This window comes from Agrobacterium sp. SOY23, from assembly GCF_027212525.1.
Classification (GTDB): domain Bacteria; phylum Pseudomonadota; class Alphaproteobacteria; order Rhizobiales; family Rhizobiaceae; genus Agrobacterium; species Agrobacterium tumefaciens_I.
Genome location: NZ_JAPWDT010000004.1, coordinates 560,536 through 607,588 on the forward strand (window position 1 = coordinate 560,536; position 47,053 = coordinate 607,588).

50 protein-coding genes and 1 riboswitch (1 of these 51 cut by a window edge) are annotated in these 47,053 nt (G+C 61.5%); of the genes, 17 read left to right on the plus strand and 33 right to left on the minus strand.

What is annotated here, in order from left to right; all coding sequences use genetic code 11:
• The 4 genes from O3S81_RS15060 to O3S81_RS15075 form a co-directional block, all read right to left on the minus strand.
• Window positions 1-63: the beginning of a CbtB domain-containing protein gene (locus O3S81_RS15060; protein ID WP_269344339.1), read on the minus strand. Its footprint begins 120 nt before the window's first position; 63 of the gene's 183 nt are visible here — the first part of the coding sequence; it begins with the start codon at window positions 61-63; the stop codon falls past the left edge of the window.
• 161 nt (window positions 64-224) lie between these two features.
• Window positions 225-465, minus strand: a riboswitch (cobalamin riboswitch).
• Window positions 466-669: 204 nt separating this feature from the next.
• Window positions 670-1,590 carry a c-type cytochrome gene (locus O3S81_RS15065; RefSeq protein ID WP_269344340.1) on the minus strand — a complete coding sequence of 307 codons (921 nt, stop codon included), beginning with the start codon at window positions 1,588-1,590 and terminating at the stop codon, window positions 670-672.
• Window positions 1,591-1,672: 82 nt separating this feature from the next.
• Window positions 1,673-2,107, minus strand: coding sequence for a c-type cytochrome (locus tag O3S81_RS15070; protein ID WP_269344341.1), 435 nt, complete (start codon window positions 2,105-2,107; stop codon window positions 1,673-1,675).
• 119 nt (window positions 2,108-2,226) lie between these two features.
• The gene (locus tag O3S81_RS15075; protein ID WP_269344342.1) at window positions 2,227-2,856 is read right to left on the minus strand and encodes a LysE family translocator; all 630 of its coding nucleotides are present in this window, start codon (window positions 2,854-2,856) and stop codon (window positions 2,227-2,229) included.
• Window positions 2,857-2,988: 132 nt separating this feature from the next.
• Between O3S81_RS15075 and O3S81_RS15080 the strand changes: the two genes are divergently transcribed.
• A complete protein-coding gene (locus O3S81_RS15080) occupies window positions 2,989-3,699 on the plus strand; it encodes a helix-turn-helix transcriptional regulator (RefSeq protein ID WP_269344343.1) in 711 nt (236 codons plus the stop codon).
• Here O3S81_RS15080 and O3S81_RS15085 read toward each other — a convergent pair.
• Both O3S81_RS15085 and O3S81_RS15090 read right to left on the minus strand, forming a co-directional pair.
• Complete coding sequence (locus tag O3S81_RS15085; RefSeq protein WP_269344344.1) at window positions 3,688-4,533, minus strand: metallophosphoesterase; 846 nt, start codon at window positions 4,531-4,533, stop codon at window positions 3,688-3,690. The two genes, O3S81_RS15080 and O3S81_RS15085, sit on opposite strands and share 12 nt — an antisense overlap.
• A 111-nt stretch (window positions 4,534-4,644) precedes the next feature.
• On the minus strand, window positions 4,645-5,247 hold the full coding sequence (locus O3S81_RS15090; RefSeq protein ID WP_006700042.1) for a superoxide dismutase: 603 nt from the start codon (window positions 5,245-5,247) through the stop codon (window positions 4,645-4,647).
• Window positions 5,248-5,468: 221 nt separating this feature from the next.
• Here O3S81_RS15090 and O3S81_RS15095 point away from each other — a divergent pair, with 221 nt between their 5' ends.
• Window positions 5,469-5,831: a hypothetical protein gene (locus O3S81_RS15095; protein WP_269344345.1), complete on the plus strand. Its 363-nt coding sequence runs from the start codon at window positions 5,469-5,471 to the stop codon at window positions 5,829-5,831.
• Between the two features lie 67 nt (window positions 5,832-5,898).
• Here the strand turns inward: O3S81_RS15095 and O3S81_RS15100 are convergent, their stop codons facing one another.
• Window positions 5,899-6,441, minus strand: a complete 543-nt coding sequence (locus tag O3S81_RS15100) for a GNAT family N-acetyltransferase (protein WP_269344347.1) — start codon at window positions 6,439-6,441, stop codon at window positions 5,899-5,901.
• Between the two features lie 96 nt (window positions 6,442-6,537).
• Between O3S81_RS15100 and O3S81_RS15105 the strand changes: the two genes are divergently transcribed.
• The gene (locus O3S81_RS15105; protein ID WP_269344349.1) at window positions 6,538-7,425 is read left to right on the plus strand and encodes a LysR family transcriptional regulator; all 888 of its coding nucleotides are present in this window, start codon (window positions 6,538-6,540) and stop codon (window positions 7,423-7,425) included.
• A gap of 224 nt (window positions 7,426-7,649) precedes the next feature.
• On the opposite strand, the gene O3S81_RS15110 is transcribed toward O3S81_RS15105, so the two are convergent.
• Both O3S81_RS15110 and O3S81_RS15115 read right to left on the minus strand, forming a co-directional pair.
• Window positions 7,650-10,010: a methyl-accepting chemotaxis protein gene (locus tag O3S81_RS15110; protein WP_269344351.1), complete on the minus strand. Its 2,361-nt coding sequence runs from the start codon at window positions 10,008-10,010 to the stop codon at window positions 7,650-7,652.
• Window positions 10,011-10,177: 167 nt separating this feature from the next.
• Entirely contained in the window at window positions 10,178-11,059 is an 882-nt protein-coding gene (locus O3S81_RS15115) for a branched-chain amino acid aminotransferase (protein ID WP_269344353.1), read from the minus strand.
• Between the two features lie 334 nt (window positions 11,060-11,393).
• Between O3S81_RS15115 and tam the strand changes: the two genes are divergently transcribed.
• A complete protein-coding gene (gene tam, locus O3S81_RS15120; protein WP_269344354.1) occupies window positions 11,394-12,164 on the plus strand; it encodes a trans-aconitate 2-methyltransferase in 771 nt (256 codons plus the stop codon).
• A gap of 98 nt (window positions 12,165-12,262) precedes the next feature.
• On the opposite strand, the gene O3S81_RS15125 is transcribed toward tam, so the two are convergent.
• A complete protein-coding gene (locus tag O3S81_RS15125; RefSeq protein ID WP_269344355.1) occupies window positions 12,263-12,631 on the minus strand; it encodes a VOC family protein in 369 nt (122 codons plus the stop codon).
• 48 nt (window positions 12,632-12,679) lie between these two features.
• Window positions 12,680-13,387 carry a helix-turn-helix transcriptional regulator gene (locus tag O3S81_RS15130; RefSeq protein ID WP_269344357.1) on the minus strand — a complete coding sequence of 236 codons (708 nt, stop codon included), beginning with the start codon at window positions 13,385-13,387 and terminating at the stop codon, window positions 12,680-12,682.
• 189 nt (window positions 13,388-13,576) lie between these two features.
• Here O3S81_RS15130 and O3S81_RS15135 point away from each other — a divergent pair, with 189 nt between their 5' ends.
• The gene (locus O3S81_RS15135; RefSeq protein WP_269344359.1) at window positions 13,577-14,503 is read left to right on the plus strand and encodes a bestrophin family protein; all 927 of its coding nucleotides are present in this window, start codon (window positions 13,577-13,579) and stop codon (window positions 14,501-14,503) included.
• A gap of 112 nt (window positions 14,504-14,615) precedes the next feature.
• Window positions 14,616-15,443: an aldo/keto reductase gene (locus tag O3S81_RS15140; protein WP_269344360.1), complete on the plus strand. Its 828-nt coding sequence runs from the start codon at window positions 14,616-14,618 to the stop codon at window positions 15,441-15,443.
• A gap of 23 nt (window positions 15,444-15,466) precedes the next feature.
• Here O3S81_RS15140 and O3S81_RS15145 read toward each other — a convergent pair whose 3' ends face one another.
• The 3 genes from O3S81_RS15145 to O3S81_RS15155 all read right to left on the minus strand — a co-directional run bounded on the left by O3S81_RS15145 (window position 15,467) and on the right by O3S81_RS15155 (window position 17,864).
• Window positions 15,467-16,078, minus strand: a complete 612-nt coding sequence (locus O3S81_RS15145; protein ID WP_269344361.1) for a LysE family translocator — start codon at window positions 16,076-16,078, stop codon at window positions 15,467-15,469.
• Between the two features lie 145 nt (window positions 16,079-16,223).
• The gene (locus tag O3S81_RS15150; protein WP_269344362.1) at window positions 16,224-17,033 is read right to left on the minus strand and encodes an AraC family transcriptional regulator; all 810 of its coding nucleotides are present in this window, start codon (window positions 17,031-17,033) and stop codon (window positions 16,224-16,226) included.
• Between the two features lie 72 nt (window positions 17,034-17,105).
• On the minus strand, window positions 17,106-17,864 hold the full coding sequence (locus tag O3S81_RS15155) for an SDR family oxidoreductase (protein WP_269344364.1): 759 nt from the start codon (window positions 17,862-17,864) through the stop codon (window positions 17,106-17,108).
• Between the two features lie 103 nt (window positions 17,865-17,967).
• On the opposite strand from O3S81_RS15155, the gene O3S81_RS15160 reads away from it, so the two are divergent.
• A complete protein-coding gene (locus O3S81_RS15160) occupies window positions 17,968-18,399 on the plus strand; it encodes a winged helix-turn-helix transcriptional regulator (protein WP_269344365.1) in 432 nt (143 codons plus the stop codon).
• Between the two features lie 7 nt (window positions 18,400-18,406).
• Here O3S81_RS15160 and O3S81_RS15165 read toward each other — a convergent pair whose 3' ends face one another.
• Entirely contained in the window at window positions 18,407-18,802 is a 396-nt protein-coding gene (locus O3S81_RS15165) for a hypothetical protein (protein ID WP_269344367.1), read from the minus strand.
• Window positions 18,803-19,116: 314 nt separating this feature from the next.
• Here O3S81_RS15165 and O3S81_RS15170 point away from each other — a divergent pair, with 314 nt between their 5' ends.
• Window positions 19,117-20,688, plus strand: a complete 1,572-nt coding sequence (locus O3S81_RS15170) for a helicase HerA-like C-terminal domain-containing protein (RefSeq protein ID WP_269344369.1) — start codon at window positions 19,117-19,119, stop codon at window positions 20,686-20,688.
• Between the two features lie 54 nt (window positions 20,689-20,742).
• Here O3S81_RS15170 and O3S81_RS15175 read toward each other — a convergent pair whose 3' ends face one another.
• Together O3S81_RS15175 and O3S81_RS15180 are read right to left on the minus strand one after the other, a co-directional pair.
• Window positions 20,743-21,093: an Atu4866 domain-containing protein gene (locus O3S81_RS15175; RefSeq protein ID WP_269344370.1), complete on the minus strand. Its 351-nt coding sequence runs from the start codon at window positions 21,091-21,093 to the stop codon at window positions 20,743-20,745.
• A gap of 13 nt (window positions 21,094-21,106) precedes the next feature.
• Complete coding sequence (locus O3S81_RS15180) at window positions 21,107-21,829, minus strand: SDR family oxidoreductase (protein WP_269344371.1); 723 nt, start codon at window positions 21,827-21,829, stop codon at window positions 21,107-21,109.
• Between the two features lie 122 nt (window positions 21,830-21,951).
• On the opposite strand from O3S81_RS15180, the gene O3S81_RS15185 reads away from it, so the two are divergent.
• Entirely contained in the window at window positions 21,952-22,848 is an 897-nt protein-coding gene (locus O3S81_RS15185; RefSeq protein WP_269344372.1) for a LysR family transcriptional regulator, read from the plus strand.
• Between the two features lie 40 nt (window positions 22,849-22,888).
• Here O3S81_RS15185 and O3S81_RS15190 read toward each other — a convergent pair whose 3' ends face one another.
• From O3S81_RS15190 to O3S81_RS15200, 3 genes are all read right to left on the minus strand, one after another.
• The gene (locus O3S81_RS15190; protein ID WP_269344373.1) at window positions 22,889-23,668 is read right to left on the minus strand and encodes a VOC family protein; all 780 of its coding nucleotides are present in this window, start codon (window positions 23,666-23,668) and stop codon (window positions 22,889-22,891) included.
• Window positions 23,669-23,762: 94 nt separating this feature from the next.
• Entirely contained in the window at window positions 23,763-24,251 is a 489-nt protein-coding gene (locus O3S81_RS15195; protein WP_269344374.1) for a DUF1579 domain-containing protein, read from the minus strand.
• 25 nt (window positions 24,252-24,276) lie between these two features.
• Window positions 24,277-25,005, minus strand: a complete 729-nt coding sequence (locus O3S81_RS15200; protein WP_269344376.1) for a DUF899 domain-containing protein — start codon at window positions 25,003-25,005, stop codon at window positions 24,277-24,279.
• Between the two features lie 149 nt (window positions 25,006-25,154).
• On the opposite strand from O3S81_RS15200, the gene O3S81_RS15205 reads away from it, so the two are divergent.
• From O3S81_RS15205 to O3S81_RS15215, 3 genes are all read left to right on the plus strand, one after another.
• Window positions 25,155-25,601 (plus strand): MarR family winged helix-turn-helix transcriptional regulator, encoded by a 447-nt coding sequence (locus tag O3S81_RS15205; RefSeq protein ID WP_269344378.1) that lies wholly within the window; start codon window positions 25,155-25,157, stop codon window positions 25,599-25,601.
• A gap of 103 nt (window positions 25,602-25,704) precedes the next feature.
• Complete coding sequence (locus O3S81_RS15210; protein ID WP_269344380.1) at window positions 25,705-26,127, plus strand: YciI family protein; 423 nt, start codon at window positions 25,705-25,707, stop codon at window positions 26,125-26,127.
• A 432-nt stretch (window positions 26,128-26,559) separates the two neighbouring features.
• Window positions 26,560-28,080: an ABC-F family ATP-binding cassette domain-containing protein gene (locus O3S81_RS15215; protein ID WP_269344382.1), complete on the plus strand. Its 1,521-nt coding sequence runs from the start codon at window positions 26,560-26,562 to the stop codon at window positions 28,078-28,080.
• 22 nt (window positions 28,081-28,102) lie between these two features.
• Here the strand turns inward: O3S81_RS15215 and O3S81_RS15220 are convergent, their stop codons facing one another.
• The 3 genes from O3S81_RS15220 to O3S81_RS15230 form a co-directional block, all read right to left on the minus strand.
• Window positions 28,103-28,864: an RES family NAD+ phosphorylase gene (locus tag O3S81_RS15220; protein ID WP_269344384.1), complete on the minus strand. Its 762-nt coding sequence runs from the start codon at window positions 28,862-28,864 to the stop codon at window positions 28,103-28,105.
• Complete coding sequence (locus O3S81_RS15225) at window positions 28,824-29,207, minus strand: MbcA/ParS/Xre antitoxin family protein (RefSeq protein ID WP_269344386.1); 384 nt, start codon at window positions 29,205-29,207, stop codon at window positions 28,824-28,826. The genes O3S81_RS15220 and O3S81_RS15225 overlap by 41 nt, the downstream gene beginning before the upstream one ends.
• 107 nt (window positions 29,208-29,314) lie before the next feature.
• Complete coding sequence (locus O3S81_RS15230; protein WP_003509379.1) at window positions 29,315-29,737, minus strand: organic hydroperoxide resistance protein; 423 nt, start codon at window positions 29,735-29,737, stop codon at window positions 29,315-29,317.
• A 192-nt stretch (window positions 29,738-29,929) separates the two neighbouring features.
• Here O3S81_RS15230 and O3S81_RS15235 point away from each other — a divergent pair, with 192 nt between their 5' ends.
• Window positions 29,930-30,388 carry a MarR family winged helix-turn-helix transcriptional regulator gene (locus tag O3S81_RS15235; RefSeq protein ID WP_269344388.1) on the plus strand — a complete coding sequence of 153 codons (459 nt, stop codon included), beginning with the start codon at window positions 29,930-29,932 and terminating at the stop codon, window positions 30,386-30,388.
• A gap of 196 nt (window positions 30,389-30,584) precedes the next feature.
• On the opposite strand, the gene O3S81_RS15240 is transcribed toward O3S81_RS15235, so the two are convergent.
• Together O3S81_RS15240 and O3S81_RS15245 are read right to left on the minus strand one after the other, a co-directional pair.
• Entirely contained in the window at window positions 30,585-31,310 is a 726-nt protein-coding gene (locus O3S81_RS15240) for a L,D-transpeptidase (RefSeq protein WP_003509381.1), read from the minus strand.
• Window positions 31,311-31,465: 155 nt separating this feature from the next.
• Window positions 31,466-32,377, minus strand: coding sequence for a L,D-transpeptidase (locus O3S81_RS15245; protein WP_269344392.1), 912 nt, complete (start codon window positions 32,375-32,377; stop codon window positions 31,466-31,468).
• A 168-nt stretch (window positions 32,378-32,545) separates the two neighbouring features.
• Here O3S81_RS15245 and O3S81_RS15250 point away from each other — a divergent pair, with 168 nt between their 5' ends.
• Window positions 32,546-35,293 carry a heavy metal translocating P-type ATPase gene (locus O3S81_RS15250; RefSeq protein ID WP_269344394.1) on the plus strand — a complete coding sequence of 916 codons (2,748 nt, stop codon included), beginning with the start codon at window positions 32,546-32,548 and terminating at the stop codon, window positions 35,291-35,293.
• Window positions 35,294-35,366: 73 nt separating this feature from the next.
• On the opposite strand, the gene O3S81_RS15255 is transcribed toward O3S81_RS15250, so the two are convergent.
• The 4 genes from O3S81_RS15255 to O3S81_RS15270 form a co-directional block, all read right to left on the minus strand.
• The gene (locus O3S81_RS15255; RefSeq protein ID WP_269344396.1) at window positions 35,367-36,332 is read right to left on the minus strand and encodes an alpha/beta hydrolase family protein; all 966 of its coding nucleotides are present in this window, start codon (window positions 36,330-36,332) and stop codon (window positions 35,367-35,369) included.
• Window positions 36,333-36,455: 123 nt separating this feature from the next.
• On the minus strand, window positions 36,456-38,081 hold the full coding sequence (locus O3S81_RS15260; protein ID WP_269344398.1) for a cisplatin damage response ATP-dependent DNA ligase: 1,626 nt from the start codon (window positions 38,079-38,081) through the stop codon (window positions 36,456-36,458).
• A 1-nt stretch (window position 38,082) separates the two neighbouring features.
• Window positions 38,083-39,093, minus strand: coding sequence for a ligase-associated DNA damage response exonuclease (locus O3S81_RS15265; protein ID WP_269344465.1), 1,011 nt, complete (start codon window positions 39,091-39,093; stop codon window positions 38,083-38,085).
• A gap of 182 nt (window positions 39,094-39,275) precedes the next feature.
• Complete coding sequence (locus tag O3S81_RS15270; protein WP_269344399.1) at window positions 39,276-40,805, minus strand: MDR family MFS transporter; 1,530 nt, start codon at window positions 40,803-40,805, stop codon at window positions 39,276-39,278.
• Window positions 40,806-40,945: 140 nt separating this feature from the next.
• Between O3S81_RS15270 and O3S81_RS15275 the strand changes: the two genes are divergently transcribed.
• Entirely contained in the window at window positions 40,946-41,461 is a 516-nt protein-coding gene (locus O3S81_RS15275) for a MarR family winged helix-turn-helix transcriptional regulator (RefSeq protein WP_269344401.1), read from the plus strand.
• Between the two features lie 82 nt (window positions 41,462-41,543).
• Window positions 41,544-42,203 (plus strand): glutathione S-transferase family protein, encoded by a 660-nt coding sequence (locus O3S81_RS15280; protein ID WP_269344403.1) that lies wholly within the window; start codon window positions 41,544-41,546, stop codon window positions 42,201-42,203.
• A 65-nt stretch (window positions 42,204-42,268) separates the two neighbouring features.
• On the opposite strand, the gene O3S81_RS15285 is transcribed toward O3S81_RS15280, so the two are convergent.
• Complete coding sequence (locus tag O3S81_RS15285; RefSeq protein ID WP_269344405.1) at window positions 42,269-42,889, minus strand: glutathione S-transferase family protein; 621 nt, start codon at window positions 42,887-42,889, stop codon at window positions 42,269-42,271.
• Window positions 42,890-43,028: 139 nt separating this feature from the next.
• On the minus strand, window positions 43,029-44,027 hold the full coding sequence (locus O3S81_RS15290; RefSeq protein ID WP_269344407.1) for an asparaginase: 999 nt from the start codon (window positions 44,025-44,027) through the stop codon (window positions 43,029-43,031).
• Window positions 44,028-44,100: 73 nt separating this feature from the next.
• Between O3S81_RS15290 and O3S81_RS15295 the strand changes: the two genes are divergently transcribed.
• Window positions 44,101-44,868, plus strand: coding sequence for a DUF3750 domain-containing protein (locus O3S81_RS15295; RefSeq protein WP_269344409.1), 768 nt, complete (start codon window positions 44,101-44,103; stop codon window positions 44,866-44,868).
• A gap of 13 nt (window positions 44,869-44,881) precedes the next feature.
• Here the strand turns inward: O3S81_RS15295 and betA are convergent, their stop codons facing one another.
• Window positions 44,882-46,531: a choline dehydrogenase gene (gene betA, locus O3S81_RS15300; RefSeq protein WP_269344410.1), complete on the minus strand. Its 1,650-nt coding sequence runs from the start codon at window positions 46,529-46,531 to the stop codon at window positions 44,882-44,884.
• 230 nt (window positions 46,532-46,761) lie between these two features.
• A partial coding sequence (locus O3S81_RS15305) for an aldehyde dehydrogenase family protein (protein WP_269344411.1) occupies window positions 46,762-47,053 on the minus strand: 292 nt, incomplete at its 5' end.

Here is a 47,053-nt window from a genome sequence, read left to right on the forward strand (position 1 = left end):
TTGCGCGAAGCTGGCTGTTTTTGCAGACGCGGCTGAATTGGCCGTATTCTGGTTGATGGACATGGTGACCCCTCTCCGGCGCGACCCCGCGCCTTTGGACACGGCCGAACGGCACAAGCCGCAAGACCACATGCGATATACTTCACCACGGGGATACGAGACTGACACAGGGAGGCATTGATCCCGCCGCCCTGAAATTCCGCTCTTCCGGACACCCCGCCGGCATGGATATTTCCGTGATGGCAGGTCTCCTGGCTTGCGGGTCAAAACCTGAAACACCTTCCCGGTATCGCCCTCACCCTGCTCGGAAACTCCGGTTCCGGGCGAGATGGCTTGCCAGTGGCATTTCGTTTCAGGCTCTCCGCTCACAGTTGCGGGGGCAGCCACGAATGAGGATTTCTCCCTATCGTGTTCCCTTTTCACCTTCCGGAACGCCCGGAAGGAACCATCACAGGGTTGTTATCCGTCGGGTGCGGGCGGGAGTCAATGGCGGCAACACGTTTGATGTGCTCGCGGGGTTGCCATTGGGCCTATGTGCAGAGTTTTCCCGTCACCCCGGACTTGATCCGGGGTCCAGCGCGATCAAGTCCTTGATCGCAAGACACTCTTTTCACGGCGTAGACGCGCCGTGGCTGGATGCCGGATCTAGTCCGGCATGACGGCTGAGGGTTACCGCGCCGGAATGGCCTTCAGATAGGCGGCAATCGCATCGCGGTCTTCGGCTGTCAGATGCGCCATGTTCTGCTGCACCTTGACCATGGAGCCGCCGACGCTGTCGAATTCCGGGGTGAAGCCGGTTTCCAGATAGCTGGCAATATCGGCTTCGGCCCAGCTTCCGATGCTTTGCGAACCGGGCGTGATATCAGGAATGCGGCCTTCGCCTTCCGGATTGGGGCCGCCGGCCAGCCACTGATCCTTCACGAAACCACCAAGCGCATTGCGCGGCGTGTGGCATTCGCCGCAATGGCCCGGCCCTTCCACCAGATATTGGCCACGCAGCAATTCGGCATTGGCATTGGCAAGTTCGATGCGCGGCGGTGCGGCGGGATCGAAATAGAGGAATTTCCAGCCGCCCAGCGCCATGCGCAGGTTGAAGGGGAACGGCAGCTCGTGATCCGGCGCATCGTTCTGGCTGGCCGGCAGAACCTTCAGATATCCGAAGAGATCGTTGATGTCCTTCTGCGTCATGCGGGCATAGGAGGCATAGGGAAAGGACGGATAGAGATGTTCGCCATTCCTGCCCACACCGCGCGTCATGGCGTCACCAAATTCCGCCAGCGTCCAGCCGCCGATGCCGTGCTGCGGATCGGAGGAAATATTGGGGACATGGAAGGTGCCGAAGGGGCTTTTCAGCGCCTGCCCGCCCGAAAGCGTCAACAGCGCCTCGCCATTGGCGTCGGGTGCGGCATGACAGCTTGCGCAGCCGCCGGCCCAGAACAGCGTTTCGCCATTGGCCAGATCCGGCTCGCCGAGGCTGACCCAATGGCTGGGTGCCTGACGCTGGGGCGCGGTGACCCAAGCGAAAATACCGTAACCCGCAATGGCCGCGACCACGATGCCACCCGCAAGTTTGGTCCAGATGGAAGACATGCCCCTCCCCATTCTCACCTGACCGGATCAGGCGTCTTTCGAGCTGAAAAAACGCCGCCGGGAAGCGGCGTTTTGAAAAGGATCACTTCTTCAGACGATAGGTCTGGTGGCAGGTGCCGCAATCGGCGCCGAGCGCCTTCATGGCGGTGGCAACGCCGGTCTGATCGGTGGGCAGATTGGCGAGAACCATATCCGCATCCGTGCCAAGTTTGGCGGCCTTGGCCTTGAAGTCCGCGAAGTTTTCCCAGATGGCGGGAGCGGCCGCGCTGCCGGTCTCGGTGCCGGCGGGGAACTGGTCGGGGAAAGCCTTGGCATTGGTGCTGATGGTGGTCACGGCGGCCTTGACGGCGGCAGCGTCAAAGGGCTTCTCACCCTTGGATATGGCGGCAAGCGCACCCATGGAGCCGCCGATCTGCTTCATCAAGCCTTCACGTTTTTCGACTTCGCCGGCAGCATAGACAGCTCCGGCGCAAAGACAGCCGAACAGCATGGCCGCCGTGATGGTTTTCAGTTTCATGCACACTCTCCTTGATTCCGGCTGGGACACCGGGCGCTAGATGGAACGGCGCGAGGATGCCCTTTCCGGATGGCGAAAAGAAGTCACATTGCGGTGAATTCCATCGTGAAAACAGAAGTCTAGGACAGGGCCTCCCACAGCGTGACAAGTGCGGCGGCAATCAGCATGAAACCGGCCGCACGGCCGATGAAGATGGTGGCGGCAGGCGAGGACACGAGCCATTGCCGGCTCCTGTCCGCCGTCAACGCCAATGCGCCATAAACGGTGAATTGCGTCACCGCCACCATCGCGCCCATCACCAGCCCCTGCATCCAGATCGGGCCATAGGCGGGTTTGAGGAATTGCGGATAGATCGCCATCATGAACAGATAGGCCTTCGGGTTGGAAAGGCAGGTCAGCACCGCCCGCCAGAATGCTTTCCTCACCGAGGCGCTCGCCTGCGCTTCATCGCCATTCACGACGATTGCGCTGCGCATCAGGCCGATGCCGATCCAGACCATGTAGGCCGCCCCCGCGACCAGCAGCGGCAGGAACAGCGACGGCATCCAGGCCGCGAGCATGCCGACACCCAGGGCGCCATAAAGCGAATGCACCATGCCGCCGGCGCTCATGCCGCTTGCGGCGGAAAGGCCGGTTCTCCTGCCGCCCGTCAGCGCGCTTGCCAGCACGAACAGCATATCCATGCCCGGCAGGATGATGATGCCGAACAGGACAAGAAAGAAAAGCCAGAGATTTTCGGCGTAACTCATGTCAGTATCTCCCAAAGCGGTTCACGACACATTCGGGAAAATCCATGTTTCTCAATGTGTTTTTCCGTTTATAGGGAAAGCCAACTGACAGCGTTGTGTCAGTTGCGTCGGGAGAACCACCAGGAAACGGCTATGCGCAAGGCGTCGAGACTATTCGAGATCATCCAGATTCTGCGGCTGGCGCGCCGCCCTGTGACCGCGCAGACGATTGCCGACATGCTGAAAGTGACGGTGCGCTCGGTCTATCGCGATATCGCCGCGCTTCAGACCATGCGTGTGCCGATCGAAGGCGAGCGCGGCGTCGGTTACATCCTGCGTCCCGGCTTCAACCTGCCGCCGCTGATGTTTTCCATCGAAGAAACTGAGGCTATCGTGCTGGCGCTCGCCATGGTCGGCCGCTCCAGTGACGCGGAACTGCGCCAGGCGGCGAAAAAGGTCAGCGACAAGATCGCCGCCTCCCTGCCCGAACCGCTGTCGAAGACGCTTTCCGCCAATGCCCTGCACGCCTGGGGCAGCATCGCGCCCGCCCCCGCCGGCATCGATCTTGCTATGGTCAGGCGGGCGGTGCGTGATGAAGAGCGGCTGGACCTGAGCTATCGCGACGAAAGCGGCGCGGAAACGAAGCGACGGATTCGGCCGATTGCGGTGATCTATTATTCCGAGACGGTGAATATTGTCGCCTGGTGCGAATTGCGCCACGCGATCCGCAATTTCCGTTCCGACCGGGTGCTGGGCTGCGCCGCGACGGGCAGCTTCTTCAAGATGGAAGGCGAGAAGCTGCGGCAATTGTGGATGAGCGGCTGGCAGAGCAACCAGCCGGCGAGCCCGTACTCACAGCCGTAAAAGGCGATTCTCCTCCCGCCCAAAACCGCGAATGACGATCCGGTCCGCAAAGACATCGGCGATGGCGAAGGTGTTCTGGTCCGGCGTATCCACCATGCCCTTGAAATTGACGAAGTGGGTGGTGCCGAGCAGGCCGTAATTGCCCTCGTGATTATGGCCGTTGAACCATGCGGCAACGGACGGATGGGAGCCGAGAAGATCGAGGATGCGCGGCGCGTCCCACATGTTGTGGGCGTTTTCCGGATAAACGGGATAATGGCACAGCACGATCACTTTTTCGCCCGCCGCATCCGCCTTTTCCAGAACGGTGCGCAGCCATTCGAATTGCCCGTCGCTCAGTGAGGCGTTCCAGTCCTGCGCATTGATGGCATCCGCATCCTTGAGAGCTTTCAATCGCTCCTGCGCGATCGCGCGGCGCGGATCGCCGGGCGGCGGGGCGAAGAGGCTGACCTCGTTGCCGTCAAGCACGACGAAACGGATGTTGCCGATGGCGAAATCATGCCATGGCGCCTTCATGCCAAGGCGGGCATGGATGGCGGAAAGATGCTCGGGCGCGACGGCGAAATCGTGATTGCCCGGCAACAGCACCGAAGGATGACGAAGCGCGTCATAAACGCTGAGGATCGCATCGAAATTTTCAAAGCCGCGATCGATGATATCACCAAGCGTCACCACGAAGGCCAGCTCCTCACGGTTGAAGGCGTCAATCGCCTCAGCCAGCTTTTTCGGGCTTTCGGCATAATAACGGCCCATGTCCGGGCGGGGATCGGCATCGGCATATTGGGGATCGGCGACGATGCCGAAGGAGAAGAGAGGTGTGCTTTTTTCAGTCATGATGCGCCGCGATAACCCCGGCTGATGACAGGCTTGTGACAACGCGCGACATACCAAAAGCAGAACACCCGGCACGAAGGCCGGGTGTTCGAAAATTCCGTTCCGCAAGCCTTACTTGGCAGCGGCTTCGTAACGCTCGAGGACGTAATCCCAGTTGATGAGGTTATCAACGAAGGCTTCGAGGTACTTCGGACGCAGGTTGCGGTAGTCGATGTAGTAGGAGTGTTCCCACACGTCGACGCCGAGGATCGGCTCTGCACCGTGAACCAGCGGGTTTTCGCCGTTCGGGGTCTTGGAGATTTCAAGCTTGCCGTTCTTGACGGAGAGCCATGCCCAGCCGGAGCCGAACTGCGTGGTGCCGGCAGCGATGAAATCTGCCTTGAACTTGTCGTAGCCGCCGAGATCGGAAGCGATGGCCTGCTCAAGCTTGCCCGGCAGCTTGTTGCCGCCGCCGCCCTTCTTCATCCACTTCCAGAAATGGACGTGGTTGTAGTGCTGGGCAGCATTGTTGAAGAGACCGGCATTGGTGCCAAAGGACTTCTTCACGACTTCTTCCAGCGACAGGTCGGAAAGACCGGCTTCGGCAGCCAGCTTGTTGCCGTTATCGACATATGCCTTGTGGTGCTTGTCGTGATGGAACTCGAGCGTCTCGCGCGACATGTAAGGTGCAAGCGCGTCGTAGTCGTAGGGGAGTTCGGGAAGTTCGAAGGCCATGGTTTTTACTCCTTTTTGCAGCGGGTTACCGCTCCTAGAAACCGTGTGAGCGGACCATAGGAGCGAAGCTCCGTTTGGGCAACCTGCGAAATATCAAAATGTTCCGACAAAGGAGAAAATTCCTCTCCTGCCGGCGGCGACCATATTTGTTTCACAACCCCGGCGTACCGTTTTCCACCCTATCGGTTCGCTCCGGACCAAATTTGCAGGAAAGAAATTCCATGACCCACCCTCTGATCCGCCCCCTTATCCTCGTCGCCGCCCTCTCCACCCTCGCACTGCCGGCTGCCGCATCGTCGGACGATGCCTGGAAGGAATTCGTGGCGGATGTGCAGACGGCCTGCCTCGGCGCATCCAGGGACATGATCGAGGACGCCAAGGTTGTGGTCGATCCGGTCGGCAGCGAAAATTACGGTCTCGCCATCCTGACCGGCAAGGTCAAACTCACCGGGAAGAGTGGGGGCGCGGATGCGACGGTCAGCCATATCTGCGTCTATGACAAGAAGACCCAGGCGGTGGAGCTGGGCAGCGAGCTTACCGGCGATACGCTGAAGGTGGAAATCCCGGGCTCCGCGAAGCCTTGATTCCTGGGGTGAGAGCGGGATTTCAGGCGAAAACCGCTCACACTTTCCGCCATCCCGTCCTGACGGTTCAGAAACGCGGCGTGGTGTCGCCTTCGCCGAGCGCACGCTGCATCAGCACCGTGTCCAGCCACTGGCCATGTTTCCAGCCGATGGATTTGAAGGTGCCGACAAGTTCGAAACCGGCAGCGCGATGCACGCCGACTGAAGCCGCATTGGCGCTGTCGCCGATGACGGCGATCATCTGCCGGAAGCCACGCGCAGTGGCCTCCACGATCAGCGCATCGAGCAGTTTGCGGCCGATGCCCATGCCCTTCATGGCCGGATCGATATAAACGGAATCCTCGACCGTCGCGCCATAGGCCGGGCGGGCGCGATAGGCGCCGGCATAGGCATATCCAGCTACCTTTCCATCGCGCTCGGCGACAAGATAGGGATAGTTGCCTTCCACCAGCAGGCGGCGGCGCTCGGCCATCGTCTCCACATTCGGCGGATCGATCTCGAAGCTGGCGCGGCCATGCAATACGGCATCCCGGTAGATTTCGGTAATGGCTGCAATATCCGCCTCTTCACAGGGGCGGATCAAAAGGCTGGAAACGGTGGAAAGGGTCATTCTCTTGTCCTGCGGGTCATTCACGCCATCATTGTGCATTGCGACGCAGCCAAAATAAAGATTATCTGTCTTATACAAACGATAAGGTTTTCTTTGATGATAGACCTCGATCTCAGGCAGATGCGCAGTTTCATGGATGTGGCCGATCTCGGCAGCTTTTCCGCGGCCGCCGACAAGGCGGGGCTGACACAGCCGGCCATCAGCCTGCACATCAGATTGCTTGAAAAGCAGTTGGGCGTGCGGCTGATCGAAAGAGTGGGCAGGCGCGCGCAGCCGACGGCGGCGGGGCGGGATTTCCTTATCCATGCAAGGCGCATTGCCGAAGAGGTGGCGCATGCAATCGATACCGTCGCGCCGCATCGCAGCGGGGTAACGGGGCGGCTCCGCATCGGCACGGGCGCCACCGCCTGCATCTATCTGCTGCCGCCGGTATTGGGCAAAATCCGGCAGGCCATGCCGGGCATCGATATCGTCGTGCAGACCGGCAATACCCACGATATATTGCGGCTTCTGGAGGCCAATACCATCGACGCGGCGGTGGTGGCCCTGCCCGCCAGCGGCCGTAGCCTCGATATCCGCGATATCCACCTCGACGAACTCGTCGCAGTCTTCCCGCATAGCTCCGTACCTGCCGCAATGGCGCTGACCGCCGAAACGCTTTTGGCGCAACCGCTGCTGCTTTACGAGGGCGGCAATACGCGCAAGCTCGTGGACCAATGGTTTGCCGCAAGCGGCCGCACCGTGCAGCCCGCCATGGAACTGGGCAGCGTCGAGGCTATCAAGAAACTCGCGGGTGCGGGGCTTGGCCTTGCCATCGTGCCGCGCATGGCCGTGGAACATGAGGGGGCGGCATCCGGGCTTGAATGGCGCTCCCTTGACCCGCCGCTCGAACGGCGGATCGCGCTCGCGCTGCGGCGCGACAAACATATGACCGCGCCGCTCAGGGCACTTGCCGCTGCGCTGCCGGGTATCCGGAAAGGATGAGGTCCGCACCGGTTTCGGGCGCGGGCTTCGACCTGTTGATGACGAGGACCTGTATCTTCTCCTCCGTCATGCCGGACTAGATTCGACATCCGGCCACCGCACGTCTGCGCGGTGAAGGAGCTTTCTGCGATCAAGGACTTGATCGCACTGGACCCCGGATCCAGTCCGGGGTGACGGGGTGCGACAGCTCGTTCACCGTTATATCCGGCAAACTTGCTCCGTCCTCAAAACTCCGTCCAGTCATCCCCCTTCACGGCCAGCGCCGCGTTACCGCGCGAAGCGGCAACCGGGCGGGCCTTTGGAGCCGGGGAGGTTTGGGTGGCAGGCGCGCGCGCCGGGCTTGCTGCGCGCTGCATCTGCCGCGCCGTCTCCCGCAACGCAGAGGTCTGCTGGCCGAGCTGGAATTGCGCAAGCAGGGTGTGCAGATTGGTACATTCCTGCGCGAGACCGGCACCCGCCGCGTTCATTTCCTCGACCATGGCGGCATTCTGCTGCGTGGCCTGGTCCATGTGGTTGACAGCGGTATTGACCTCGGAGAGACCCGCCGACTGTTCCTGCGCCGCGGTGGCGATGGCATCCATATGGGTGTTGACGGACAGCACCAGCTGCTCGATTTCGGAGAGCCCGACGCCGGTATCGGCAACCAGCTTCACGCCCTCGCCCACCGCAACGGCCGAGGTATTGATGAGCTGCTTGATTTCCTTGGCCGCATTGGCGGAACGCTGCGCCAGTTCGCGCACTTCCTGCGCCACGACAGCAAAACCCTTGCCGGCATCGCCCGCCCTTGCCGCCTCGACGCCCGCATTCAGCGCCAGAAGGTTGGTCTGGAAGGCGATTTCGTCGATGACGCCGATGATCTGGCCGATCTGGCGCGAAGAATGTTCGATGCGTTCCATGGCGGAGACGGCGTCGCGCACCACCTTGCCGGAAAGATCGGCCTTTGCCCTTGCTTCCCGCACCGTATCACGCGCCTCGCCGGCCCGCTTGGAGGTGGCGGAAACATTGGCGGTGATCTCTTCCAGCGCGGCGGCGGTCTCTTCCAGAGAAGCGGCCTGCTGCTCGGTGCGGCGGGAGAGATCGTCGGATGCCGAGGAAACCTCGTGGGCGCCGCCATTCACCGTCTGTACGGACTGGCCGACGCTCGCCAGCGCCTCGCGAAGCTGATGCACGGAGCTGTTGAAATCGTGTCGCAGCGCCTCGAATTGCGGGGCAAAAGGCGTGGCGATCTCGCAGACCATATCCCCCGAGGCGAGACGGCGAAGACCGCCCGCCAGCGAACCCGTGGCCTGATTGAGCCGTTCTTCGGCCTCGGCCTCCGCACGCTGCTGCAACTCGATACGGTCGCGCTCGGCCTGCTCGCGGTTGGCGACGGCGTCCGTTTCCAGCTGCCGGTTGCGGATGGCCGCCTCACGGAAGACCTCCACCGCGCGGGCCATTTCGCCGATTTCGTCGGAGCGCCGGGCGCCGGGCACGTCGATGGTCAGATTGCCGGTGGACAGTTCCATCATCGCCCGGGTCAGATTGCTGATCGGACGAGTGACACGGCCAACGATGACGCCCAGGCAGAGAATGCAGACGCCCAGCGTTACAATGAAGGCAGCGAGATAGATCATCGAGCCGATAAAGGCGTCCTGCTTGGCTTTCTCAGCGTTGGCGTTGAGCGTATCCATGGCTTCCGACGCAATTTTCGCCACCGTGTCGAGGTTGGCCGTGACGGTGTTGCGCCAGGTGTCGATGGTGAAGGCCGGCGTGCGGCCGTTGTTCAGATCATCGATCAGCTTGCTGCGCTGGGTGATGAAATCACCCTTGAAATAGGTCCGGTCGGCGGTGGCGTAGAGATCCTTCAGCGCCTGTGGTGTCGATTCATGCGCAACGAGGTCGCCGGTGGCTTTCCACGCGAAGGCTGCGCCTGCATCGAAATTGTTGAGTTGCTGGGTTTCCTGCGGGGTGAGTGGTCGCTGCTGCGCCACCACCGCGTTGATGACGACCGTGGCGCTGCCGCCGAGAGCGCGCGCCGACCAGCCGTAGGACCGGAGCTGGATAAGACCGGTGAGGCTCTGATCGAGCGAACGGATTTCGCCCTCCACCGCCGTCGATCCCGTTTCGAGCGTGGTCAGGAAATCCTGGCCGAGTGTCAGCACGGTCTTGTCGAGGCCGGTTTCGCGGCGGTCGAGCGGCAGGGTCACGTTGGCATCGACCTTTTTACGCAAATCCAGAAACTGCCCGTAAATCTCCTTCACCCGGTCAAGCGGGGCCTTGAGCGCCGCGTGATCGATTGCAGCGGACTGTTCGAGGAAAGCGCTCATCGCCGCATCCACCTTCTGGCGCGATGCCTGCACGCTGGCGATGGTATTGGCTGTCTTCGCCGGATCGACCGTCAGGGCCGAGGCGCTGTTGCCGCGTTCGCTGCGGAAATTCAGCAGGGTGTTAAAGAGAAGCCTGTCGAGCGAAACGAGATGCGCGACTTCCGAAAAAGTTCGGGCGCGATGAACGGACTGCCACATGGCATTGCCCACGAAACCCGCCAGCGCGATGCCGACAAGCAGGAAAAAGCCCACAAGTATATTGCGTATGCTGAAAGACATTTGCGGCCCCCATAGCCCAAAAGGATAGTGCCGCAAACTACAGGGTATTTTTCTAAGATTGGATTAAATCGCCCCTTAATTTCCACGGGAAATCTTACCGTTCAAAGCAGAAAGCCGCGACGGGTCCGACCCGCCGCGGCTTTTGAAAACAGGATCATTGACAGGCCTCAGACGTCCGCGCCGAGACGCGCCCAGTCCATGTAGAGATCGAGTGCCTTGCGGGCGACCGGACCTGCCTGCAATTCGCGGTCATCCAGCTTCACCACCGGCGAAACCTTCGAATAATTGCCCGAGCAGAAAATCTCATCGGCCTCGCGGAAATCCTCGACCGAAAGCGTTGCCTCACGGACATCGAAACCGGCCTGCCGCAGAAGGCCGATCACCCGCGAACGGGTGATGCCGGCAAGGAAGGTGCGGTTCGGCACGGGCGTGAGAACGACACCGTCCTTGACCATGAAGATGTTGGACGAGGCGGATTCGGCGACATTGCCGTTCATGTCGCGCATCAGCGCATTGTCGAAACCGCGCGAGCGGGCTTCCAGAATGGCGCGGCCGCTATTGGGGTAAAGGCTGCCGGCCTTGGCGTCGGTCATCGCGGTTTCCGGCGAAGGACGGCGCAGCGGCGAGACGGTAAGCGTCAGCGGTTTGCCGGCATCCATCGGCGCTTCGAACAGGCAGAGTGCAAAACGGGTGGAACCGGCATCCGGCGCCACGACGCTGCCCGGCATGCCGTGTTCGGCCCAATACATCGGCTTGATATAGATCGCGACCTTGCCATCGAATTTCCGGACGCCTTCCAGCGCCAGAGCCTCGATCTCCTCCGCCGTCATGGTCGGCTTCATACCCATGTTGACCGCAGAGCGGTTGACACGCTGGCAATGCAGATCGAGATCGGGCGCCACGCCATCAAACCAGCGCGCGCCGTCGAACACCGTCGAGGCCAGCCACATGGCATGCGAGGTCGGGCCGATAAGCGGCGGATTGCCGGGCAGCCATTGACCGTCAACATAGGTCCAGGTGGTTGATCGGGGTGCGGTATCGACGCTCATGATAGTCTCCTGTCTCAAGCATTTCCGTCCGGCGAAAACGCTCCGTCTTTTGTCTTGATGCATTTCCGGAAGCAAAACGCTGCGCGTTCTTAACCGGCATCTGCTGGAAATCGGCCGGAGTGAATGCCTCTCGCCCAGACAGGTCAAGTTTTAATTGCCACCATATTTGATTTTGATGGAAAATAACAAATGCAGGCCCTGACAAAGACGTTTTGTGAGGCGAAACAAAAGGTTGATGAATAGATTCATCACAATAATTCATTGATCCGATGATGGCGGGGCCGTTTTGGCCATGCGATGCTGACGATCTGACGGCAGTCCGCAGGAGGCAATCATGGCATGGTCCGCCCACCAATATCTGAAATTTGAAGACGAGCGGACGCGCCCCGCGCGGGATCTTCTCGCGCAGGTGCCGCTGGAGCGGGTGCTGAACGGTTATGATCTCGGCTGCGGCCCCGGCAATTCCACCGAGCTCCTGACCGATCGTTACGGCGTCAATGTCATCACCGGCATCGACAGCGATGACGACATGCTGGAAAAGGCGGCGGACCGGCTGCCCAACACCCGTTTCGGCAAAGCCGATCTCGCACACTGGAAACCGGTGCAGAAGGCGGACCTGCTTTACGCCAATGCGGTGTTCCAGTGGGTGCCGGATCATCTTGCCGTTCTTGCGCAACTGATGGACCAGCTGGAAAGCGGCGGCGTTCTGGCCGTGCAGATGCCGGACAACCTGCAGGAGCCGACCCATACCGCCATGGAGGAAACCGGCGCGAATGGTCCGTGGAAAGAGACGTTTTCCGGCGGCAAGTTGCGCCGCAAGCCCCTGCCCGCGCCAGCAGACTATTTCAACGCGCTGGCACCGAAATCGGCCCGCGTGGATGTGTGGCACACCATCTACAATCACCCGATGAAGGATGCGGAAAGCATCGTCGAATGGGTGAAGGGCACGGGGCTGCGCCCCTATCTCACCGCCGCCGGCGAGGAGAACCGCGAGGCCTTCCTCGCCGATTATACACGGCGCATCGGGACGGCCTATCCGCCCATGGCAGATGGCCGGTTACTCCTGCGTTTTCCGCGGCTTTTCGTGGTGGCGGTGAAAAAGTAGCAAGGCACGCGATGCGGCGTTATCACACGCGGGCACATCCCTTCCACCCTCATTCCTGTGCCTGTCGCAGGAATCCAACCAGCCCAAAGCCCTTGTCGTCAGCCCGCGAAGGCGTAGACCCGGAGGCGGTGGCTGTCGGGGTCAGCGGCCGTGAAGGTATAACCGAACTCCATTTTCGCGGGCTGCTGCAGCATGGCGACACCTCTTGCCTTCCACCCGGCAAAGGTCTCATCCACCTGCGCATCGTTTTCGACACGGAAGGCAAGCTCTCCGCCGCCGCCCGTCACGGATGCCCTGGGCTCCACGGTGTGCCGCGACCAGAGGCCAAGCTTCATGCCGTTAGGAAGGACGAAGAGGGAAAAAGTCGGGGAGGATTCGACGGGATCGGCACCCAGCAGCGCCTTGTAGAATTCCGTGCTGGCCGGCGGGTTCTCGACATAGAGGATGGTGAAATCGGGGTGGGTCATGGTCGTTCTCCTGTGTTGCGGATGAACGGTTTCTAGACCCGCCTGCTGTCAGTTTTTGTCAGCATGATTGCGTCGCCGCTGTTTTTCCCGCTCGCGCCATTCTTTCAGCAGGGCCTGGCGGCGGCGCGGGTAACGGCTGTCGAGGGGACGAAAGCTTTCGATGCGGTCGGCCCGGAAACTGCGGAAATCCTGCCGGGTATCGCACCATGCCAGCACCACCCGCACCAGATCAAAAAAAGCGAGCGCGAAAGGCCAGATGACCCGCTCCGTCGGTTCTCCCTTTTCATCACGATAGGCGATCGCGACCCTTGTTTCGGCGCGGATGGCGCTGCGCACCGCCGAAAGATCGAACCCTATCGGCGCGGCAGACTGTCCCGGCCCGACGAGCAGCGTGGAATTGTCGAGTTCTTCCCGCAAGCCATCCGGAAGGACGGCGGCGATCTTGACGAGTGCGGCGCGCGCGGCCTCGGCCAGCCCCGCATCGGCGCGGCCCGCCACCCAGCGCGAGCCGAGCACCAGCGCCTCGATTTCCTGCTGCGAAAACATCAGCGGTGGCAGCAGGAAACCGGGGCGCAGCACATAACCCACGCCGGCCTCGCCCTCGATATCCGCACCCTGCGCCTGCAGCGTCGCTATATCGCGATAGAGCGTTCGCAGGCTGACGCCGGTCTGCCCGGCAAGGGCCGCACCGCTGACCGGCATGCGGTGGGAGCGCAGGATCTGCAGGAGATCAAGAAGCCGTTGTGAGCGTGACACGCGAGATTTCCTTCCATCCGCATCGTCGGATCATACCGGTGACGTTTCCCGGTGCCCCGAGGGGTAACCCCGCCCGTCGCCGGGCGCAACCGTGCAAAAAAGGGTGGACAAGCCCGAGCCGCCATTATGTAGATAGGGGCCGGGATTTTCGCATCCTCGCCACCATCCCAGGCCTTTCGGGTTTTCGCCATGATCGTTCGTTCAAAACCGAACCTGCTGCAGCTTTTCTTCATTGTGCGCGGCTCCATCATCGTCCGCATCTTTCCGCAGGTGCTCGCCGTTTTTGTGCTGTCGACGCTGGTCGTCTGGGCACACAAGGACCGGCCCGACCTGGTGCCGGCGCTGAACGGCGCGCCGTTTTCGCTGCTCGGCATCGCGCTTTCGGTGTTCCTCGGTTTTCGCGCCAATGCCTGTTACGACCGCTGGTGGGAAGCCCGCAAACAATGGGGCGCGCTGATTACCGTGGCCCGCACGCTGGCGCGCCAAAGCGCGCTGCTCGAGAGCCGGCAGGATGTGGCCGAACCGGTGGCGCGCCGGCGGGTGATCGATCTCGCCATCGCCTTCTGCCACACGCTGGTCTCGCATCTGCGGCCCGGTGAGGCGACCGCCAACGCTGCCCGCCTCATCCCGGACGATTTCACTGAGACCTATACCCGCAGCCGCAACCGGCCGGACATGCTGCTGCGCGAAATCTCCGGCGCTTTCATCGCCGCCAACGCGAAGGGGCAGATCAGCGATATCCAGCTGCAGATGCTGGATGCAACCGTGCAGCAGATGGCGGCCGCGCAGGCTTCGTGCGAGCGCATTCGCCACACGCCGGTTCCCTTCGGTTATTCGCTGCTGCTGCACCGCACCGCGCATCTTTTCTGCCTTCTCCTGCCATTCGGTTTTACCGATCTGCTCGGCTGGGCAACGCCATTTACCAGCACGCTCGTCGCCTATACGTTTTTCGGTCTCGATGCGCTGTCCGACGAGCTGGAAGATCCCTTCGGCACCGGCCTCAATGCGCTGCCGATCAATGCGCTCGCCACCACCATCGAGATCAACCTGCGCGAGGCGATGGGCGAGACCGATCTGCCTGAAGACCCGCGCCCGGTGAATTATGTGCTGATGTGATATCGTTCCGGCACGGTTGAAACCCATCACGCCGACACCAGTTAAAAGAAAGACGGCTTCCCCATCCGGCCTCTTCCGCCGGCCATGTTTTCAGCAAACAGGAGAGACACCCATGTATCACGTCAACGCGAATGGCGCGACTATTCCCGCCCTCGGTTTCGGCACCTTCCGCATTCCGGAAGACGATGTGCGGCGCATTCTGCCGGAAGCGCTGAAACTCGGTTTCCGCCATGTCGACACGGCCCAGATCTACAAGAATGAGGGCGCCGTCGGCGAGGTCATCGCGCAGTCCGGCATTTCCCGGCATGATATTTTCCTGACCACCAAGGTGTGGGTGGACCGCTTCCGTCACGACGATTTCCTCGCCTCCGTCGATGAAAGCCTTGCGAAGCTGAAGACCGATTATGTCGATCTGCTGCTCCTGCATTGGCCGCAAAGCGATGTGCCGCTGGCGGAGAGGATCGGCGCGCTGAACGAGGTGCGCAAGGCCGGCAAGGTGCGCAATATCGGCGTTTCCAATTTCAACGTGGCGCTGACCGAAGAGGCCGTGAAACTCTCCGACACGCCGCTTGCCACCAACCAGATCGAATATCACCCCTATCTCGACCAGACGAAGGTGATTTCGGCCGCGCGCAAGCACGGGCTTTCGGTGACGGCCTATTATTTGATGGCCGATGGCAAGGTGCCGAACGATCCGCTGCTGAAGGATATTGGCGCGAGATACGGCAAGACGGCGGCGCAGGTGACCCTGCGCTGGGCGGTGCAACAGCCGGATGTCGTGGCGCTTTCCAAGACGGCGACGGAAAGCCGCCTCAAGGAGAATTTCGACATTTTCGATTTCACCCTGACGGAAGAGGAAATGCAGGCGATCCACACGCTCGCCCGGCCGAATGGCCGCATCGTCAACCCCGGCCACCTTGCGCCCGATTGGGACGGCTGAGGCGGCGGGGCGTCCGGTTCGGCTCACCGCTCGGTGAGGGCCAGTTTCGCGCCCAGCGCCACGAAGGCGGCGGCGAAACTGCGCCTGAGCCAGGTGAGCACGGCCGGGCGTGACACCACCTGCCGCCGCACCGAGGCGGCGAAGCAGCCGTAAAGCGCAAAGACGAGAAACGTCATGGCCATGAAGATCAGCCCGAGATCGATCATGCGCCCTGTCGGTGAAAGTTCGCCCGGCGCGATGAATTGCGGCAGGAAGGCGAAAAAGAAGATCGACAGTTTCGGGTTCAGCAGATTGATGAGGATCGCCTCACCGATGACGCGGGCGGCCTTTTGCCGTTGCCGGGCGTCATCGATCTTCAGCGCGCCGTCCTCCCGCAGCGTGTTCCACGCCATGTAAAGGAGATAGGCAACCCCCAGATATTTGACCACGCTGAAGGCCAGCGCGCTGGTGTGTAGAATGGCGGCAAGGCCGGTGATGGCGGCCAGAAGATGCGGCACGATGCCGAGCGTACAGCCAAAGGCCGCAACGATGCTCGCCCTCGCCCCCTGCGAAAGGCCGGCGGCAAGCGTGTAGACCACGCCGGTTCCGGGAGAGGCGGCGACGATGAAGGATGTGATGAGGAATTCGGGTGTCATGATGCGGGTATGTCCTCCTGGGGTGGAGGATGGGAGCATGATGGCGCGCGGGGTGGGTGTCTTGGATGAAATTGCGGCGCCACATCCGCACACCGTCACCCCGCCCCCCACCGGCTCAGTTCCGGCATGACGAAGAGAGCGACGATCAGCCGCCTGTCGCCGCCCGATAGGCCGCCGGCGTCACGCCGAATTGCCGCACGAAGAACCGGTTGAGATGGCTCTGGTCGGCAAAGCCGGCGATGAAGGCGACCTCGGCAGGTGGGGTGCCGCCGGCCAGCGCATGCCGCGCCAGATGGATGCGGCGCTGGAGAAGGTAACTGTGCGGTGTCATGCCCGTCGCCCTGGCGAAGGCCCGCAGGAAGCGGAACTGGCTCATGCCGGCCTCCCTGGCCAGACCGGCAAGGCGAAACGGCCGGGCGGGATCGTCATCGATGCTGCTTTTTGCCCGCCTGATATTGTCGGGCGCAGCCATGGCGGGCGGCTTTGCCGCCGTCTCCATCGCGCCCGCCAGAAGCATCAGCAGGGTCTCGTCGCCATGCAGGGTTTCGCCCGGCCGCTCCCTTGCCGTCATGGCTGAAAAGACCGCATTGAACCGAGCCGCCAGAGGTCTCGTATCAACCGGATAGGCGAATTCGAACGCACCGCAATCCTCTTCGCCGATATCGGCAATGGCGTCGCGAACGATATCGATGTCGAGATAAAGCATGCGCCAGGCGCGACCGCCCTCTCCGAGCGGAATGCCGTCATGCACCTCGCCCGGATTGACGGTGATGACGTGGCCGGCGCCGGCCTCCACCATGCCGCGACCGGAGAGGGATTTCTGCGCGCCGCGATGGATGAGACCGATGCCGAACTGGTCATGCATGTGGCGCGGAAAGGCGCGGTCGCTATCCGCCACCACGGCGGCGACGCCGGGCAGAACGGTTTTCGGCATCAGGAACTGGCCTTGGGCCATGAAAGCGCGCGCTCCGCAGGAAAGAGCGCCACGCTATCACAGGATGCCTGCCCGCGACAGGCGCCGCCCGGTTTACGGGTGCATGTGGTTGACCATGGCAAAGACCTGATCGAAATTGCCATTCTGCGCGGCAAAACGCAGCGGCTTGCAGCGTTCCACCACCACTTCCTTCTCATCCGGGCGATTGCCGAGAATATCCATCACCTCGGAAATGAAGGCCTCGAGCGGCATGGCTCTTTCGTCATTGGCCTGCCCCTCGCCCATCAGTGTCGTCTGCACATAGGGCGGCACGATTTCGATGACTTCCACCGGCGTTTCCTTCAGCTGCTCGCGCAGCGCAACGGAATAGGCGTGGATGGCCGACTTGGTAGCGCTGTAGGTGGGGGTAAGTACCATCGGCACGAAGGCAAGCCCCGAGGAGACCGTCAGCACCGTGGCGGCCGGTTGCCTGAGGAAATGCGGCAAAAGTGCCGCCGTCAGGCGGATGGGGGCAAGGAGATTGGTGGCGATGGTCTCTTCCGCCGTGTCGAGGTAATCCGGCGCGGCGGCGATTTCTTCCGGGCGCATGATGCCGGCATTGTTGATGACGGCGTTGAGGGCCGGATGGGCGTTCACCAGCGCCTCGGCGAAGGCGCGGATGCCTTCTGCATCCGTCGCATCCATGACCATCGAGGCCATGCCGGGATTTGCGGCTGTCACCTCGTCGAGCACGGCCTGGCGGCGGCCGGAAATGATGACCTTGTTGCCCGCCTGATGAAAGGCTTCCGCCAGCGCCCGGCCGATGCCCGAACCGCCGCCGGTGATGAGAATGGTATTGCCGGTGATTTTCATTGCAGCATCCTTTGCTTGTTGGGTGAAAGGAAGTTAGCTGTGATACTCTCCAATCGAAAGTAGGCACCCAAAAGATTTATACTTACCCAAAGGAGAGTGTAAGATGAAACGGCACGCCGCCGATCCGGCCATCGAGAGCCGGCGCAAGGTTCCGCCGCCAACGGAAAGCGATCCGGCGATAGAGGCGCTGGTTCAGGACATCATTGCGAAAGTCGCCGACAAATGGACGATGCTCATTCTGGAAGTGCTGGAAGAGCACGGCACGCAGCGCTTCACGCAGATCGGCAAACATGTGGGCAATATCAGCCAGAAGATGCTGACAAAAACGCTGCGGCAGATGGAAAGCGACGGGCTGGTGCGCCGCACCGTGCACCCCGTCATTCCGCCGCATGTGGATTATGGCCTGACTGATCTCGGCCGCACGCTGGGCAGCGCCTTTTGCGGCGTGTGGATCTGGGCGGAAACGCACCATGCCGAAATAGAAGAGGCGCGGCGGCGTTTCAATGAACAGCCGCCGCGCCCTGCGATGGAGTGAATTCGCCTTACGCGAACTGGCTGAGGCCCGGCACCGAAGCGATCACCTGATCGACGACCTCGTCGCCCGCGTGCTGGCGGGCAACGGCGATGGTTTCCTTGGCGAGCGTGGAAATCTCGCTCATGCCGAGGCCCTGGCTCATCAGCTGCTGGCCGAGGCCCATGATGCCGCCGCCACCGAGCGCGCTCATCAGGCCGCCGAGCAGACCGCCGCCATTGCCGGCGCCTTCGCCATTATACTGCGCCACCAGATCGCTGGCGCCGGGAATGGCTTCGATCATCCGGGCGATCGGGCCGTCTTCCGCCTCGCGCTGGAGAAAACCGAGAATCATGCCAATGGCCTTTTCGGCCAGTTCCGGGTCAATTCCCGCCTTTACGGCGATCTGATCCACAACTTCGTTCATTCTTGCCTCCTGTTGAAAACGACGCCAACATCGAATAACTGACGTTAACGTCAACGTAAAACAATCTCTCCCCGCATTCAAGCGGGCGGCGGGCGGGCGCGGCAACTTTCACCAGACGGTTTTTCTTCATCGCCATCAAGCAGTTGTTGCGCCTTGAAACTGTCCTTATAAGATCATCACAACCAAACTATGAAAAGGCCGCTTTCGCCGGAAACGGCAAGGCATGCCAGCCACGCTTTTAATTCGGACGTGACTTTTGTGAAATCCATCGGGATTTTGGGGGGGCACGTATCAGCCGCAGGAGAAAATGGTCGATGTTGCAGGACGGACAGCTCTATATCGGGACCAGCCGCAATCCGGATGACAGCCTGAACAAGGGCGAATATCTGGAACTGAAATTCGGCAACCGCCACGGCCTCATCACCGGTGCGACGGGAACGGGCAAGACCGTTTCGCTGCAGGTTCTGGCCGAAGGTTTCTCCAAGGCCGGCGTTCCGGTTTTCTGCGCCGATATCAAGGGCGACCTTTCCGGCATCGCGGCGCAGGGCGAAGCGAAGGACTGGGTGCAGAAACGCGCCGAACAGATCGGCTTCACCGATTTTGCCTATGGCAAATCGCCGGTGATCTTCTGGGATCTCTATGGTGAAAAAGGCCATCGCGTGCGCGCCACCATCGCCGAAATGGGGCCGCTGCTGCTCGCCCGGCTGATGGACGCCTCGGAAGCGCAGGAAGGTGTGCTCAACATCGCCTTCAAGATCGCCGACCAAGGCGGCCTGCCGCTGCTCGATCTCAAAGACCTGCAATCGCTCCTGAATTACATGGGCGAAAACGCAACCGAACTTTCCAACCAGTTCGGCCTGATTTCCAAGTCCTCGGTCGGTTCGCTGCAACGCGGGCTGCTCGTCCTCGAACAGCAGGGTGCGGCGAATTTCTTCGGCGAACCGGCGCTGAAGATCGCCGACATCATGCGCGTGGGTACGGATGGGCTTGGCACGATTTCGGTTCTCGCCGCCGACAAGCTGATGATGAACCCGCGCCTTTACGCCACCTTCCTGCTCTGGATGCTTTCGGAACTCTTCGAGGAACTTCCGGAAGTGGGCGACCCGGAAAAGCCGCGCTTGGTATTCTTTTTCGATGAGGCGCATCTGCTCTTCAACGATGCACCCCGCGTGCTGGTGGAGCGCGTGGAACAGGTCGTACGCCTTATCCGCTCCAAGGGCGTGGGCGTCTATTTCGTGACGCAGAACCCGCTCGACGTGCCGGAAACCGTTCTCGCCCAGCTCGGCAACCGCGTGCAGCATGCACTGCGCGCCTATACGCCGCGCGAACAGAAGGCGGTGCGCACGGCGGCCGATACATTCCGCCAGAACCCGGCCTTCAACACGGCCGACACCATCACCACGCTCGGCACCGGCGAGGCGCTGATTTCCACCCTGCACGACAAGGGCGCACCCTCCATCGTCGAGCGCACCCTCGTCAGGCCGCCCTCCGGCCGCGTCGGGCCGCTGACGGATGCGGAGCGCAAGTCTCTGATCGATCTAAGCCCCGTCGCCGGGCAATATGACCAGGATATCGATCGGGAATCCGCCTTCGAAATCCTCGCCGCCCGCGCCCAGAAGGTCGCCGAAGCGGAAGCCGCCAAGCGCGCGGAAGAGGAAAACGCATCCAGCCAGTCCGAAAGTGCTTCCGGCCGCTGGCGCCTGCCCGGTTTCGGCGACGAGGAACCCGCGCAGACCTCCAACGGCTCCCGCAATGGCGGCGCGCGCAAGACCGGATACCAGCGCGAAACAGTGATTGAGGCGGCGATGAAAAGTGCGGCCCGTTCGGTCGCCACGTCCGTCGGCCGCGCCCTCGTTCGCGGGATTTTGGGAAGTCTGAAGCGGTAAAAACATACGCCGCCCGCTCTTGATGGAGCAGGCGGCGTTTTATTGGCGTGACGGCTACTTCTGGCGATAGAAGATCATGCCACCGTGATAGAGCACATCGTCCACGAATTCGCCGTCGGCCGTAAAACCGGTATCGTCCCAATAGTTGATGTGGTTTCCCCTCACCGCGTATCGCCCCTGATAGGCGCTTTTGCGTTTGCCCCGCGCCTCGTCATAACGGCCGTTCGGCAGAAGCTCCTGACGGACATGGCCGTCGCCGGTGACCCACATGCCGACATAGGGATGGTTCTGGGTTTGAGCCGTTTCGGTCATCTTCACATCCATGGCGTTATTTGTTTTGCGGGGGTCCGTCTCGGCAAAAGCCGTTGCGAGCAGAACCGCAACTGACGTCGAAACAATATTCATTGCCAAATCCTCCTCATGCCGCGGTGGGGCGGACGACGATTTCGTTGACATCGACATCATCGGGCTGCTCGATGGCGTAACGCACCGCACGGCCGATAGCGTTGGGCTTCAGGGCGATGGCCCGGTAGCTCTGCATCAGTTCGGCGGCGGCCGGATCGGTGATGGTGTGGGCAAGTTCGCTTTCCACCACGCCGGGGTGAATGCAGGTGACGCGCAGGTCGCGGTTTTCCTGCCGCAAGCCATCCGAAATGGCACGCACCGCAAATTTCGTCGCGCAATAGACGGCAGCGGTGGGCGAAACCGCCAGCGCGCCGATGGAGGCGATGTTGATGATATGGCCGGAGGCGCGTGCGGTCATTTCCGGCAGAACGGCGGCCACACCATAAAGCACGCCCTTGATGTTGACGTCGATCATGCGATCCCATTCATCGACCTTGAGCGACGACATCAGCGATAGCGGCATGATGCCGGCATTGTTGACGATGACGTCAATCCGCCCGAAGGCCTTGCGGCCAGCCTCGACAAAGGCCTCGACGCTCTGCCTCTCCGCTACATCAAGCGGATGGATGGCGACCTCGGCATCCTTCTGGCGCAATTCTTCCGCCAGGGCCTGCAAACGGTCCATGCGGCGTGCGCCCAGCACCAGCTTCGCCCCGGCGGCCGCAAGTTCCCTTGCGATACCCTCACCGATCCCGCTCGATGCACCTGTGATGAGAACGACTTTGTTCAATGTCATGGCTTTCTCCTTGGTGTGACGGCCGGCTTTTTCCGGAAGTGGCCGTTGCGGACAAGATAAAGCTTGGGCATTGTCGTGATAACCGTCTCAATCCTAACCTCAATGGGTAGATTTTCTAACCAATGAATATCGATCTCAACGCGCTTTCAACATTCTGCATGGTTGCCGAGGAGCGTAACTTCCGGGCCGTTGCGGACAGGCTCGGCGTCACGCGGTCCGCCGTCAGCCAGACCATCCGCAAGCTTGAAGAGACAATGGGAATAGCGCTGGTGCGGCGCACGACACGCAGCGTCAGCCTGACGGAAGCGGGGCAGCAGCTTTATGCGGATGTTTCGCCATCAATCGGCAACCTGATGCAGGCCGCAACGGCCGCCTCTTCATTAAGCGGCACCGTGCGCGGGCAGCTCAGGCTTGCCGTTTCTTCCATAGCGGAGCGCTTCCTGTCAGGGCCATTGCTGGCAGGCTTTGCCGAAATGCATCCCGAGGTGCGGCTCGATATCGTCGTGACGGACGAGGAATTTGATATCGTCGCCGAACATTACGATGCCGGTGTGCGGCTGGGAGAGCTGATCGCGCAGGATATGATTGCCGTTCCGGTTTCTGCTCCACAGCGGCAGCTCGCCGTCTGTTCCCCTGACTATCGTGACCGCTTCGCCCTGCCGAAGCAGCCTCGCGAATTGATCGATCACAGATGCATCGGCTGGCGGTCCCGTCCGGGTGTGGCGCCATATCGGTGGGAATTTGCCGAAAACGGCCGCGAATTTGCGGTGGCGGTGGAGCCGGATTTCACCACCAATGACATGCAGCTGATGATAAAGCTGGCCTGCGCCGGCGCCGGCATCACCTTCGGCATGGAGGAGACATTCCACCCCTATCTGGAAAGCGGGCAACTCATCTCCATGCTGGAGGACTATTCCCCGACATTTGCGGGGTTTTATCTCTATTATCCCAGCCGCCGTCATCTTGCCCCGAAACTGCGGGCCTTCATCGATCACGTCCGGCTGTCGAGAGAACGGTGATCTGCCGGAGCGAACCCCGGCAGATCGTCAGAAAACACGGCTATTTCTTCTGCGAAACCAGAGAGAAATAAGCACCCTGCGGGTCGATGCAGTTGACGATCCAGCTTTCGCCGGGCACCTCCATCGGGCCGTTGACGACCTTGCCGCCACCGGCGCTGACACGGGTGATCGCGTCGTCGATGCCGTCGACATTGAAATAATAACCCCAATGGCAGACGGGGACCTGTGGCATGCGCTTCATCATGCCGCCGACGGCTTTGCCCTTATAGGCGAAGATGCGGTACGGGCCCATTTCCCCCATGTCGAAATCATGGTCCTTGGTCCAGCCGAAAACATCGCCGTAAAAGGCCATGGCCTCATCGACATTGTCGGTGAAGAGCTCATGCCAGCCGACATGGCCCTGCTTTTCCTGCATATCCTCGGGGAAACCGCCGGTTTCCATCGGCTGCGGCGTCATGATGCAGAGTACAGCACCAAAGGGATCGGCGACCACGGCAAAACGGCCGATTTCGGGAATATCCTGTGGCGGGCGTCTGATCGCGCCGCCCTTCGCCGCGAATTGTTTCGCCGTGGCGTCGACATCATCGACATCGACATAGGCCGTCCAGTTCGGGGGAATGCCCTGGCCCTTGTGTTCGTCCGTCAGTTCCATGACGCCGCCCATGCCTTTGCCGTCGGCCTCCAGCACCAGATAGGGCATTTCCGGTGAGCCGAAATCCTTGGTCTGCCAGCCGACGACATGACCATAAAAGCGTGCCGCCGCCTCCATGTCGGGCGTCATCAGTTCGACCCAGATGAATTTTCCGTGTGTATCGGACATTGTCGTCTCCTCTGGAGATTGGGTGCATAGGATTTGTTGGGTGTCCGCCGCAGCGTGCGGCGGCGCTTGTCGTGCAGGCAGAACCCGGCGCAGCTTATGCCTTGCGCCGAAACTCCGATGTCATGAAGGTCTTGAAGGTGCCATCCGGCTGTTTGACGCTGCCGGAAAAGCTGCGGTGATTGTCGTCATGCAGCACCAGCACGTCGTGATAGGTGGCGGTGTCTCCGGAACCGTCAAAGGCCGGGCCTTCCGCTTCGAGCGTCAGCGTCTTGCCGTCCTCTTCCAGCCAGCCCTTGTAGACCCAGAGATTGGTCATCATCGAGCCCACCCAGGTGCCGACGAAATTGCCCTTGGCCGGGTCGAAACCAACCGTGATCACGGCCGTCATGCGGTCGCCGTCGGGCATTCCGCCACTGCCTTCACCGATGACCCACAAGCCGCCGATGGAGCGGACGGTCTCGGTGAAACGCTGGTTGGGATCATCGGGGTTGTATCCGTCATGGCCAGCGACCATGACCCAGTCGCCGACGAGCCTCGACAGGAATTCGTGTTCCTTCTGCGGCTTCACACTTGGCATTTCCATTGTCGTCTCCTCCTCGTCTCTCTTTTCAGTGGCAGCAGGCTGCGGCCTTCGGCGCATCCTCATATTGGTCGTGGCGGCGCACCCAATCCATTACCTCTTCTTCATTACGGCCTTTTGGCACCAGATCGAGCAGCATCAGCGTGCCGAGCGTCTGTTCCGCGCCGCGGGCGTATGTGGAATAGGTGTGGTAGATCTTGCCGTCGTCGCCCTTGGCGAAAACGCTGATGCCGTGCAGGTCCTTCAGGTCGCCATAGGGCGCCATGTCACGGTAATTATAGGTGATTTCGCCTTTGGCCATGTCCTCGTCGCGAAACGAGGCCTGGTAATCATAGTTGAAATCAGTGCCCTCGACCGAGACCCACGGGAATTTCCAGCCCATGCGTTTTTTGTAACTTTCGATCTTTTCAAGCGGCGCGCGCGAAACCGCGACGAAACCCGCATCACCATGTTTGAGGTGGATCAGCGCACCATCGACATGATCGGCGAAGAAGGAGCAACCGACGCAGCCCTCCTCCCAGTCCGGCGCCAGCATGAAATGATAGACGATGAGCTGGCTGCAATCACCGAACAGCTCTTTCAGTGACCTTGGGCCAGAAGGCGCATCGAAGATATAATCCTTCGTCACCTCTTCCCAGGGCAGCGCGCGCCGCGCCTCGTTCAGCCTGTCCCGGGCGCGGGTCAGTTCCTTTTCCTTCACCAGCAGATCGCGGCGGGCCGCAAGCCACTCGTCTTTCGAAACGACGGGATGAGACATGATCTTTCCTCCTTGGATCCGTCTTTCACCACGGCACCGCTCCGCTCCACCGGTGGGCACCGCTTATTTCTGTGTTGAAAGGCAATAAACAGTCTGCGGGGCATCAAGTTCCGCTTGACTAATTAGGTTGATATCAACATATTTATCCCATGTCAAACACCGGTGTGATTCCTTTTTCGACAACTCTTTTCGTGCGGGACGCCTGTCTCTGCCTGCATGCGCAGCGTGCGGCGCGGGCTTTGGCGCGACTGTTCGACAATGCGCTGAAACCCATCGGCATCAACAATGGCCAGTTTTCGCTGCTGATGTCGCTCAACCGGCCGGAGCCGCCGCCGATGGGGCCGGTCGCACATCTTCTGGCCATGGACCGCACGACGCTGACGGCGGCGCTGAAGCCGCTGAAGCGGCGCGGGCTGGTCAGCATTGAGCAGGACCCGAAAGACAAACGCGGCAAGCGGTTGCGGCTGACGGCGGACGGCATGGCCGTTCTCGCTGCGGCCTTCCCCATCTGGCAGGACACTCACGCCGACGTCGAAGCGCGTATCGGCAGCGGCGACCCCGACCGGCTGCGCCGCGACCTTATCGACCTCGGCTGACAGGATTGACGGCATGGCGCCACTTTTGTCGGCAACAATGTCATCCGGCCGTCGTGCCCGGGAGCGAAACTACCAAGAAAGCGCAAATCAAGGAGGAATGATCATGCGTGCAATCGTTTTTGTAAAAGCCACCAAGAGCAGCGAAGAAGGCGTCATGCCCACCACCGAACTCATGGAGGCAATGGGCAAATTCAATGAGGAACTGGTCAATGCCGGCATCATGCAATCCGGTGACGGCCTGCACCCCTCCTCCAAAGGCAAGAGGGTTGTTTTCGACGGCGACAGCCGCACCGTCATCGACGGCCCCTTCCCGCACACCAACGAACTGGTCGCCGGCTTCTGGATCTGGAACGTGAAGGACATGGACGAGGCGGTGCAATGGGTGAAACGCTGCCCGAACCCGATGCTGGAAAAGAGCGAGATCGAAATCCGCCCGATGTTCGAGATGGAAGATTTCGGCGAGGCGGTGACACCGGAAATCGCCGCGCATGTGGAAGAGCTGCGCGCGCGTGTTGCCAAACAATAGGCCCTTCCGGCTGAGAGCAAAACCCGAATGAACCGATGAGGTGCGGCCTTCATCGCCTCCCCCGCCCTGGGGAAGGCACTTGCCGCACCGCCCCCTCCCGCATCTTCCGGCTTTTATCCCGCGTCAAAATGGTTGTCACGAACAGCCGTGGCTGGTATTGGTCGAGCAGTTCAACCCGTTTCAAGAAAGGAGGCTTCGCATGGATATTTCCTGCTTCTGGCGCAATCGTCAGCTCTGCCACCTTTTTGCCCTGCGGACACGTTTGCAGGGCTGACCGGAACACCAACACTCTGGTTTGCCTAAAAGGCCGCGCAGAATGCAGCTTGTCTGCTATTGCGCATGTTTTCACGACGGATCACCACGAACCGAAACCCGGTACTGCCTGTGGCAGACCATGGTTCTTGACGGGTCCGTCCTGCCAGAGACGACTTCATGACCATCATCACGCTTCGAAGCCTCGGAATCATTCTGGGTAAGCCGCTTTTTTCCAATCTCAGCCTCACCGTGAATGCGGGAGACCGCATCGGCATCGTTGCCGCCAATGGCTGCGGCAAATCCACCCTGCTCAACTGCCTTGCGGGAGACATGGAGCCCACCAGCGGCGACATGACCCGGCTGCGCGGGCTGACGCAGTCGATCGTCCACCAGAATCTGCCCGCCGCGCTGATGGACCACACGATGCGGGACGCTGTGCTTTCCGCCCTGCCGGCGGACACGATCGACAGCGAAAGCTGGCGCGCCGACATCATCTTCGACGCCATGCTGGTGCCCGAACCGTTCCGCGAGCGCCGCCTGAAAGAACTGAGCGGCGGCTGGCAAAGGCTTGCCATGCTGGCCAAGGCCTGGATCACCGAACCTGACGTGCTGTTGCTCGACGAGCCGACCAACCATCTCGACCTCGAAAAGATCAACGTGCTGGAAAGCTGGCTGGGTGAATTGCCGCGCGATACCGCCGTCATCATCGTCAGCCATGACCGCGCCTTTCTCGACAACGTCACACGGACGACGCTATTTCTGCGGCCGGAAAACTCGGCGCTGTTCCGCCTGCCCTATGGCCATGCGCGCGCAGCCTTGGAGGAGGAGGATGCCGCCGATGAGCGACGTTTCCAGCGCGACATGAAAACCGCGCAGCAATTGCGCCGGCAGGCGGCCAAGCTCAACAATATCGGCATCAATTCCGGCAGCGATCTCCTGACCATCAAGACCAAGCAATTGCGTGAGCGTGCAGAAAAAATCGAGGATAAAGCGCGGCCCGCCCATATCGAGCGATCCGCCGGCAAGATCCAGCTCGCCAATCGCGGCACCCATGCCAAGGTTCTCATCACGCTGGAGGACGTGCCGGTCTCGACGCCGGATGGAACAGTGCTGTTTCGCACCGGCCGGCAATTTATCCGCCAGGGCGACCGCATCGTCATTCTCGGCCGCAATGGCGTCGGCAAGACGCGGCTGATGTCGCTGCTGCAGGCAGCGGTGACGGGTGCCGGCCAGATACAGGACGGCATAAAGGCAACGCCGTCGCTGGTGGCCGGATATGTCGATCAGTCGCTGGCCGCAATCGACGACGACAGCACGCCGGCGGCGCTGCTGTCGCGCCGTTTCGACATTGGCGACCAGCGCATCCACGGCCTGCTCGCCGGCGCCGGCGCCGGCATCGACATGGAAATGCAGAAACGCCGCATCGCGAGGTTGTCCGGCGGACAGAAGGCGCGGCTTGCCATGCTGGCACTGCGGCTGGCGGAGCCGAATTTCTACCTGCTGGACGAACCCACCAACCATCTTGATATAGATGGCCAGGAAACGCTGGAGGCGGAAATCATCAGCCGTGAGGCCAGCTGCGTGCTTGTCTCGCACGACCGGAGTTTCGTGCGGACGGTCGGAACCCGCTTCTGGCTGATCGAAAAGCGCAAGCTGGTGGAAGTCGATGATCCCGAGGCGTTTTTCGCCTCGGCATGAAACTGCCGATAATAACGCCTTGTCAGCCCAGCAGGCTGGCGAGGCGTGGATCGTCGGCGAAATCCGAGACCGCGAAACCGGTTCTGCGCATCGGAAATTCGCACAATGCCTGCACGCCCGTCTTCGACAGGCGGATGCGCCAGCTCATGCGTTCCACCGGTATTTTTTCGGCAAAGGCTTTGGGAGAAAGGATCGCGATGTTGAGGCCAGCGGCGGGATCGCGCACCGACCGGTAGAGGATCGCCTCCACCTTGGCCAATCGTGCCTGCTCGGCCAGCGCCTGGCATGGCTCGTAACTGGTGAGATCGGTCCAGTGTGCCTCGTCGCGGTTCAGTCTGGGTTGCGTGAGGTCAAGCGCCGCATCGGTGGCGATACGGGCGGCAAAGGCGGAATAATCGGCGGGATTGGCCGGCAGCGGCGTACCGGGCGATTCGGCATAAAACAGCAGCCGGTAAAAGGCCATTTCGGCGAGCGCCGTTTCCACCTTCGCGGCGGCATAATAAACGCCTTCGGTATAACCCGCGCGGCGGAAACGCGAACCATGCGGATAAGCGGCGCCATATCGGAAAGGCGTGGCGAGAAGATAATCGAAACCGGCGCATTCCGGCGGAAACGGCCTTTTGCTCGTCTCCAGAATATCTTCCAGCAGGGATTGCTCCTCCACCGTATCCACCAGCTTCATGGTGGAAACCTGATGCTGCGCTTCCACCAGCCGCCAGTATTTTCCCGATGCGGCGCGTTTTTCAGACAGGAGCGCGTCGGGCGTCCAGATAGGAGAGGACATCGATCAATCCGGTAATGGTGGTGAGCCTTTCGGCAGGCACGGCATCAAGCGCCGTATTGTGATTGCGCAGCCAGTTTTTGGCCACCGCCTCATCGCCGCCGGTAATCGCATCCAGCGAGCGGAAAACCCGGATGAGCAACACCGCAAGCTCGAAGGACTTGGCGCCCGGCTCCAGGAGGAAATCGAGCCGCTTCATGCGCGACACGGTTGGCGCGGAGACACCCAGAATATCGGCCGTGCGGGCAGCATTCAGGCCCAGCCGCTCGGCGGCGGCGATGACGGCCTTGGTGACGACCCTGCCCTGCGATGCGGGATCCATGGCGGTCTTGGCGTGAATATTCATGGCGCATATCCTTTCCTTGGAAAGAATATAGCATATTTCTTTCTCTAAACAAGAAGGCCGGGATGAACCCGGCCCCAAGAGTGACAATCCAGCGCGTAACCGCTTTATCAGGCCACCGAGACCGGCACTTCCGTGGAGGTGCGCATGGCGTGGCTATAGGGGCAGACGATGTGTGCGGCAGCAACCAGCTTTTCGGCGACTTCGCGCTCAACGCCCGGAATATTGGCCTTCAGCGACACTTCGATGCCGAAACCGCCGCCGTCTTCGCGCGGGCCGATGCCGACGGTTGCCGTCACAGTGGTGTCTTCAGGAATCTTTACCTTTTCCTTGCCGGCAACGAATTTCAGCGCGCCGAGGAAGCAGGCGGAATAACCGGCCGCGAAAAGCTGCTCCGGATTGGTGCCACGGGCGCCATCGCCGCCCAGTTCCTTCGGAACGGTGAGCGTTACGTCGAGAACGCCGTCTTCCGACTTGGCGTTGCCAGCGCGGCCACCGGTGGCGGATGCTTTGGTCGTGTAGAGAATGGGCATGGCATTTACTCCTTCGGGTTGGTGTTGACGTTCTTATAGCGAACAATTCAATTGTGCGCAATATAATTTTGTACGTTGAATGCGAAATTGTTTTTTGCGATAATTTTCACGAAATTTCGCCGCGCATCCATGCGGCAGGAACCGAAAGCGGGGGCTGATTGTTCCCTTCCCGGTTGATTTTGGAGCAGGACAATGGGCGCAGAGGGCAACGAGAAGACAATGGAAAGCCTGTTGAGGCTGGACCAGCAGATATGTTTTGCCCTTTACGGCGCGGCGCATGCCTTTACCCGCGCCTATAAACCGCTGCTGGACCCGATCGGGCTCACCTATCCGCAATATCTCGTCATGATGGCGCTGTGGGAAAAGGAGACTTCCACCGTCAAGGCGCTCGGCGAAATGCTGGGTCTCGATTCGGGCACGCTTTCCCCTCTTCTCAAGAGGCTCGAACATGCCGGGCTCATCACCCGCAAGCGCGGCACGGTGGACGAGCGGCAGGTGCTGGTGGCGCTGACCCCAAAGGGCGCCGACCTCAAGAAAGAGGGCGTGAAGATCATGGCCGCAATCGGCGGCGCCACCGGCTGCGGGCTGGAAGAACTGGCGCAGCTGCGCGATCAGGTGAATGCGCTGAAGGAAGGCCTCTCCAGGCCGTAGTCCCCGCAAAACTACAAGGGCTGAGAATCTCACTTCCGTCATGCTCGGGCCTGTCCCGAGCATCTGCAACGCATCGATTAAATACGACGCGACTAGATTCTCGGGACGAGCCCGAGGATGACGCCGAGTATGTGGGGCAGGTCCCCATAAACGAAAGGCGGCCGGAGGCCGCCTTTTTATGCGAAGAATTTTCGGCTTACTGCCACACCACCACACGCGCCTTCTGCGGCACGCGGTCGTAGAGGTCGATGACGTCCTGGTTCATCAGGCGCACGCAGCCGGAGGAGACGGCCTTGCCGATGGAGTTCCATTCCGGCGAGCCGTGCAGGCGGTAAAGCGTGTCCTTGCCGTTCTGGAAGATATAGAGCGCGCGGGCGCCGAGCGGGTTCTTCAGGCCCGGCGGCATGCCGCCGTTCTTGGAGGAATATTTGACCAGTTCCGGCTGGCGGGCGACCATTTCGTCCGGCGGGGTCCACTTCGGCCATTTCTGGCGCCACTGGATGACACCTTCGCCCGACCAGGCGAAACCATCGCGGCCGATGCCGACGCCGTAGCGCATGGCGCTGCCGCCCTGCTCCACCACGTAAAGGAAGCGCGAGCGCGTATCGACGACAACGGTGCCGGGGCGCTCGCCGGTCGGGTCGACAACCCGCTGGCGGTAATAACGGCGGTCGATTTTCTGGTAGGGCACAGCGGGAATGACGTAACCGCCATCTTCAACCGAACCGTACATGACGGCCAGTTCCGCATCGCTGACGCCCGGCGAGAACATCTGCCGGAAATCGCTGCCGATGGCGCTTGCCTGCTGGCGGATGGCGTCTCCCGTGCCCGAGGAGGCACAGCCTGCGAGAAGCGAAGCGGAAGAGAGGCCGAGGAGGGAAAGGAAGGTGCGTCTGGAAAGATCTGTGTCGGTGCTTGTCATAAGGCCGGTTTGTCCCACATTTCGAACGGCTAGATCGCCGTTGTACGTCATTTGTTCCGTGTCATGCGTATTGCGAAAATAGTTAACCGACCGCTAAAAGCGAGTCACAAGGCGCTGGCGGAACCGCGCCCGCATCTCTTTCTTTTAGAACGTGGTCAGATAACCACAATCTGCGCGCCCTGCGGCACCCGTTCGTAGAGATCGATCACATCCTGATTGAGCATGCGTACGCAGCCGGAGGACGTCGCTTTGCCAACGGACTGCCAGTCCGGCGTGCCATGGACGCGGTAAAGCGTATCCTTGCCATCCTTGAAGATATAAAGCGCACGTGCCCCGAGCGGGTTGTTGAGACCCGGCGTCATGCCACCATTGGCGGCGGAGATGGAGGCGAGTTCCGGTTGACGCTTGACCATTTCATCGGGCGGCGTCCAGCGCGGCCATTTCGCCTTCCACTGGATCTTGCCGCGGCCCGACCAGGCATAACCATCACGCCCGAGCCCGACGCCGTAACGGATCGCCTTGCCGCCGGACTGCACGAGATAGAGAAAATGCTGCCTGGTATCGACCACGATGGTGCCCGGCGCCTCCGCCGTCTGGTAGCTGACTTCCTGCCTGAGATAACGCGGATCGATACGACCATAGGGAATGGCCGGCAACGAGCGGTCCTCGTCGCGGATCGGGCCATACATGACCCGGTGCAGCGGGTTGGAGACAGGCAGGCCATAGGCCATCGTCTGGCCCTGCGGCTGCGATGCGTTGTTAGACCCCTGCACCTGCGGGGCTTGCAGCCCCTGCCCGCGCACCGGCGGGCCGTATTCCTGATGGAAACGGGTTCTGAACAGATCCGGCGGGCGTGTCGAAAGCTGACCCGGCTGCGGCGGCAGTTCCGGCTGGCGATTGGAGCTGACGGAGTTGAAATTGAAGACCGGCGCCGTTTCCCTGACGAAGACATCCGGGTCCATCCGGGTCGTATCCGTCACGAAAAGGCAGCCGCTCAGGAGCGGCAGAACCGCAAGGCCCACCAGAGAGGCCGCCCGGCGACCGTTTTTCAAAAGGAGTGCTATCATCTGAACCGCTTCATGGAATCCAATCTGCCGGCATGATGAACCGCGCGGCTGGCGCGAAGCTGGCGTCGGGTTTTTCAAAAAAAATCGGAAAACCGCATTTTTCCTCTTGAAGCTCTAGTTGCTAGAGGTGCCAGATTGGCTGTCGACTGGAATTCAGGAGCGAGAACCATGAATATTTCGACACGTGGCAGTTTGAATGGGACATCGGAGGAGTTGACCTTCACGGTCGGCGGCATGGATTGCGGCAGCTGTGCGGCGAAGATCGAAACCGCGCTTTCCCGCCTGCCCGGCGTTGCAGACGTCAAGGTGTCGGTCGCCCGCGAAAGGCTGAACCTCTCCGTGGCCGAACAGAAAACCTCGGTCGAAAAGATCGAGGATACGCTGCGCAAGCTCGGCTTCAAACCCGCCCTCCTGCCGCGCGACAAAGCTCCCCAAGCAAAGCCGGAGGCCGATCATCACGATCACTCCTCCTGCGGCGGCCATCATCACGACGAGGCTGAAACAGTCGCTGAAAAGAACAATGCGCTGATCTTCTCGGTCGGCGGCATGGATTGCGGCAGCTGTGCCGCCAAGATCGAAACCGCGCTTTCCCGCCTGCCCGGCGTTGGCGACGTCAAGGTATCCGTGGCCCGCGAAAGGCTGAACCTCTCGCTGGCCGAAAACAAAACCCCGGTCGAAAAGATCGAAGACACGCTGCGCAAGCTCGGCTTCAAGCCCGCTCTGCTGCCGCAGGAAAAGGCCACGCGCGAAAAGGCGCCGGAGCAGAATCACGAGCATGACCACGCGACATGCGGCGGCCATCACCACGATCATGACCATTCCGGGCATGATCATTCAGACCATGACCATTCAGGGCACGACCACGCGGCGCATGACCATTCGGGACACGATCACCAGTCCTGCAAGGGGCATGACCACGATCACGCCGGCCATGATCATTCAGGTCACGATCATTCCGGCCACGACCATGCGGGCCACTCACACGCTGCTACACCTGCCGCCGCAAGCCAGGGCGCCGAGATAGGCCATGCCCATGGCGCGGATGAAAAAGGCGCATGGTGGCGCACCGCAAAGGCGCGCAACACCTTCACCGGCACCATTCTGGTCGCCATTGCCTATGCGGCGGAACTCACCTTCCCGGCATGGGGCAGCTATGCCTTCATCGTCGCCACACTGGTCACGCTTTTCCCGATCGCGAGGAATGCCTTCAACGCCGCTCGTTTCGGCGCGGTCTTCACCATCGAGATGCTGATGACGATTGCCGCCATCGGCGCGATCATCATCGGTGAGGCGGAAGAGGCGGCCATCGTCGTGCTGCTGTTCTCCGTCGGCGAATTGCTGGAAGGGTTCGCGGCCGCCCGCGCACGCTCCGGCATCAAGGCGCTCGGTTCGCTGCTGCCGAAAACGGCGCTGGTGGAGGAAAACGGCTCGCTTCGGCAGATCGCCGCCGATCAGGTGCGCATCGGCCAGGTGGTCGTGGCACGCCCCGGCGACCGCATCGCCGCCGATGGCGTTGTCATGGAAGGTCAGTCCAGCGTCGATGAATCGCCGATGACCGGTGAAAGCATTCCCGTCGCCAAGGAAAAGGGCGCTCGCGTCTTTGCCGGGTCGATCAACCATGACGGCTCGCTGCGCATCCGTGTCGACCGCGCGCCGGAAGACAACACCATTGCCCGCATCATCACGCTTGTCGAAGAAGCGCAGGATGCCCGCGCCCCGACGGAACGCTTCATCCAGAGCTTCTCGCGTTATTACATGCCGCTGATCGTGGCGATCTCGGTGCTGACGATCATCGTGCCGCCGCTCGCCGGCCTTGGGGACTGGGATACCTGGATTTATCGCGGTCTCGCCCTGCTCCTGATCGGTTGCCCCTGCGCCTTGGTCATCTCGGTTCCCGCGGCCATCGCCTCCAGCCTTTCGGCTGCGGCACGCCACGGCATGCTGGTGAAGGGTGGCGCGGTCATCGAGATGCTGGCACGCACCGAGACTGTCGCCTTTGACAAGACCGGCACGCTGACACTCGGCGAACCCGTGGTCACTGACGTGGTGGCGCTTGACGGCAACGAGGCCGAGCTGATTGCGCAGGCCGCGACCATCGAACATGAATCGAGCCATCCGCTGGCGCGCGCCATCGTCAACCACGCCGAAAAGCTGGGCGTGAAGCCCCTGCCCGGCTCCGAGATCAAGGCGATTTCCGGACGCGGCATGCAGGGCAATGTCGGCGGCAAGCGCCTCTTCATCGGCGCACCGCGCTTTGCCACTGAAGTCGGCAACGTTTCGAAGGACCTGTCCGATCGCATCGCCAAGCTGGAGAGCGAAGGCAAGACGGTGGCTGTCGTGATGGCCGGCGGTGAAGCAAGCGGTCTGTTCGCCATGCGCGACGAGCCGCGCAAGGATGCGGCGGAAGGCGTCAAGGCACTGAAGGATATGGGCATCTCCTCGCTGATGCTGTCGGGCGACAATGCCCGCACGGCGAAGGCAATCGGCAACAAGCTGGGCCTTGAGGCGCGCGGCGAATTGCTGCCGCAGAACAAGGTCGAGGAAATCCGCAAGCTCGCCGAAAAGAAGACCGTGGTGATGGTGGGCGACGGCATCAACGACGCGCCGGCCCTTGCGGCGGCCAGCGTCGGCGTTGCCATCGGCTCCGGCACCGACGTGGCAATGGAAGCGGCGGATGCGGCGCTGATGCGCAACAATGTCGGCGATGCCGCCCGCCTCATCGGCCTGTCGCGCGCCACCATGAGCAACATCCGCCAGAACGTGACGATCGCGCTCGGCCTGAAGGCGGTGTTCCTGGTCACGACCGTCACCGGCGTTTCCGGCCTGTGGCTCGCCGTCTTCGCCGATACGGGTGCCACGGTTCTGGTGACCGCCAATGCCATGCGGCTGCTCGGTTACTTCAAGAAGAGCGCCTGACGGTTGCCAAAAGGCATAAAAACTCCGTCACCTCATCCCCGGTCCCACGGGGATGAGGTCGGCACTAGACTTCTCAAGTGAATTGATTGAAAAAGCGGATGCTTTCCGCCACCGCGCCCGGAACAACGCCATTATGCGTGCCGGGCAGCAGTTTTTTGTCGACCTTGAACCCGGATGTCAGGGCGCGATCCACGAAAAGCTGGTGATCGGCGTCGAAGGGCCGCTCCTCCGTGCCGCGCAAAAGCAGCGCCGGACATTTGAGGCTGGGGCCGAAACAGACGGAGGAGCGCATGATGAATTCGCGCTCGTCGGTTTCGTCGAAACAGATCTCGTCGGTATAGCGATTGAAATAACGCCATGAGTTGACGCCGGCGGAGATGGGCGTGGCGGCGCGGAATTTGCGGCTCATGGCGGCCAGAAGCGTCAACGTGCCGCCGTTGGAATGGCCGGCGATGAAGAATCGATTCCTGTCGATGCCGGGCAGGCTTTCCAGATAGGTCGCAGCCGCCAGCGCATCCGCCGTCTCATCGTAGAAGCCGGAATAATTACCGTTCTGGCCGTTCTCGCCCCGGAAGGATGGCAGGAGCACGACAAAGCCCGCTTCCCAATAGGGTTTCATCATCGCCCAATGGCCATCCCCCGTGGCATTACCGCCGTGAAGGAAAAGCACCGCCGGTCTTGGCGTTTTGGAAGGCTGGTAGCGGGAAAGCCAGGCCACGAGCTCGATGGAGCCATCCGGCCCGCCGGGATAGGTGACACGATCCGCACCGGGCGGCGTGCCGAGCGCTGAGGATTTTTCCGGCGCGGCCATCTTGCGCAACAGATGGGTGTGAAAATGCCGCCGCGCCTCCGCATAATCCTGCCGTTCCAGCGGCAGAACCTCCGGCGCGGCAATGGAGGCTTTTGCACCCGGCGGCAGAAGCGCGGCCGCAGACAGGCCCATGGCGCCGGCCAGCAGGCTGCGCCGCGTCAGGCTCGGGGAAATCATGCCGCTCTCTTCCTGTCCGAAGGCTGAGGAAAGAAAGCGTTTTTCTACCATGGGTGCACCTGACGGGATGATTGTGGTTGCAGTTCAGCACTGCGGCGGGAGGCTGTCCAATCACGGATTCGCGAAGGACAACAATGTATTCGCAGCCTTCATGGCAATTTCTGGACGGCCACCCTACCCTTCCGCGCCGTCGATCAGCGCCACCAGCGTCGAGAGCCGGTCCGCCTCGGCCGGCAGCTTGTCGGCGCGCAACCTCGCAATGCGCGGAAACCGCATGGCGACGCCGGATTTGTGGCGGTTGGAGCGGTTGATACCTTCAAAGGCCACTTCCAGCACGAAACCGAAATCCGGCGTGGCGCGCACCGCCCGCACCGGGCCGAAACGCTCGACCGTATTGTCGCGCACGAACTTGTCCAGCACTTCGAGTTCCGCATCGGTGAAACCGAAATAGGCCTTGCCCACTGGCACGAGCTGTTCGCCATCCTCACCTTCCGCCCATACACCGAAGGTGAAATCGGAATAATAGCTCGATCTTTTGCCATGGCCGCGCTGCGCATACATCATCACCGCATCGATATTGTAGGGATCGCGTTTCCACTTGAACCACGGTCCCTTGGCGCGCCCGGCCTGATAGGTGCTGTCACGGCGCTTGATCATCACCCCCTCGATCACCGGATCGGGCGGGGCGGCGCGCAGCGCGTCGAGCTCGGCCCAGCTGGAAAAGCCGATCAACGGCGAGAGGTCGAAGCGATCATGCGGGGCGTGCTCGATGATATCCGACAACCGGCCGCGGCGTTGCAGATAGTTCTGCGCGCGAATGTCGCTCTCGCCATCGAACAGCAGGTCATAGGCGCGAATGAAGGCCGGATAGTCATCCAGCATCTTTGCCGTCACCGTCTTGCGGTTCAGCCGCTGCTGCAAATCCGAGAAGGTGCGGGTGAGATTGTTGGAGCGCGCAGTGCCGCCGATCAGCAATTCGCCATCCATCACGCCTTCGAAATCGATCGCTTCCAGAACATCGGGAAAGGCACCGGAAATATCGTCGCCGGAGCGGGAATAAAGTTTGCGCGTGGCGCCTGAGCGGGACAATTGCACGCGAATGCCGTCCCATTTCCACTCCGCCGCATAATCGGCGGGGTCGAGCGCATCAAGATCGCCTTCGGCCACCGGCGTCGCCAGCATCACCGAATGGAAGATGGCGGGCGTCGCCAGCACCGGCCGGTCCGACTTGCCCTCAAGCCAGGCAAAGAGAGACCGATAGGGCGGCGTCAGGCCGTGCCAGAGGGTTTCGATTTCAGTGATGTCCTTGCCGGCAAAATCCGCCAGCGCCTGCCGCGCCAGCCTTGCCGAAACACCGATGCGCAGGCTGCCGGTGGCGAGTTTGAGGAAGGCGAAACGCGAAGACGTATCCAGCCGGTCGAGCAGATCGCGCACCGCACCGCGCACCTCGGTGCGGCCGAGCGAATTCATCAGCGTTACTACCTCGCCAAGGCGCGGATCCTGTGCCTCGGCGTCATCCGCGCCGCCGATATTGCCCCAGACCAGCGAGATGGTCTCGGCCAGATCGCCGACATAATCATAGGAATAACGGAACAGCACCTCATCCATGCGCTCCAGCACCAGCTCGCGCAACAGGGCCGGCTTGACGCTCTTCAGGTCCAGCGTGCCGGCAATTACCGCCAGCCCGTAACCCCGGTCGGGATCGGGCGTATCGCGGAAATAATCGGTCAGCAGCTTCAGCTTGCCATTGCGGGATGGGGTGAGAACGAGGCGGTCGAGAAGCGTGGCGAAGGCTTTCATCTCAATCCCCCTCATCCTCGTAACCCACGAGATGCAGCGGCTTGGCGGCGATGCCCTGCAATTCGCACCAGCGCACCAGCGCCTCTTCGCGGCCATGCGTCACCCAGACGGCCTGCGGGCCGATTTCCCTGATGGTCTCCAGGAGTTCCGGCCAATCGCAATGGTCGGAGATCACCAGCGGCAGTTCCACGCCACCCTGCCTGGCGCGTTGCCGCACCATCATCCAGCCGGAGGCAAAGGCGATCAGCGGTTCGTTGAAGCGCCGCGCCCAGCGCTCCTGAAAGGCCGAAGGCGGGCCGATGACGATGGCGCCCCTGAAATCGGCAGGATCGCTTTTCTCAAGCGTCGCGGGCCTGAGATCGCCGAGATCGATGCCCTGCGAAACATAATAATCGCAAAGCCGCGCCAGCGCGCCGTGGATGTAGATTGGGTCGGCATAACCATTGTCGCGCAAAAGCCGGATGACGCGCTGCGCCTTTCCGAGCGAATAGGCTCCGACCAGATGGGTGCGTTCGGGAAACTGCCGGATGGAGGTGAGCAGCTTGCCGATTTCCAAACGCGGCAGCGGATGGTGAAACACCGGCAGGCCGAAGGTGGCCTCGGTGATAAAGACATCGCAGGGCACCGTCTCGAAAGGCGTGCAGGTGGGGTCGATGCCGCGCTTGTAATCGCCGGAGGCAACAATGCGCAGACCGTTCATTTCAACGGAAATCTGTGCGGAGCCCAGGACATGGCCGGCCGGATGGAAACCGACGGTGACCCCATTCACCACCACCGTCTCGCCGAAGGCAACCGCCTGCTCGCTGCCGCAGAAATCCTCGCCATACCGAATGCGCATGATATCGAGCGTCTGGCGCGTGGCCAGCACCGCACCATGGCCGGCGCGTGCGTGATCGGAATGGCCATGGGTGATGAGCGCCCGCGCCACCGGGCGCACGGGATCGATGTAAAAGTCACCCGCCGGGCAATAAAGGCCCTTCGGCGTGGAATTCAAAAGCTGTTCCGGCTTCATATTCATTGAGATAAGGCCGCCCGCGCGAATCGAGAGATTTTCGATGTTAACGCGGAACGGGCCTTATATTTCCAGTGAACGTGTTTTTGTTTTTTGGAGAGATTCCGCCATTCCGGCCTTGAGCCGGTATGACGGAGGAGAGGTCTCAGCGAGAAACAAAGGTGACAACGTTTGCTGCCACGCTACTCCCCCGCCGCTTCCGCCGGCTTCGCCTCAACCGCCGCCGGCAGGCGCACCGGTTTCAGCATCAGCGCTGCGGCAAGGCCGATGGCGGCGGTGGCGGCAGCGGCGAAGAACAGCGGCGTAAACGCATCCGAATAAAGCGAGGCGACGGCGGCCTGGGAGGCGGCGGGCAGTTCGGCGAGCATTTTCGGTGTCAGTTCCTCGATCTTGCCGACGCCGGGAATATCGACCGCGACACCTTTCAGGCTCGATGAGACGATGGCGCCATAGACCGAAATGGCAATGGCAGCACCACCCATGCGGGTCAGCGTCACCGCACCGCTTGCCGCACCGATATCCGCCTTGGGAGCGGAATTCTGCACACCGATGATCGGCGCCTGCTGGCCGAGGCCAACGGCGAAACCCTGCGCCAGCATCAGTACCGCGATCAGCCAAAGCGGCGTTCCGGCATGCATCTGCGTGAAGGCCAGCATGGCGATGACATTGATGGTGAGGCCGGCCACCGAGAAGGGCTTGTAGACGCCGGTGATCGAGATCAACCGTCCCGCCGAAAGCGAGCCCATGACGATGCCGCCGGTGACGGCGATGAAGAACAGGCCGGCGTGGGAGGGCGAAAGCCCGGTCGTGGTCTGCAGGAACAGGGCGTAATAATTGACCATGCCGATGCCGATACCGCCGCTCGTCAGCGAGACGATCATCAACAGCGGAAAGGTGCTGTCCTTGAAGAGCCTGAGCGGCACGACCGGTTCCGGCGCGCGGCGCTCCACCTGCACCCACAGGAAGGCGGCAATGACGGCGAAGGCGATGATGCCGAGGCTGGGGCCGGCGATCAGCGAGCCGAACAATTCGCTGCTATCGGCCCAGAATACCACGCTGGCGATGGTGGCCGCCAGCAGCACAGCGCCGAGATAATCGATCTTCGGCTGGCGGGCCGGCCGGCGATAGGGCAGCAACAGCGCAAGGCCGGTGATGACGATGAGGCCGAGCGGCAGGTTGATGAGAAAGATCGAGCGCCAGCCGAAGAGATCGCTCATCGTGCCGCCGAGGATGGGTCCGACGCTGCCGGATGCCATGATGGTGAGGCTGGAATAGCTCTGGTAACGGGCGCGTTCACGCGGTTCGAACAGATCCGCATTAACGGAGAAAATCGACACCATGATGCCGCCGCCGCCCAGCCCCTGCAGGACACGGGCCGCAATCAGCGAATCCATCGACCAGGCGAGACCGCAGGCGAGCGAACCGAGCGTGAAGATGACGACCGCCGCGATCATCACATATTTGCGGCCGAACAGATCACCGAGCTTGCCATAGACCGGCATGACCGCGCTGGTCGCCAGAAGATAGGCCGAGCCGATCCAGCCGAAGCGCTCCAGCGCGCCGAATTCACCGACGATGGTGGGAAGCGCTGTCGAGACGATCTGGTTGTCGAGGGTGGCCATGAACATGGCCAGCATCAGAAACAGAAAGACGATGAGCCTGCGCCGGTGATCCGACACAAGCGGCGCCACGGGGGCGGTGGACATATCCATGAAAAATCTCGTTGAGTTCCGGCGATTTTGCTGCGGCAATTTGTGTGCTATCAGCACATATATGTCAATGGCAAGTTTTTGACATCTGTGCTAATGACGCTAAATGTGATCACCGACTGGCAGGAAAGGAACGGCGAAGCGTGGCGACTGAGGAAGACTGGAACGAAGATTTGCCCGACGACATCAAGCGGATCGGCAATACGATGACGCGCATGCGCATCATGATCGGCCGCCGCATCATCGGCCGCATGGCGCTTGCCAAGATCGCTCCGGGTCTTGAACTCTCCCATATCGACGTGCTCGACATTCTGCGCCGTGCGGAAGGCGATGTCACCGTCGGTGCGATTGCCGAGGGCATGCGCATCGACCCTTCGCGCGGCAGCCGGGTGGTGGCTGATATGGTGGGGCGCGGGTTGCTGAAACGTGGCGTTTCCCAGGAGGATGGCCGCCGCAGCATCGTCGAGATCACGCCGCTCGGCACCGGCCTGCTGCAGGAAATGCGCCGAACCAAGATGAGCGTCATCGAGGACGTGATGGATGGCTGGCCGGCGGAGGATGTGGAGACATTCGCCCGCCTGTTCGAACGGTTCATCGACCGTTTCGAATGCCGGCTCTCGCCGGATGCGGACGTCTTCACGGATCAGAAAAAATCATGAGTGACCCGGCGATCTGCAACTTCACTTTAAAACGACGAGACCGTAACGTGCCGGCATCGAACAGGTTGAAGGGGTAATGTCGATGTTGACGATTTACGGTGTTTACCGTTCCCGCGCCACGCGCACGCTGTGGCTGGCGGGAGAACTGGGCATAGAATTCAAGCATGTGCCGGTCATCCAGGCCCGCCGCCTTGCCGACCCGCTGGCAGCCGATGCGCCGCTCAACACGCTGTCTCCCGCCTTTCTCGCCATCAACCCGATGGGCACCATTCCCTGCATCGAGGATGACGGCATGGTGCTTTACGAATCCATGGCCATCAATCTCTATCTCGCCCGCAAATATGGCGGGCCGCTTGCCCCGGTCGACCTGAAGGAAGATGCGGCGATGCTGCAATGGTCTTTCTTCGCCGCCACCGAAATCGAGACCAATTCGCTGAAGATTTCCTCCGCCATCGCCGAAGGCCTGTCGGAAAGCGATGCCGGCAAGGCGGTGATCGATGTCGCCGGGCGCCTGCTGAAGCGCCCCTTCCGGGTGCTGGAGCAGCATCTCGCTACCCATGATTATCTGGTGGGAGACCGCTTCACCGTGGCCGACCTCAATGCCGCGGAAATCGTTCGTTACGCGCAGGGTCACACGTCGCTGTTCGATGCGCATCCGGCGCTGAAAGCCTGGCTCGCTCGCTGCCAGGCGCGCACGGCGTTCAAGTCCATGTGGGACAGCCGGACCGCCGAGGCGGCTTGATCGTCAAGCCCCCTTTCCTTTCGTCATGCCGGACCTGATCCGGCATGACGGAAATACTGAGCCTTTCAGCCCCTCTCCCCCGCCAACGCCCGCTGCACCGCCGGGCGGTCGTTCATGCGGCGGAAATGGTCGTGCACCTTGGGAAAACGGGCAATGTCTACGCCATCGCTTTCCAGCCAGCCGGACATGACGAAAAGATAGGGATCGGCCACTGAATAGGCCGTGCCCAGAACCCAGGGGCCGTGCAGCATGCCGTGCTCGATCAGTTCGAAACAATCCCCCATATTTTGCGGCACCTTGGCCTTCATATCCGCAAGCGAGCTGTCCTCATTCGCCCAGCGGCTGCCGCGACGGCCATGGGCGTGGGCGACATGCACGGTGGAGGAAATGAAGGCGTTGAACGACTGCATCAGCGCGAATTCGAAGGGATCATCGAGTGGCGCGAGCTTCTTCTCCGGCGCCATCTGGGCGATGAAGGCGAGGATGGCAGGCGTCTCCGTCAGCACCCCACTCGCTGTGGCCAGTGCCGGCACGCGGCCTTTCGGATTGATCTTCAGGAATGCCTCGGAGCGTTGCTCGCCCTCCGCGAAATTGACGCGCTGGGCCTTGTAAGGCAGACCGGATTCCTCAAGCACGATATGGCTGGCGCGGGAGCAGGAACCGGGGGAGAAAAACAGTGTGAACATGGATATGCAACCTCCAAAGCAATGAGGGCGCCCGCCTGTTCCTCACGCGGACGCCGGCCCTCGCTGGCGGCCTTGAGGCAGCCATGACGCGCAGGGGCAAGCCATCATCGTGCCGGCAACCGGCCGCGTCAAAGGTTATTTAAGCGCCGACGACGCGGATATCGCCGACATGGATGCCGTTCCAGTTGCGCATCTGCCGGTTGGCCATGCCGCTCAGCGCCTGCTGCTCGGCGCTGCCTTCATCGAAATACCGGGCGAGCAGTGCCGAAACCATCGCTTCTGCCGCACGCGCCGTTCCGTCTTCGCATTTCACCGCCATCGCGATGCCCTTTTCCGGCAGGGCGGCCACGAAGACGCCTTCCGCGCCGGTCTTGGCAAAAATCTTGCCCGGCGCGATCTCCATCAGCCTGGTGCAGGTGCGGCCGGTGCCCGCCACGTAAAAGGGTTCGGCCATGCAGGCCTCGATGAGACGGCGCGAAGCTGTGGCGCGGCCCGCTTCAAGGCCCCTGCCCGTCGCCATCCTGGCAAAACCATGGGCCAGCCCCTTGAGCGGCACGGCATAAGTGGGAATGGAGCAACCATCCACGCCGCAATTGTCGTGGCCGAGCGCCGCCCCCGTCAGGCTTGCCATGGTGGCGCGGATCTGCCTCTGAAGGGGATGGTCGAAACCGACGTAACCCTTGGGGTCGGTGCCCGTGTGGCAGCAGGCGCAGATGAAGCCGGAATGTTTGCCGGAGCAATTATTGTGAAGCGCCGTCGGCTTTTCCAGCGTGCGGGCCTGGTGAATGATGGTCTTCTGGTCGGAAGACCAATGCGCGCCGCATTCCAGCGTCTCTACATTGCGGCCGGCTTTTGCAAGCATGGCGGCGGCGAGTTCCACATGCGCGTCCTCGCCGGAATGGGAGGAGCAGGCAAGCGCCAGTTCGCGGTTGCCGAAACCATAGGCATCCGCCGCGCCACTTTCCACCAGTGGCAGTGCCTGCATGGCCTTGCAGGCGGAACGCGGGAAAACGCCGCGTTCGATATCGCCCGCCGAAAACAGCACGCCGCCATCACCATCCACCACCACCGCAAGGCCCTGATGGCGACTTTCAACGAGATTGCCACGGGTGACTTCGACGGTAACGGAATTGTTCATTTTCACAGCCTCAAAAAATTCTGATTTTATGCCGTTGATACCGCAATTGATTTTTCGATGCACGGGGCTGTTCGTGAAATTTGCAAAACGTCTGCTGCTGGCGATTGCCGTTGTCTATTTGCTTCCCGCACTGGCGTCGGCCGGTCTGTGGGCCATGCGGGAACATCCGCAGGGCTGGCGTGACGCCCGCTGGTCCTCGTCCGGCACTTTGCCGGCAGCCAGCGCCGATGGTCAGGCGGCGGTTTACGTCTTTTCCGCCATGACCGGCGGCTTCAAGGGCTCCGTCGCCAGCCATGCCTGGATCGTGCTGAAAAAGCCGGGTGCGAAAGCTTATGACCGTTATGACAAGGTGGGCTGGGGCATGCCGATCCGCCGCAACGGCTATGCCGCGGACGCCTACTGGTATTCCAACATGCCGCGCGAGGTCGTGGCCATTCACGGCGCGGAAGCGGAAAGGCTCATTCCGAAAATCGAGAAAGCCATTGCCGATTATCCCTACGGGCAACCGGGCGGCTACCGCATCTATCCCGGCCCCAACTCCAACACCTTCGTTGCGCATGTGCTGCGCAGCGTGCCGGAACTGGGCGCGGTGCTGCCGCCCGATGCGGTGGGCCGCGATTATCTGCCCAACGGCGCCTTTTACCACATCGCCGATGACTGGAAGGATGCGAGCCTGTCGCTCGGCGGGCTGTTCGGCATTTCGGCAGGCGCGCGCAGCGGCTTCGAGATCAATTTCCTCGGTCTGGTCGCGGGCATCGATTTCATCCGGCCCGGCGTGAAGATACCGGGGCTCGGTTATTTCGGCATCGACAGCCCCGAACCGCCACCAGCGCGAGGATGACTACCACTGATCCTTATCGATCGCTGACGGCCGCGCGCGGGTTCACCCACGGCTCCTGATTGGAGCGCGGCAACGGGGTTTTGCCGAGTATGTGATCCGCCGCCTTTTCGCCCGTCATGATCGACGGGCCGTTGAGGTTGCCATAGGTCACATGCGGGAAGATCGAGCTGTCGGCAACCCTCAATCCTTCGACGCCGATCACCCGGCATTCGGGGTCGACAACGGCCAGCGGGTCGTTTCGGTCACCCATGCGGCAGGTGCCGCAGGGGTGATAGGCGCTTTCCAGATGCTCCCGCAAAAAGGCGTCGATCTGCTCGTCCGTTTCCACCTTTTCACCCGGCTGGATTTCCGGGCCACGAAAATCGTCAAAGGCCTTCTGGCTGAAGATTTCACGGGTCAGGCGCACGCAATGGCGGAATTTCTCCCAGTCTTCCGGATGGCTCATATAGTTAAAGCGGATAACCGGATCGTCCTTCGGATCGGCCGAGCGAAGGGTGACGTTGCCGCGCGATTTCGACAGGTTGTAACCGACATGCACCTGAAAACCATGACTTTTCGCAGCCGCCTTGCCGTCATAGGATATGGCGACCGGCAGGAAATGATACTGGATATCTGGCTGCTTCAGCCCGGGTGCGGAGCGCAGGAAGGCGCAGGCCTCGAACTGGTTGGAGGCGCCGAGCCCGCCTTTCGACAGCAGCCATTGCGCGCCCGCCACGCCCTGCCAGAACCAGGGCAGCCATGAATAGAGCGAGACCGGCTTGGTGGAGACCTGCTGGAAATAAAACTCCATATGGTCCTGAAGATTTGCACCCACGCCGGGGCGATCCGCCTTTACCTCGATACCCATTTTTTGCAGATGGGCGGCAGGCCCGATGCCCGAGAGCATCAGCAGTTTCGGCGAATTGAAGGAGGAGGCGGAAACGATAACCTCGCGACCGGCCTTGATGGTTTCCACCACGCCCTTACGCTCGATCTCGACGCCCACGGCACGGCCATTCTCGATGACGATCCTGCGGGCGAAACCGCTGACCAGCGTGACGTTGCCGCGTTTCAGTGCGGGTTTCAGATAGGCATTGGCGGCAGACCAGCGACGGCCATGGTGGATGGTCTGCTCCATCAGGCCGAAACCCTCCTGCTTGGAGCCGTTATAGTCATCCGTCAGTTCGAAACCGGCCTGCGCGCCCGCCTGAATGAAGGCGTGAAACAGCGGATTGTTGACCGGCCCGCGCTGCACATGCAGCGGCCCATCCGTGCCGCGCCAGCCCTCTTCGCCGCCATGGCTATGCTCCATGCGCTTGAAATAAGGCAGCACATCCGCATAAGCCCAGCCATGCGCGCCAAGCTCCTCCCAGCGATTGAAATCTTCGGCATGGCCGCGCACATAAACGAGGCCATTGATGGAGGACGAGCCGCCGATGACCTTGCCGCGCGGGGCGGTGATGCGGCGGTTGTCGAGATTGGGCTCAGGCTCGGAAAGATAACCCCAATTGTAGCGCTTCATGCTCATCGGCCAGGCAAGTGCCGCCGGCATCTGGATGAAGGGGCCGAAATCGGAACCGCCAGCCTCGATGACGATGACAGAATAACGACCGTCTTCCGACAGGCGATAAGCGATGGCGGAGCCCGCGGAACCCGAACCGACGATGACGTAATCTGCTTGCATGATTTGTGCTCTCCGATGAGCGGTTGTTCCGATTGACTGTCGGCGGGTGGGCTACCCCCCTCTGCCCTGCCGGGCATCTCCCCCTCAAGGGGGGAGATCGGCAAGAGGCGCTACCGCCACTTCATTCTCTGACCTTGAGATGGGCGCGACCCTCGCCGCATATCGATCTCCCCCCCTTGAGGGGGAGATGCCCGGCAGGGCAGAGGGGGGTAAGCCCCACCCAACAACCATCAATAAGGCGCGTCCACCTTCCCCGTGCTCACATAAACCGTCTTCAGCTCGCTAAAATGCTCCAGCGCCGCCGCTGAATTCTCCCGGCCAAAACCGGATTGTTTGGAGCCGCCGAAGGGGATTTCCACCGGGCAGAGGTTATAGGTATTGATCCACAGCGTACCCGCCTCCAGCCGATCCACGACGCGGTGGGCGCGGGCGAGATCGGCGGTGAAGACACCGCCGGCCAGCCCGAATTCGGTGGCATTGGCGCGGGCGAGAACCTCGTCCTCATGCTCGAAATCCAGCACA

Coding starts and splice junctions, on each gene's coding strand:
- O3S81_RS15290 (WP_269344407.1), bottom strand. CDS start 44,027: ATGAACAATTCCGTTACCGTCGAAGTCACCCGTGGCAATCTCGTTGAA.
- O3S81_RS15165 (WP_269344367.1), bottom strand. CDS start 18,802: ATGAACGAAGTTGTGGATCAGATCGCCGTAAAGGCGGGAATTGACCCG.
- O3S81_RS15190 (WP_269344373.1), bottom strand. CDS start 23,668: ATGTCCGATACACACGGAAAATTCATCTGGGTCGAACTGATGACGCCC.
- O3S81_RS15065 (WP_269344340.1), bottom strand. CDS start 1,590: ATGTCTTCCATCTGGACCAAACTTGCGGGTGGCATCGTGGTCGCGGCC.
- O3S81_RS15230 (WP_003509379.1), bottom strand. CDS start 29,737: ATGCCCATTCTCTACACGACCAAAGCATCCGCCACCGGTGGCCGCGCT.
- O3S81_RS15255 (WP_269344396.1), bottom strand. CDS start 36,332: ATGGTAGAAAAACGCTTTCTTTCCTCAGCCTTCGGACAGGAAGAGAGC.
- O3S81_RS15145 (WP_269344361.1), bottom strand. CDS start 16,078: ATGACACCCGAATTCCTCATCACATCCTTCATCGTCGCCGCCTCTCCC.
- O3S81_RS15240 (WP_003509381.1), bottom strand. CDS start 31,310: ATGACAAGCACCGACACAGATCTTTCCAGACGCACCTTCCTTTCCCTC.
- O3S81_RS15090 (WP_006700042.1), bottom strand. CDS start 5,247: ATGGCCTTCGAACTTCCCGAACTCCCCTACGACTACGACGCGCTTGCA.
- O3S81_RS15195 (WP_269344374.1), bottom strand. CDS start 24,251: ATGGAAATGCCAAGTGTGAAGCCGCAGAAGGAACACGAATTCCTGTCG.
- O3S81_RS15265 (WP_269344465.1), bottom strand. CDS start 39,093: ATGAAGCCGGAACAGCTTTTGAATTCCACGCCGAAGGGCCTTTATTGC.
- O3S81_RS15245 (WP_269344392.1), bottom strand. CDS start 32,377: ATGATAGCACTCCTTTTGAAAAACGGTCGCCGGGCGGCCTCTCTGGTG.
- O3S81_RS15095 (WP_269344345.1), top strand. CDS start 5,469: ATGACCCACCCTCTGATCCGCCCCCTTATCCTCGTCGCCGCCCTCTCC.
- O3S81_RS15155 (WP_269344364.1), bottom strand. CDS start 17,864: ATGAAAATCACCGGCAATACCATTCTCATCACCGGCGGCGGTTCGGGC.
- O3S81_RS15110 (WP_269344351.1), bottom strand. CDS start 10,010: ATGTCTTTCAGCATACGCAATATACTTGTGGGCTTTTTCCTGCTTGTC.
- O3S81_RS15135 (WP_269344359.1), top strand. CDS start 13,577: ATGATCGTTCGTTCAAAACCGAACCTGCTGCAGCTTTTCTTCATTGTG.
- tam (WP_269344354.1), top strand. CDS start 11,394: ATGGCATGGTCCGCCCACCAATATCTGAAATTTGAAGACGAGCGGACG.
- O3S81_RS15105 (WP_269344349.1), top strand. CDS start 6,538: ATGATAGACCTCGATCTCAGGCAGATGCGCAGTTTCATGGATGTGGCC.
- O3S81_RS15070 (WP_269344341.1), bottom strand. CDS start 2,107: ATGAAACTGAAAACCATCACGGCGGCCATGCTGTTCGGCTGTCTTTGC.
- O3S81_RS15140 (WP_269344360.1), top strand. CDS start 14,616: ATGTATCACGTCAACGCGAATGGCGCGACTATTCCCGCCCTCGGTTTC.
- O3S81_RS15205 (WP_269344378.1), top strand. CDS start 25,155: ATGTCAAACACCGGTGTGATTCCTTTTTCGACAACTCTTTTCGTGCGG.
- O3S81_RS15075 (WP_269344342.1), bottom strand. CDS start 2,856: ATGAGTTACGCCGAAAATCTCTGGCTTTTCTTTCTTGTCCTGTTCGGC.
- O3S81_RS15160 (WP_269344365.1), top strand. CDS start 17,968: ATGAAACGGCACGCCGCCGATCCGGCCATCGAGAGCCGGCGCAAGGTT.
- O3S81_RS15125 (WP_269344355.1), bottom strand. CDS start 12,631: ATGACCCACCCCGATTTCACCATCCTCTATGTCGAGAACCCGCCGGCC.
- O3S81_RS15150 (WP_269344362.1), bottom strand. CDS start 17,033: ATGGCCCAAGGCCAGTTCCTGATGCCGAAAACCGTTCTGCCCGGCGTC.
- O3S81_RS15185 (WP_269344372.1), top strand. CDS start 21,952: ATGAATATCGATCTCAACGCGCTTTCAACATTCTGCATGGTTGCCGAG.
- O3S81_RS15215 (WP_269344382.1), top strand. CDS start 26,560: ATGACCATCATCACGCTTCGAAGCCTCGGAATCATTCTGGGTAAGCCG.
- O3S81_RS15200 (WP_269344376.1), bottom strand. CDS start 25,005: ATGTCTCATCCCGTCGTTTCGAAAGACGAGTGGCTTGCGGCCCGCCGC.
- O3S81_RS15270 (WP_269344399.1), bottom strand. CDS start 40,805: ATGGATATGTCCACCGCCCCCGTGGCGCCGCTTGTGTCGGATCACCGG.
- O3S81_RS15250 (WP_269344394.1), top strand. CDS start 32,546: ATGAATATTTCGACACGTGGCAGTTTGAATGGGACATCGGAGGAGTTG.
- O3S81_RS15100 (WP_269344347.1), bottom strand. CDS start 6,441: ATGACCCTTTCCACCGTTTCCAGCCTTTTGATCCGCCCCTGTGAAGAG.
- O3S81_RS15220 (WP_269344384.1), bottom strand. CDS start 28,864: ATGTCCTCTCCTATCTGGACGCCCGACGCGCTCCTGTCTGAAAAACGC.
- O3S81_RS15285 (WP_269344405.1), bottom strand. CDS start 42,889: ATGTTCACACTGTTTTTCTCCCCCGGTTCCTGCTCCCGCGCCAGCCAT.
- O3S81_RS15225 (WP_269344386.1), bottom strand. CDS start 29,207: ATGAATATTCACGCCAAGACCGCCATGGATCCCGCATCGCAGGGCAGG.
- O3S81_RS15170 (WP_269344369.1), top strand. CDS start 19,117: ATGTTGCAGGACGGACAGCTCTATATCGGGACCAGCCGCAATCCGGAT.
- O3S81_RS15115 (WP_269344353.1), bottom strand. CDS start 11,059: ATGAGCGTCGATACCGCACCCCGATCAACCACCTGGACCTATGTTGAC.
- O3S81_RS15210 (WP_269344380.1), top strand. CDS start 25,705: ATGCGTGCAATCGTTTTTGTAAAAGCCACCAAGAGCAGCGAAGAAGGC.
- O3S81_RS15260 (WP_269344398.1), bottom strand. CDS start 38,081: ATGAAAGCCTTCGCCACGCTTCTCGACCGCCTCGTTCTCACCCCATCC.
- O3S81_RS15235 (WP_269344388.1), top strand. CDS start 29,930: ATGGGCGCAGAGGGCAACGAGAAGACAATGGAAAGCCTGTTGAGGCTG.
- betA (WP_269344410.1), bottom strand. CDS start 46,531: ATGCAAGCAGATTACGTCATCGTCGGTTCGGGTTCCGCGGGCTCCGCC.
- O3S81_RS15175 (WP_269344370.1), bottom strand. CDS start 21,093: ATGAATATTGTTTCGACGTCAGTTGCGGTTCTGCTCGCAACGGCTTTT.
- O3S81_RS15080 (WP_269344343.1), top strand. CDS start 2,989: ATGCGCAAGGCGTCGAGACTATTCGAGATCATCCAGATTCTGCGGCTG.
- O3S81_RS15085 (WP_269344344.1), bottom strand. CDS start 4,533: ATGACTGAAAAAAGCACACCTCTCTTCTCCTTCGGCATCGTCGCCGAT.
- O3S81_RS15180 (WP_269344371.1), bottom strand. CDS start 21,829: ATGACATTGAACAAAGTCGTTCTCATCACAGGTGCATCGAGCGGGATC.
- O3S81_RS15280 (WP_269344403.1), top strand. CDS start 41,544: ATGTTGACGATTTACGGTGTTTACCGTTCCCGCGCCACGCGCACGCTG.